We start from the raw sequence: 57,671 nt of genomic DNA, 5'->3' as shown, positions 1-57,671 counted from the left end.
CTGCGCGAATCCGGCAGCGACATCTGGCCCGCCTACTTCGCCGGCCACTCGCTGGGCGAGTACAACGCGCTGAGCTCGTTCGCCGGCATCATTCCGCTGGAGACGGTGCTCGTGCTCGTGTTCCACCGCGGTTCCGCCATGGACAGCCTGGTCGACCGCGATGAGAACGGCCGCACGAACTACCGCATGGGCGCGCTGCGCTCCAACCAGTTCGGCATCGGCGACGACGGCGTGAACGAGTACGTGCAGTCCATCTCCGAGCAGACCGGCGAGTTCCTGCAGATCGTCAACTACAACCTCTCCGGTTCGCAGTACGTGGTCGCCGGCACGGTGGCGGGCCTGAAGGCCCTGGGCGCCGACGCCGCGCGCCGTGCCGCCGAGTACGGCGGACGCAAGCCGTTCATGGTGCTGCCCGGCATCGACGTACCGTTCCATTCGCGCATGCTGCGCAACGGCGTGCCGGACTTCCGCGACAAGCTCGACGCGCTGCTGCCGCAGTACATCGACTACAGCCGCCTAGTCGGCCGCTACATCCCGAACCTGGTGGCCTGCCCGTTCGAGATGACCAAGGAATTCGCCGCCAAGATCCTTGAGGTCGTGCCCTCCGAGCGCATCAAGGCCGCGCTGGACGACCCGGCCGTGTGGGACTCCTACGCCGCCGACGACCAGAAGCTCGGCCGCCTGCTGCTCACCGAACTGCTCTCGTGGCAGTTCGCCTCCCCGGTGCGCTGGATCGAGACGCAGAACCTGATGTTCGGCGCCCGCGGCATCGGCGGCCTGGGCGTGGAGCAGCTCGTGGAGGTCGGCCTCGGCAACTCGCCGACGCTGGCGAACATGGCCGCCAAGACCCTGAAGCTGCCCGAGTTCTCCGGCCGCGACGTGACCGTGTACAACGTGGGCCGCGACGAGGCCCGCGTCACGATGGCCGACTCCGATTCGCTGGTCGTCGAGGAGGAGCCGGAGGAGACCGCGGTCGAGTCCGCTCCGGCCGCCCCCGCGGCCGCGCCGGCGGCCCCGGCAGCCGCGGCCCCGGCCCCGGTCGAGTCCGCTCCTGCGGCCCCCGCCGGCGCGCCGTCCGGTGCCGCCGTGGCGGACATCCCGTTCAAGGCCTCCGACGCAATCGCGACCCTGCTGGCCTACTCGGCCAAGGTCCGCCCCGATCAGATCGGCGACAACGACACCACCGACACGCTGACCAACGGCGTCTCCTCGCGCCGCAACCAGCTGCTCATGGACATCAGCTCCGAGCTGGGTGTCGCGAGCGTGGACGGTGCCGCCGAGGCCTCGATCTCCGCGCTGAGCGCCCTGGTGGACAAGGTGGCCCCGAACTACAAGGCCTTCGGCCCGGTGCTCTCCGACATCGTGCGCGACCGCGTGCGCGGCATGTTCGGCGCGGCCGGCCTGAAGGTGGCCGGCATCGAGAAGCGCGTGACCGACACCTGGCAGCTCGGCGCCGGCTGGGCCTCCAACGTGGTGGCCACGCTGGTGCTGGAGACCCGCGAGGGCGCCTCCGCCCGCGGCGGCGATCTGGCCGGCATCGGCAGCGAGCCCGCGTCCAACGCGTCCGCCGCCAACGCCATGATCGACGCGGCCGTGCAGAAGGTCGCCGCCAACCACGGCGTCTCCGTGGCCATGCCGTCCGCGGGCGGCGCGGCCGGCGGCGGCGTGGTCGACTCGGCCGCGCTGGACGCCTACGCCGCCCAGGTCACCGGTGCCGACGGCGTGCTCGCCTCCACCGCCCGCTTCGTGCTGAACCAGCTGGGCCTGAACGCACCCGCAGCCGTCGACGAATCCGACGACAACGCCGCGGTCGTGGCCGCCGTCGAGGCCGAGCTCGGCTCCGACTGGCCCAAGCAGGTCGAGCCGCGCTTCGACGCGAACAAGGCCATCCTGTTCGACGACCGCTGGGCCTCCGCCCGTGAGGACCTGGCCCGCGCGTTCTACAACGGCGACGACTCCGTGCTCGACTCCAGCTTCAAGGGCCTGGGCAAGACCATCGCCGACGAGGCCGCCTGGTTCGCCGCCAAGGCCAAGGAAGCCGGCAAGGACGCGTCCGCGTACGAGCGGATCGCGCAGGAAGCCATGGAATCCGTGGCCGATGACGCCGCCGCGTCCCGCTTTGCGGGCGATGTGGCCGTGGTGACCGGCGTGGCCCCGAACTCGATCGCCGCGCAGGTGGTCAACGGCCTGCTCGCCGGCGGTGCAACCGTCATCGCCACCTCGCACAGCTTCCGCGCCTCCGTCAAGGCGTGGGCCAAGCAGACCTACCGCGAGCACGCCACGGGCGAGGCCAAGCTGTGGCTCGTGCCCGCCAACCTGTCCAGCTACCGTGATGTGGACGCCCTGGTGGAATGGATCGGCAACGTCCAGAAGAAGACCACCGGCGCCACCACCACCATCCTCAAGCCTGCCTACCAGCCCGACCTGTTCTTCCCGTTCGCGGCCCCGCCGGTCCACGGATCGCTGGCCGATTCGGGCGAACTGTTCGAGTCCCAGGCCCGCCTGATGCTGTGGGGCGTGGAGCGCGCGATCGCCGGCCTGTCCGCCATCGGCGCGGATACCGACGTGGCGCACAAGCTGCACGTCATCCTGCCGGGCTCGCCGAACCGCGGCATCTTCGGCGGCGACGGCGCGTACGGCGAGGTCAAGAGCGCCTTTGACGCCATCGTCAACCGCGCCCGTGCCGAGAAGGTGTGGTCCAGCCATGTGACCTTCGCTCACCCGAAGATCGGCTGGGTGCGCGGCACCGGCCTGATGGGCGGCAACGACCCGCTGGTCGAGGTCGTCGAGCGCCATGGCCTGAAGACCTACTCCACCGCCGAGATCGCGGTCAAGCTGCTTGAGCTGGCCGACAAGTCCGCCCGCGAGCAGGCCGTCCAGGCCCCGCTCGACGTGGACCTGACCGGCGGCCTGGGCTCCGAGCCGATCGACATCAAGGCGCTGCGCGCCGAGGCGATGGCCGACGCCGCAGCCAAGGCCGAGGCCGAGACGCCGGCGGACGAGCCGGCCGAACCGGTCGCCACGATCAAGGCCCTGCCGACGCCGCATGTGCCGCGTCAGGCCGAGGTCGACCTGGACGATTGGCAGGGCGTGACCGCCCGCCCGGAGGACGAGATCGTCATCGTCTCGATCGGCGAGCTGGGCCCGTGGGGCTCCGGCCGCACCCGCTTCGAGGCCGAGCTGGGCATCCATTCGGACGGCACCGTGGACCTGTCCGCCGGCGCCGTGCTCGAGCTGGCCTGGAACATGGGCCTGCTGACCTGGCAGGATTCCCCGAAGCCGGGCTGGTACGACGCGGACGGCAACCTGGTGCCCGAGGAGGACATCGCCGAGCGCTACCACGACGAGGTCGTGGCCCGCTCCGGCATCCGTCCGTTCGACGAGGGCATGGGCAACGACTACAAGGACGGCGCCGACGAGGAGGAGGCCGAGGTGTTCCTCGACCACGACGTCGAGTTCTCGGTGCCGACCCGCGACATCGCCGAGGAGTACGTCAAGCTCGACGAGGCCCACACCTCGGTGCGCGCCGACGAGGAGTCCGGCGAGTGGATCGTGACCCGTCACGCCGGATCGATGATCCGCGTGCCGCGCCGCGCCACGATGACCCGCACCGTCGGCGGCCAGTTCCCGAAGGGCTTCGACCCGCTCAAGTGGGGCATCCCGGCCTCGATGGTCGGCGCGGTCGACCCGATCGCGCAGTGGAACATCGTCACCACCGTGGACGCCTACCTGAACGCCGGCTTCACCCCGGCCGAGATCCTGCAGGCCGTGCACCCCTCCAAGGTGGCGAGCACGCAGGGCACCGGCTTCGGCGGCATGCAGTCGATGCGCAAGCTGTACCTCGACCGGTTCCTCAACCACGAGATCCCGACCGACATCCTGCAGGAGGCGCTGCCGAACGTGGTCGCCGCGCATGTGATGCAGTCCTACATCGGCGGCTACGGCAACATGATCCAGCCGGTCTCCGCCTGCGCCACCGCCGCGGTGTCGCTGGAGGAGGGCTTCGACAAGATCGCCCTGGGCAAGGCCGACTTCGTGGTCACCGGCGCGATCGACGACATCGGCGTGGAATCCGTGATCGGCTTCGGCAACATGAACGCCACCGCGAACTCGCAGGAGATGTACGCCAAGGGCATCGACGCGCGCTTCTTCTCGCGCGCCAACGATCGCCGTCGTGGCGGCTTCCTCGAGTCCCAGGGCGGCGGCACGATCCTGCTGACCCGCGGCGACATCGCCCTGAAGCTCGGTCTGCCGGTCGCCGGCGTGGTGGGCTACATCCACTCCTTCGCCGACGGCGCGCACACCTCCATCCCGGCCCCGGGCCTCGGCGCCCTGGCCGCGGGCCTCGGCGGGCGCGACTCCAAGCTGGCCAAGGACCTGGCCGCGCTCGGCGTGACCGCGGACGACATCGCCGTGGTCTCCAAGCACGACACCTCCACCAACGCGAACGACCCGAACGAGTCCGAGCTGCACAACACGCTGGCCCACGCCATCGGCCGTGCGGACGGCAACCCGCTGTTCGTCATCAGCCAGAAGACCGTGACCGGCCACGCGAAGGGCGGCGCCTGCATCTTCCAGGTCAACGGCCTGACGCAGCTGTTCAAGTCCGGCGTGATCCCGGCGAACGCGGCGCTCGACTGCGTGGACCCGAAGCTGGAACGCGACGACCACATGGTGTGGCTGACCAAGCCGCTGCATGTCGGCAAGGTCAAGGCCGGCCTGGTGACCTCGCTGGGCTTCGGTCACGTCTCCGGCTTCGGCGCGATCGTCAACCCGGGTGCCTTCGAGGCCGCCGTCGCCCATACGGCCGGCATCGAGGCGCTGGAGGAGTGGCGTCGCCGCGCCAACGAGCGTCTGGCCGCCGGCCAGCGCCGCCTCGAGGAGGGCATGATGGGTCATGAGGCGCTCTACGAGCCGATCGACAACCGTCGCTTCCACGAGACCGGCCGCGGCTACGACGCGCACGAGGTCGAGAAGGCCATGCTGCTCGATCCCGACGCCCGACTGGGCGAGTCCGGCTACTACGAGGTCTGACCGGACCGCTGAACGGTCCGTCGGCGCACCCGACCGGACCGTGACCGCATGACGATGTCCCCGCCACCTTCACGATGGCGGGGACATCGTCGTCTTCGGGGAGGCCTGGTGCGGGGCGTAGCGCGGCACTGTGCGTCGAACCGGTTTGATATTGTGATGCCTGGCGATACACCCCGATGGACGAAGGAGTTTCATAATGGTTTCCGCCGCAATCGACAATACGTTCGGCAACCGTCTGGCCCGGCATCATGACGAATTGGACCAGCTGTTCATGAGCCTGTACGACGACCGTGCCGCGCTCGAGGACCTTGAACAGGCCATGGCCGCCGCCTACGAGGCCCGCCCCGACGACCTGAAGAAGCTCGACAAGCAGCGCGAGGCCGACCCCGACTGGTACAAGCGCGGCACGATGTTCGGCATGACCATGTACACCGACCTGTTCGCCGGCAGCCTGCGCAAGCTCGCCAACCGCATCCCCTACCTGGAGGAGCAGCATCTGACCTACCTGCACCTGATGCCGCTGCTCAAGATGCCGCACCCGCAGAACGACGGCGGCTACGCGGTCGAGGACTTCAACACCGTGGACCCGACGCTGGGCACCAACCACGATCTGGCGAACCTGACCAAGAAGCTGCGCGCCGCGGGCATCAGCCTGTGCCTCGACTTCGTGATGAACCACACCGCCTCCACCCACGAGTGGGCCATGAAGGCGAAGGCCGGCGACCCGGAGTACCAGGACTACTACTACTGCTACGACGACCGCACGATCCCCGACCAGTACGACGCGATCGTGCCGCAGGTCTTCCCGAACACCGCGCCCGGCAATTTCACCTGGTGCGAGGAGATGCACAAGTGGGTGCTGACCTCCTTCTACCCGTTCCAGTGGGACCTCAACTACCGCAACCCGAAGGTCCTCGTCGCGATGCTCTCCAGCGCGCTGAACCTGGCGAACCTCGGCGTCGAGGTGCTGCGCATCGACGCCGTGCCGTACATCTGGAAGCAGCTCGGCACCACCAGCCGCAACCTGCCGCAGGTGCACACCATCGTCCGCATGCTGCGCATCGCCCTCGAATGCGTCTGCCCGGCCGTGGTCCTCAAAGGCGAGGTGGTGATGGCCCCCAAGGAGCTCGCCGCCTATTTCGGCACCCCGGAGCAACCCGAATGCCACATGCTGTACAACGTCTCCACGATGGTCAACCTGTGGAGCGCGCTCGCCAACGGCGACACCCGTCTGCTCAAGGCGCAGATCGACGCGCTGGACGCTTTGCCCGAGAACTGCTGGTTCGTCAACTACCTGCGCTGCCACGACGACATCGGCTGGGGCCTGGACGAGCCGCAGGAGTGGAGGCTCGGCATCGACCCGTTCCGCCACAAGGAGTTCCTGTACCACTTCTACGAGGGTTCGGTCCCCGGCAGCTGGTCGATGGGCGAGCTGTACAACTACGACGCGGCCAGCGGCGACGCCCGCAGCTGCGGCACCACCGCCAGCCTGTGCGGCATCGAGAAGGCGCTGTACACGCATGACAAGCCCTCGCTGGAGCGCGGCATCGACCGCGACCTGCTCATGCACAAGGCCATGGCCTTCCTCCGCGGCTTCCCGATGCTCAACTGCGGCGACGAGATCGCCCAGCTCAACGGCTGGGATTACAAGGATGACCCGGACCGCGTGGAGGACAGCCGCAACCTGCACCGCAGCAAGTTCAACTGGCGCGCCGCCGCGAAGCGCAACGAGCCGGGGACGCTGCAGAACCGCCTGTGGGAGGGCATGGCCGAACTGCGCCAGATGCGCGACGACCCGTGCTTCGCGCCGGACGCGTGGGTGACGACCTGGGACACGCACAACCAGTCGGTGCTGGCCATCGTGCGTAAGGCAGGCGACGCGGTGCTGCTGGGCCTGTTCAACTTCTCGCAGGCCGACCAGACCGCCTACCTTGACAGCATCGAGGGCGTGGCCCTGCCCGGCAGCGAAACCCTCAAGCCGTACGAGGCCAGGATCATCCACTGCTGATGCGGCAGATGGACGGCATGCGGTAGCGTGGCGGTATGGATACTGAACGGATCGCCGATGCCTTGCCCTCGCATGCCGCAGTGGCGGGGCTGGGATACGACGTGGTGGACGTGGACGCGTTCGCCGCACAGTTGGCCGAGCCCGGCTCCCGGATGAGACTGTTGTTCTCCGCGCGCGAGCGACGGCAGTGCGCCATGCGTGCGCAGACGAAGAATGACGGCGAGGCCGTGCACTACGCGGCCCGCTGGGCGGGGAAGGAAGCGGTGCTCAAGGCCTGGTGCGATGCGCTGGGTGGTCGTTCGGCGCCGTATACGCTGGACGACTACCCGTGGTCCCGCATCGAGATCCTCAATGATGCGTTGGGCTGCCCGCGCATCGTTCTCGCGCCTGATGTGCATGAACGGCTGGTCGCCTCGTTGGGGGAGCGCGATGTGGCGTGGCACGTCTCCCTGAGCCACGACGGGCCGATCGCCGCAGCCGTCGTCATACTTGCCAAAGACGCATAGTCATGTATAATGGCTCACGTTGTCTCGAAAGAGGCGGCACGCGGACGTAGCTCAATGGTAGAGCCTCAGTCTTCCAAACTGATTACGCGGGTTCGATTCCCGTCGTCCGCTCCACCCGAAAGGCCGCGGATTGCATCCGCGGCCTTTCGCATTGAACCGCCCCGGCTCTGCCGACACGTCGCGGTATGGTGGGACGCAGTGACTGCATACCATCGAACCGGCAAGGGTGGGATATGAGCGAGGATGTCAGCATGCGGGAGAGTTCGGAGCGTGCCGTGGAGGAGCCTGCCCGCGGCGACGTCGGTCAGCCCGTCGACCCGGCGGCCAACGGCGTGTCCAAGCATCCCGTCGCGTCCATCCCCACCACCGACCTGTCCTTCGCGGACATCGAGCGCAGCCGGTCCCATCCGGTGCGTTGGGCGTGCTACATCATTGCCGTGCTGGCCGCCATCATCGCCCCGTACTGGCTGGGGCGCATGATAGCGGTCGAGCATACCGCGTGGCTGGTCAGCCATCTGAGCGCCTTCGAGCCGCGTGGCGTGGCGCTGGTGTCCTGGGCGGTCACGGTGCTGGCGTTGGCCGGATTGGGCATGATCATCGTGGAGTCGCATAACTGGCTCGGGCGGATCATCTTCTTCCTGGGGCTGGTGGCCGAACAGTTCATTGCGGGGTTGTGCCTGTTGCGGTTCGACTTCTGGTATGCCACCTATGTGGTGTATGGCGATGACGCGGCCGTGCCGAACGCCGCGAACCTGGGCATCATTGCGGCCGGCGTGGCGGTGGCCGTGTACGCCGTGCTGTTCGTGGGGCTGCTGGTGATGATTCGCAAGGATTCGCCGTTGAATGTGCTGACGCGCAGCTGGGCTTCGTTCATCCTGTTCTTCGCGATCGAGGCGATCGCGCTGCTGGTGGTGCTGTTCGGCGGTCTGCTGACGGCGGTGTGAGTTGGTCGCGCCCTCCTGTATACTGGTCATTTGGCGTGTTTCGCCCGCGGATTGAGAGCGCCGCGACATCGGGTCGCAGGCACCGCGCAACGGGATATATAAGGAGGATGCCGTGGCACTTACGGCTGAACAGAAGCAGCAGATCATCACCGAGTACGCGACGCACGAGGGTGACACGGGCTCCCCGGAGGTCCAGGTCGCGCTGCTGAGCAAGCGCATCGCCGACCTGACCGAGCACCTGAAGCAGCACAAGCATGATCACCACTCCCGTCGTGGTCTGCTGCTGATGGTCGGCGACCGTCGCCGTCTGCTCGATTACCTGAAGCGTGTGGACATCAACCGTTACCGCTCGCTGATCGAGCGGCTGGGTCTGCGCCGATAATTGAATTCTTCCGCCCGGGCACGTGTGCTCGGGCGTTTTGCATGTCGGCTTTCTGACGAGGGATGAACGGCAACTGAGGCCCGGAACGGGCATGGATGATGAGGAAATCTGACACGAGGAACGCGCGGCCAGGTATGCCGCGCACGGCATGCACATGTGAAGGCAAGAACCAAGAAGCAAGTAGGAATTAGAACACAAAGGAGAAACCCTTGGAGGGTCCCGAAATCAAGGCCGTTGAGGCCGTAATCGACAATGGTTCGTTTGGCAAGCGCACGCTGCGCTTCGAGACCGGCCGCCTCGCCCAGCAGGCCGACGGCGCCGTGGCCGCGTATCTGGATGATGATTCGATGGTGCTGTCCACCACCACCGCCGGTTCCAGCCCGAAGGAGAACTACGACTTCTTCCCGCTGACCGTGGACGTTGAAGAGAAGATGTACGCCGCCGGCAAGATCCCGGGCTCGTTCTTCCGCCGTGAAGGCCGCCCGAGCTCCGAGGCGATCCTGGCCTGCCGTATCATCGACCGCCCGCTGCGCCCGCTGTTCCCGCACACGCTGCGCAACGAGGTGCAGGTTGTGGAGACGATCCTGGCCGTCAACCCGGATGACGCGTACGACGTCATCGCACTGAACGCCGCCTCCGCCTCCACGATGATCTCCGGTCTGCCGTTCGAAGGCCCGGTCTCCGGCGTCCGTCTGGCGCTGATCGATGGCCAGTGGGTTGCGTTCCCGCGTTGGAGCGAGCGTGAGCGCGCCGTGTTCGAGATCGTGGTCGCCGGCCGCGTGGTGGACAATGGCGACGTCGCGATCGCGATGATCGAGGCCGGCGCCGGCAAGAACGCGTGGACCCTGATCTACGACGAGGGCCAGATCAAGCCGGACGAGGAGGTTGTGGCCGGTGGCCTGGAGGCCGCCAAGCCGTTCATCAAGGTCATCTGCGAGGCTCAGGCCGAGCTCAAGCGCATCGCCGCCAAGCAGACCAAGGAGTTCCAGCTCTTCCCGGAGTACACCGACGAGCTGTACGCCCGCATCGACGAGATCGCTCACGCCGATCTGGACGAGGCGCTGTCCATTGCGGAGAAGCTGCCGCGTCAGGACCGCATCGCCGAGATCAAGCAGCACGTCAAGGATGTGCTGGCGAACGAGTTCACCGACATGGACGAGGCCGAGAAGGAGAAGGAGCTCGGCAACGCGTTCAAGGAGCTGCAGCGCCAGATCGTGCGCCGCCGCATCCTGACCCAGGACTACCGCATCGACGGCCGCGGCCTGCGTGACATCCGCACGCTGTCCGCCGAGGTCGACATCGTCCCGCGCGTGCACGGATCCGCCCTGTTCCAGCGCGGTGAGACCCAGATTCTGGGCGTCACCACGCTGAACATGCTCAAGATGGAGCAGCAGCTCGATTCGCTGTCCGGCCCGCAGTCCAAGCGCTACATGCACAACTACGAGATGCCGCCGTACTCCACCGGCGAGACCGGCCGCGTCGGTTCCCCGAAGCGCCGTGAGATCGGCCATGGCGCCCTTGCCGAGAAGGCGATCGTGCCGGTGCTGCCGAGCCGCGAGGAGTTCCCGTACGCCATCCGTCAGGTCTCCGAGGCCATCGGCTCCAACGGTTCGACCTCGATGGGCTCCGTGTGCGCCTCGACCCTGAGCCTGCTCGCCGCCGGTGTGCCGCTGAAGGCCCCGGTCGCCGGCATCGCGATGGGCCTGGTCTCCGGCGACGTGGATGGCCAGCACATCTTCAAGACCCTGACCGACATCCTGGGCGCCGAGGACGCGTTCGGCGACATGGACTTCAAGGTGGCCGGCACCTCCGAGTTCATCACCGCCCTGCAGCTGGACACCAAGCTCGACGGCATCCCCGCCGACATCCTGGCCGCCGCCCTGCAGCAGGCCAAGGAGGCCCGCACCACCATCCTTGAGGTCATCAACGAGTGCATCGACGGCCCGGCCGAGATGAGCCCGTATGCGCCGCGTATCATCACCACCACCGTTCCGGTGGACAAGATCGGCGAGGTCATCGGCCCGAAGGGCAAGATGATCAACCAGATCCAGGAGGACACCGGCGCCGAGATCTCCATCGAGGACGACGGCACCGTCTACATCGCCTCCGAGGGTGGCGAGGCCGCCGAGAAGGCCAAGCAGATCATCGACCAGATCGCCAACCCGCATGTGCCGGAAGCCGGCGAGACCTACAACGGCAAGGTCGTCAAGACCACCAGCTTCGGCGCGTTCGTGAACCTGACGCCGGGCACCGACGGCCTGCTGCACATCTCGCAGATCCGCAACCTGGCCAACGGCGAGCGCATCGACGCCGTCGAGGACGTGCTCAAGGAAGGCGATACCGTTGAGGTGATCGTGCAGGGCGTCGACGACCGCGGCAAGATCAGCCTGGCCATTCCGGGCTTCGAGGATCAGGAGTCCTCGGCTCCGCGCCGTGAGCGTGGCGATCGCGAGGATCGCCGTGGTGGCCGTGGCCGTCGTGACGACCGTCGTTCCGACCGTGACGACCGCGGCTACCGTTCGCGCCATGACTACGACGATGACCGCGATTACGATGATCGTCCGCGTCGCCGCCGCGATCGCGATGACCGCTACGATGACCGCGACTATGACGATCGTCCGCGTCGCCGCCGCGAATCCCGCGATTACGATCGCGACGATCGCCGCGATGACCGTCGTTCCGAGCGTGACGACCGCGGCTACCGTTCCCGCCGTGACGACCGCAACCCGCGGTACGCCGCCGACGAGAACTACGACGAGTACCGTTCCGAGCGCGAGGAGCGTTCCGAGCGTCCGCGTCGTCGCGTCCGCCGCGACTTCGACCTGTTCGAGGACTGATTGGTATGGTCGGTCGGCGAATCGGACCGCTGACCTGACCCTATGACATCGGGAGCCCGCTGACCATGAGTCGGCGGGCTCCTTCGCGTATGCGGGGTGCTCGATGGGAATCGACGCCGCTGGTGTGCGGATTTTGTATGCTCTCGGCGTGTTTTCTGCAGAAAACTGCAGATGAGCTTGACTCATGCCGAATGATTGCCGAATCTATAACAAGCTTGGGTAAGGGAGGGCTTGTTGATTGGACGGTCCGCGAGGGGAGGCGCGGGCCGGCGTCGAGGATTCACCGCTTCAGCGGCCGGACGGCTTGAGCGGTAACGCTTCAGACGGCTATGCCGCAGATGTTATAGGACATGCAGCGCATGGCATTGCGCGATGACCTCATGCCATTCCCTGACACCGAATTTGCGTTTGATGTTGCGTCGATGCGAGAAGACCGTGGCGATGGATATGCCCAGTTCGTCGGCGATCTGCCGCGATGTGCGGTGCCCCATGCTGAGCGTGATGATGCGCTGCTCGGCCGAGGTCAGGTGGATGGCGGCGCTATGGGTGGCTTCCGTGGATTCCGATACGTTTGGGAATGCGCTGTCTTCCGGATAGTGCTTTCCCTCGGCGACTGCGGCGATGGCGTCGATCAGCGTGGAACGGAGCGTACCCTTGTCGAGCAGCGCCTGCGCCCCGGCGTCGGCCAGGACCTGCTCGTAGACCTCCGGTGTGTATGAGGTGATGCCGATGATGCCAGTATCCGGAGAGATCTTGCGGATTTCCGCGGCAACCTGCGCTCCGGTCAGACCGTTGAGCGCCATATCGACGATGAGGATATCGGTGTGCTGCCCGAACCGACATTCCTGCACTGCCTGCGCGGGTTTGGTATAGGCCCAGATATCGGCGATGTTGTTCTCCGATCCCATGGGCTGTTTCAGCATGGCCACGATATATTCCAGCGCGCAGGGATCGTTGTCCAACACGCCGATGCGTAAACGGCGCGTTCTGCCGGTTGTCGATGATTCGCTCATCGTGTTTCCCTTCCGTTGACTCCGATTGTAATGCACACTGAAGGACGGCGTTGCACGAGTTCGGTATCATCTGCAGCTCGAGGGGGCATCCCTACCTGTTGAGAGAATGATGGTATCGGCTCGTCGAAAGGAATGCCATGATCGTCGGTATCGTCATCGCAGTCATCGTCGTCCTGCTTGTCCTGTGGGCGGTGGGCTCCTACAACTCCCTCGTGACGCTGCGCAACCGGGTGGCGAACGGCTGGGCGCAGATCGATGTGCAGCTCAAACAGCGCGCGGATCTGGTCCCGAACCTGGTGGAGACCGTCAAGGGGTACGCGGCGCATGAATCCGAGGTGTTCACGCAGGTCACCGAGGCCCGCGCCGGCGCGGTGGCCGCGGCATCCGACCCCAAGGCCGGCGCGGCCGAACGCGCGACCGCCGAGAACAAGCTCAGCCGTGCCCTGGTGAACCTGCAGGCCACCGCCGAGGCCTACCCGCAGCTGCAGGCGAACCAGAACTTCATGGATCTGCAGAACCAGCTGAGCCAGCTGGAGCAGAAGATCGCCTACGCACGCCAGTTCTACAACGACGTGGTGCTCAAGTTCAACACCGCCATCGAAACGGTGCCGTCCAACATCATCGCAGGACTGTTCCATTTCACCCAGGCCCAGTACTTCGAGGCGGACGAGCAGTCGCGCCAGGTGCCGCAGGTCAGCTTCTCCAAGTGAGTGGCCGGTGCCGGCGGCGTCGCACCGGCTGAAAGGGGATGACAATGTCCGGGAAGCATGCATTCGGTGCCGCCGCGGCCGCGGCGGTGATCACGGCGATTGCGGCCCTGCTCGCCACGTTCATCATCGTGTTCGGCGATGACGATGCCGCCATGAGCTACCGTTCGCTCGATTACGAGGTCACGGTGCAGCCCGACGGCGATCTGGAGATCACCCAGCACGTGGACCTGCGGCTCAACGAGCGTGAGGACGATGACGACAACACGGTGCCGTGGAAGCAGCTGTACCAGCAGTACCGTCTCAACCCCGACAACCTGACCGCCATCACCGGCGTCAGCGTCACCGACGCCTCCACCGGCGAAACCTACGCGCAGACCGACCCGCGCACCCCGTCCGGCATCGGCGACGATGAGTGGAACACGTCGTACGCGCGGCACTGGTACATCGCCGACGTCACCGGCGGCGCGGACGACCCGCAGCCCTATGTGCCGGGCAACGACATCGGCGAACAACGCATGGTGGAGATCGGCTGGAACATCCCCGTCACCGTGGAGTCCGACAGCATGCGTTTCGATATCACGATGACGTTCGAGGGCGTGACGACCGCGTACGACGACGTCGCCACGTTCCAGTGGGAGCCGTTCGGGCCGTCCAACCAGATGCCGATCGGCACCGTGACCGGCACGGTCCGGTTGCCGGACGGCGGCGACGGGAGCCTGACACGCGCCTGGCTGCACTTCTCCGGCACGTCGGAAACCTCGCGCAGCAACAACGTGCTGCAGTTCACCGCATACGACGTGCGCGCCGGCCAGCATCTCGACCTGGTCGCCATGGTCGACGTGAACGCCACCGACGGCGTCGTCCGCACCGCATCGGAGCGGGCCGCGGACCGCATCATCGACGACGAGAGCCGGCAGGAGCGCCAATGGCGCGAATCGCAGCAAGCCGCAGCCATCCGTCGGGTGGTGATTTGGGCGGTGCTGGCCGTGGTCGGCGTCGCGCTGATCATCTGGGGCGTAATCGCCTCGATCCGCAGCAACCGTGAGGCCGACTACCGTGGCGGCATCGAATACTGGCGGGATCCGCCCGAGATCAGCCCCGCTTCGGCGGCGCGGCTGCTGTCGATCGTGCAGCCCGATGCCGCAGGGGATCTGCAGACCCGGCAGATGTCCTCCAGCGTGCTGTCGCTGGCGGACAAACGCGTGATCGGCGTGCGTCCGGGCCCCGCTGACCTGTATGACGGCAGCGCCGCGGGCGACCGGTCGGCCGCGATATCCGCCGCGCAACGGTTCCCCGCGTTCTCGCAGACGGGCGGGAAACTCGACGACACCGCCACCATCACGCTCGATCCGGCGGTCGCATCCGGCGGAGTTCCGGCGGCGGATCTCAGCCAGTCCGAGGAGGCGGCGCTGAGCATGCTGCAGGCCGCGTCCGAACGCTGCGGGTCCGCGACGTTCGACCTGGAACGGATGAACGCGGCGTTCGAGGACGATGAGGACGGCTACGAGCTGCAGGAGGCGTTCGACACGGCCTGCGCCAACGAGTTCGCGCTGCTGGGCGCCACGCGCGCCGTGGGCGGACAGGCGCTGGCGGCAGGCATCCTCGGCGTTGCCGTGGCGTTGGCCACGTTCCTGTTCAGTGGCGCCGAACAGCAATTGGCCGTGGCCCTGGTGCTGGGATGCCCGCTGCTGTTCGGGTCGGCGTTCGTGCTGTGCAGCATGCGCCGCACCGGGCTGACCGAGGAGGGCCGACGGTTGGCCGGACAGGTGGTCGGTCTGAAACGGTATCTGGAGGATTTCAGCGACTTCTCCGACCGCGGTGTGGCCGATCTGACCCTGTGGGACCGTTATCTGGTCTATGCGGCCGCCTTCGGCATCAGCGACACGGTGCTGAAGCAGCTGGCCGAAGCCTATCCGGAACTCTGCGACCCGAGTTGGCTGGACTCGTACGCCACGGGGCATGTGGTGTACTGGGCCTACCGTCCCTACTGGTATGCGCACACATGGAGCGCGGGAGCCGTGGCCCCCTGTGGCCGACATCGCCTCATTCAGCGCCAATGTGGGGAATATCGGCGCCCACCTCGACGCCGGGTTCGCCGACATCGCGAGCACGTTCCAGGCCGCCGCGCCGGGGTCGTCCGGCGTCTCCGGCGGCTCGTTCTCCGGCGGCGGCTTCGGCGGCTCGTCCGGCGGTTCCGGCGGCGGCTCGTTCGGGGGGGCGATAGCCACGGGTTCCACGCCGGCAAGGGTAATCTGGACGAGGACGATCATCTTACGACGAAGGAGCAATCATTATGGTGATGCATCGCAATCTGGGGCCGTTCGACACCACGGCCATCGGTCTGGGCGAGATGCCCCTGACCATCGAGAACAACCTCGGCTGGGCCAAGGGCATCGAAACCATCCACGCCGCGCTGGACGCCGGCTGCCGTCACATCGACACCGCCTGGTCCTACTACTGCTCGGGCGGCGAGGAGCAGACCGGCGAGAAACTGGTGCGCGAGGCGATGGACAGCTGGAAGGGCCCGAAGGACGAGGTGCTGATCGCCACCAAGGTCGGGCATTACCGCAACTTCACCGACGGCGTGCCCACCTGGGGCAAGGACGGCAAGCCCGAACACCTGATCCGCTACGCCAAGCAGTCCGCGCAGACGCTCGGCGTGGACACCATCGACCTGCTGTACTTCCACCGTCCCGACCCCGAAGTGCCGTACAACGAGTCCTGCGAGGCCATCAAGCAGCTGCTTGACGAGGGCGTGGCCCGCTGGGCGGGCATCTCGAACGCGTCGGTCGAGCAGATCGACATCGCCCGCGATGTCCTCGGCGACAGGCTCGTGGCCGTGCAGAACCAGTATTCCCCGATCTACCTGGACACGCAGGACACGCTCGAACACTGCGCGAAGCTCGGCATCGCCTTCGTGTGCTGGAGCCCGCTCGGCGGCTTCCGCAAGCCGAAGGACGAGAGCAAGTTCGACCCGTTCCGCGAGGTGGCCGCCGCCCACGGCGTCAGCTACCAGCAGGTGGTGCTCGCCTGGGAGCTCGCCAAGGGCGATCACATGTTCGTCATCCCCGGCGCGCACCGGCCCGAGACGATCCTCGACAGCCTCAACGCCGGCGACCTCGAACTGACCGACGAGGAGCTCGCCAAGCTCGGCTGACGGCGGGGAGAGCCCAACCCGTGATACGCAACCGCATGGTTTAGGATTGCCTGCGGCATCGCCTACACTGGGATGCGCTATGAACGAAGAACACATGATGCGCACCCGCAACAAGCCTGAAGTGTTGGCCCCCGCAGGCAACCTGCGCGGCCTGAAGACCGCCGTGGACTACGGGGCGGACGCCGTGTACTGCGGCGGCAAGGCGTTCGGCATGCGTTCGGCGCCCAGGAACCTGAGCCTGGAGGACTTCGAGGAGGGCTCCAGGTACGCCCATGAGCGCGGCGCGCGCGTCTATGTGACCTGCAACGTGCTGCCGCGCAACGCCGAGGTCGAGGACCTGAAGGAGTACCTGGGCCAGCTCAAGGACACCGGCGTGGACGCGCTGATCGTCACCGACATCGGCGTGATGATGGCCGCCCGCCGCATCGCCCCGAACCTGGAGATCCATATCTCCACGCAGGCCGGCGTGACCAACTATCTGGCCGCCAACGCCCTGTACGAGCTGGGCGCCAAGCGCGTCGTGCTCGCCCGGGAGATGGACCTGCAGGCCGTGCGAGACATCCGCGCGAACATCCCCGAGGACATGGACATCGAATGCTTCGTGCACGGCGCGATGTGCATGGCGTTCTCCGGACGCTGCCTGTTCTCCAATTACCTGACCGGCCGCGACGGCAACCACGGCGAATGCGCCCAGCCCTGCCGCTGGAAGTACTCGATCGTGGAGGAGAAGCGCCCCGGCCGCTACTTCCCGATCGAACAGACCCAGGACGGCGCCTACCTGTTCAACTCGCAGGACATGAACATGCTGGAGCACCTGGACGACCTGATCGACGCGGGCGCCACCAGCCTGAAGATCGAGGGCCGTTCCAAGAGCGCCTACTACATCGCCGCCATGACGAACGCCTACAAGAGCGCCGTCAACGAATACATGGTCCAGCGCGGCTTCGAGGACGAGGACGGCACGCCCCTCGCCCCGTTCCACGATCGTGTGCACCGCACGGCGCCGGGGGAGAGCCCCCGCGTCGGCGAGGCGGCCATCGAGTCGGCCACTCCGGCCCCCGACCCGGTCGACCTGCCGCAATGGCTGCGCGAGGAACCCTACAAGGTCGCCCATCGCGATTACAGCACCGGCTTCTACTACCCGGAGCATCCGGTCACCCAGAACACCGATCGCAGCCACTACTTCCGCGAATGGCTCGTGGTCGGCGAGACGCTCGGCTGGTCCCCTGAGGAGGGCGGCCGCCTGACCATCATGAGCCGCAACAAGATCGAAGCCGGCCAACTGGTGGAATTCGTACTGCCCGGCCGCGCCCCCTACGCCTACACGGTGCCCGGCGACGGCTTCCGCGACGAGCACGGCATGTGGGTGCGTGAGATCAACAACCCCGCGCACGTGTTCTCGATGCCCTGCCCCGAACCGATCCCCGTGAACGCCGCGATGCGTTCGCGCACCAAACAGGCCACGATGAAGGCCGAGTAGGTTCCCCGGAACAGACCCAAGCAACGTATCAAGGAGCACACCGATGAACACAGCCGACACCACCGACGGCATCCTGGACAGCAACGCCATCAGCCCCACCGACAAGAACGGCCGCCCGATCCCGGTGACCATCCCCGTCATGCTGGCCCCCGGCGTCAGGGTGGTGTACACCACGCGCCTGGGCGGCGTGAGCCAGGGCGACGCGGCCGGGCTCAACCTCGGCGGAAAGAACGGCGACGATCCGAAGCATGTGGCCGCCAACCGCGCCGCGCTCGCCGACGAGATCGACGCCCGGCTGTCCCTGGTCAGCCAGATCCACTCCGGCACCGCCATCGACATGGACGACACGTATGCGCCGAACCACGACTACGGGTTCGACGCCACTGGCGGCGCACTGCCCGACGGCGGCGAGCCGGAGCCGACGGTGATCGAGGCCGACGCCCAGGTCACGACCCGGCGCGGCGTCGCCCTCGGCGTCTTCGCCGCCGACTGCCTGCCGGTGCTGCTGGCCGACGCCGAAGCCGGCGTGATCGGCGTGGCCCATTGCGGTCGCCGCGGCCTGCAGCAGGGCGTGATCGGCGAAACCGTACGGATGATGACTGGCAAGGGCGCCAGCATCGAGCGCATGGTGGCCACGCTCGGACCGTGCATCTGCGGCGACTGCTATGAGGTCGGCGAGTCGATCGCCGCCGAATTCGACGCGCGGTTCCCCGGCACGGCCACCACCACACGTTTCGGCGGCCCCGGCATCGACATCGCCGCCGCCGCGTTGCAGGAGCTCGCCGCCGCCGGTATCACAGACGATCGCATCGTGGAATCCCGCCCGCGCGTGGCCGCCGCCACCCAGTACCTGTCCGAGGACGATGAGCTGGCTGCGCTGTGCCGCACGGACGGCGAGGGCGAACCCGAGCTGGCCGCCCGCATCGACGGCGTGCGCCACAGCCTGTGCACGCTGGAGAACCCGCTGTGGTACTCGCATCGCCGCGCCGCGTTGGCGGACAAGAGCGGCGAGGGCCGTATGCTGGCGCTTATCGTGCGTGAATAGCGCAGGGCGGCCGCAAGCCGGCGCATGATGCGGACGATCGCGCTGTGGCCGGGACACGATCCGCCGTGCAGGCGGGCGCATGGATTTGGTGCAGAAGCTGTCCGGCGATGTGACCGGGCGGCGGACAAGGCCTTACGGTGGTGGATATGAGTCAGAGAGAGCAGAGTGCGGTGCCCGTGGTGGCTGTGGTGCTGGCGGCCGGATTCGGCACGCGGTTCGACCCGAACAACCCCAAGCAGCTGGTGTCGGTCGGCGGCAAGCCGATCGTGTGCTGGAGCATCGAGGCGTTCGAGGCCAACCCGCGGGTCACCGACACCGTGGTGGTGGTCAATCCGCAGGTGCGCCACGCCGTGGAACGGCTGGTGGATCAGGCCGGCTATCCGAAGGTGCGGATGATCCTCAACGGCGGCGCCGAGCGTGTGGACAGCACTGCGGCCGCGCTGGATGCGCTCGCCGCGGCGGGCATCCCCGGCGACGCGAAGATCCTGATCCATGACGCGGTGCGTCCGTTCGTCGCCCAATCCTCGATCGACGGGTGCGTGGATGCGCTCGACCGGTTCACGGCGGCCACCGTGGCGTTCGCCTCCACCGACACGGTGCTGCTCACCCGCGACCTGGGCGACGTCAAGGTCGTCCAGTCGGTGCCGGACCGTCCCCAGACCTTCCGTGCCCAGACCCCGCAGGCCTTCCGGTTCTCCACTATCCGCCGCGCCTACGCACTGGCCGCGCACGATCCCGACTTCCACCCGACCGACGACACCCGCGTCGTCGTCGACTACCTGCCGGACGAGCCGGTCGCCATCGTGGCCGGCAGCGAAACCAACCTGAAGGTCACCACGCTCGCCGACATGCCCACGGCCGAGCGCATCGCCGCCGATATTCTCACCCAACGCCGGTAGACTGGACGCTATGCAGCAGTTCAGCGTGGTGATCTCCGGCTTCGACCGGTACGACGGCATCGATGTCAACCCGTCATTCGAGGTGCCCCGGGCGCTGGCCGAACAGGGGCTCGGGATCTCCACCGACATCGACAACCCGCTGTCCGACGTGTCGGTGACCATCCACACGGTCAGTCTGCCGATCAGCTTCACCGACTCATGGCCGGAGCTCAAACGGATGCTCGACGCGGTCCGGCCGGACATCGTCATCGCCACCGGCCTCAAGCGTTCCGCACGCGGCATCGCGCTGGAACGGTGCGCCACGAACCTCATGGACGCCGCCAACCCCGAGGACGCCGCGCCACGCCGCACGCCGATCGACCCCGAAGGCCCGGCCGCCTACTGGACACGACTGCCGCTGCGCTCGATCCTGCGGGATTTCACCGTCGAGGACATCCCCGCCACACTGAGCTCGGACGCGGGCACCTACGTGTGCAACTCGCTGTTCTACCGGCTGATGCACTGGAACGCCTCGCAGGAGCGCGTGCTCTCCGGATTCGTCAGCTTCCCCAAGGTCGTCGAATCCGCCCACTCGCCGCAGGGTCTGCCGCTGGACCGGCAGATCGCCGCCTGCCGTGCCGTGGTGCGGGAGGCGATCCGGTATCACCTGCGACCGTCGTCCGAAGAGATTCTGCTGGACTGACCGGGGACGCGCCCGAAGGTTTTCTTGAGCGCCCTGTGAGAATGTGGACGATGCCGGGGCGCGCGCCCGCGCCGTCGGCTAGAGTACACAGCGGAACCCGTTCGAAGGGTGGGACGGGATGGTGCCGAAAGGAAACGGTGATGGCGGAACGATTCCCGATCGTGTTACGCGGATATGACAAGGACAGCGTCGACGAGGCAATCCGGTCGACCCAGCAGACCATCGTCCGGCTGCGTCAGCAGGTCGAGGCGAGCGACAAGACGATTCTGCAGTTGCAGGCCAAGTTGCAGGAGGAACGCAGCAAGGCCGCCGGGCAGGGGACGAGCTACGCCTCGCTGGGCGCCAACGCGCAGCAGATGCTCGCTTCGGCGGAACGCACCAGCACCGACCTGCTGGAACGCGCTAAGCGTGAGGCCGCGGCCACCAAGGCCGCTGCGCAGGAGCAGGCGGAGACCCTGGTCAACAACGCCAAGCTCGACGCCAAGCGTGTGCTGGGCGAGGCCAACGCCAAGGCCGACACGCTGCTGACCAACGCGCGGCATGAGGCGGAGAGCCTGACGGCTTCGGCTCAGGAGGACGCCGCCCAGCTGCGCGCCGAAACGGCGAAGGCCGTGGGCGAGCAGCGCCAGGCGATCGACATGGAACTGACGAACTCGCGCGAGGAACATCTGAAGCGCCTGGCTTCGGAACGCGCCACGCAGGAACGCGAGATCGCCGACCTGCGCACCGAGGCCACCCAGCAGATCGCCGACCTGCGCAAGACGGCCAATGAGGAGATCTCGCGGCTGAAGAGCGAGAACAACGACCAGATCGAGGCGGCGCTCGCCGATGCGAACAAGAAACTGGCCGACGTGCGCGAGCAGGTGTCCAAGCTGATCTCGGACGCGCAGCGCCAGGCCGCGGAGATCGTGGACGCGGCCAAGGCCAAGGCGCAGGAGATCAAGGACGAGGCCGAGGTGCACCGCACCCAGACCATGAGCCAGGTCACTGCCGAGGTGGAGCAGATCCGCGCCGACATCGCCAACCAGCAGGAGGAGGCCACCACCAAGGTCAACGAGCTGCTGGCCCATCTTGAGGAGCGTCGTGAGCAGACCAAGCGGGAAACCGATGAGCTGATCGACCAGGCGCGGTCCGTGCGCGAGGAGGCCGATGCGTATGCGGCCTCCCGCCGTGAGGAGGCCGATGGACAGGCCACCGAGATCCTGCGCAAGGCGAACGAGGAGGCCGACGGACAGGTCGAGGAGCGCCGCCGCGCCGCACAGGCCGAACTGGACGGCATGCAGGCGCGCATCGTCGAGATGCAGGCGCAGGAGTCCACCATCGCCCAGCGGGTCAGCGAGCTGCGCGCGCTGTTCTCCAACGCGTTCAGCGGCTTCGACGGCAAGGCCGAAGCGCCGGATGTGCCGGTGGTCAACGCCGTCGCCGACCTTCCCGCACGCGGTGAGACGGCGTCCGACGCCATCGACGAGGGCCCCCACCCCATCGACCAGGACTCCGCCACGTCGGTCCTGGAAGCCGTTGCCGGCGAACCGGACGATACCGTCGCCATCACGTCGGTATCTTCGGTCTCTTCGGACTCCGATGCACCCGAACCGGACGACGGCACCGTGGTGATGCCGGCCGTGCGGAACGAGGAACGCTCCGGGGATGCGGACGAGGACGATATGCCGACCGTGGGCATCCCGGTGGGTGATGGCGGCACGGACTCGGAGGATCAGCCCTCCGGGGAATGACCCCCACCGTTTTCGACCAGTGAGGATAGACTCGTAACGACTGTTGCTTCGCGGCGCCACGCTTCCTGAAAGCGGGTGCCGCGAAATCATGCTCCGGCCGGCCTGCCGCGCACGGAGCCTCGGATTGAAGAAAGGAACGATATGGCTGAACTCACGCCGCTGAGCGCCGAGACCCTCGGCACGCTGTGCGCCGATTTCGAATCCAACGCCGCGAACCGACTGGCGATGAACGCCGTCACCGCCGCGGGCATCGACAAGGTGGCCCGCAACTATGACCGCGCCCGTCTGCTGCAGCGCCGATTCTCCGTGACCGTGGACAACGGCACGGTGACCCATCAGGATCGTTCCGGCCGCTGCTGGCTGTTCAGCTCCCTGAACGTGGCCCGTTTCGTCGCCAAGAAGAACATGGGCCTCAAGGAGTTCGAGTTCTCGCAGAACTACGCGATGTACTTCGACAAGCTCGAGCGCATCAACTACTTCCTCAAGGACATGGCCGCGCTGGTCGAGGCCGGCGAGCCCGCCGACTCCCGTCTGGTGCAGCATCTGCTCGCCGACGTGATGGGCGACGGCGGCCAGTGGACGATGGCTATGAACGTCTACAAGAAGTACGGCGCCGTGCCCAAGGACCTGTTCCCGGAGACCGAGTCCTCCAAGAACACCGGTCCGATGAACACCCAGCTGCGCTCGATGCTGCACACCGAGGTGGCGCGCATGTTCGCCGATCCGTCGAAGATCGACGAGATCGTGGCCGAGGGCGTGGCAGCCGGCCACCGCATCCTGACGATCCACCTGGGCGAGCCGCCGAAGAGCTTCGACTGGGAGTGGACCGACGAGAAGGGTGAGTTCCACCGCGACGGCGAGATCACGCCGGTCGAGTTCTGGAACAAGTACGTGGACGCCGGCCTGGAGGATTACGTGTGCCTGGTCGACGACCCGCGCGCCGAGCACCCCAAGGGCAAGAAGATCGCCATCGAGCACCTGGGCAATGTGGCGGGTGGCGACCCGACCGAGTACCTCAACGTGCCGAACCGGTTCATGAAGGACTGCGTGCGCCGCATCCTGTCCGAACAGGGCATCCCGGTGTGGTTCGGCGCCGACTGCCATCCGATGATGGACCGTGAATCCGGCGCCTGGGCTGCCGACCTGTTCGAGTACGGCCGCGTCTACGGCTTCGACTTCGACCTGGACAAGGAGCAGCGCGTGCGCTTCGGCGATTCCGCGATGAACCACGCGATGGCCTTCGTCGGCGTGGACGTGGACGAGGACGGCACCACCACCCGCCGCTGGCGCGTGGAGAACTCCTGGGGCGACAAGATCGCTGACAAGGGCTACTTCACGATGAGCGACGACTGGTTCACCGAGTTCGTGTACGAGGTGGCCGTGCCCAAGAGCATGCTGCCCGAGGAGTACCGGAAGGCCCTCGAGGAGCCCGCCATCTCCCTGCCCGCCTGGGATCCGATGGGCGCACTCGCATAAGGAAGAGCCCGGTGGGCTCTTCCGCGAGTGCGCCTGAGCCGCGGCAGCGGCGAAGGTCGGATTGAGCCCGGCCGTAGGCCGATCCGTAATTGCAGGGGCCGGAGGCCGCTCGCATAAGGAAGAGCCCGGTGGGCTCTTCCTCGAGCCCGCCCGAGCCGTATCGACCCGCCGGTTGCATCCCACGATGCAGTCGGCGGGTTTTCATATGCCGGTCCTATCTATTATGGTGGGGTGTTCAGTACGACCGTGGGCGGTGCACCGCATCGTCAAGATGAAGAGAGGTGAAGGATGGCGGGTCTGCGTGGTCCGGACAGTTCCGAGGACGAGCATCGTTTGGATGAGCGCGCCGTCTTTCCCGAGACGGTCGATGTCAACATCCGCCAGCTCGATCCGATTCCCGCGCCGCGTGCGTTCCTGCGCGAACTGCCGTTGACCGAGGAGATGAGCGATCTGGTGCTGCGCTCCCGGCAGGAGATCCGCGACGTGCTGCACGGCCGTGACGACCGTCTGCTGGTCATCGTCGGCCCCTGCTCGATCCACGATCCGAAGGCCGCCCGCGAGTATGCCGAGCGTCTCGCCGCCGTGAACCGCGAGCTCAACGACCGTCTGGTCATCGTCATGCGCACGTATTTCGAGAAGCCGCGCACCACCATCGGGTGGAAGGGGCTGATCAACGATCCGGATCTGGACGGTCGGTTCAACATCCGCAAGGGCATGTGGCTGGCGCGCAAGGTGCTCACCGACGTGCTGTCGCTGGGCCTGCCCACCGCCATCGAATGGCTGGATCCGATCACCCCGCAGTATCTGTGCGACCTGATCTGCTGGGGTGCGATCGGCGCGCGGAACACCGAGAGCCAGGTCCACCGTGAACTGGCCAGCGGCCTGTCGATGCCGATCGGCTTCAAGAACTCCACCGACGGCTCCATCAAGGCCGCGGCCGACTCCTGCTACACGTCCGCGTTCGAACACCATTTCCTGTCCATCAATCTGGACGGTCGTGTCATTTCCGCCGAAACCAAGGGCAACCCGGACTGCCATCTGGTGCTGCGCGGCTCCTCCCACGGCCCGAACTATGATCCGGAGTCGGTCGCCGCGGCCCTGGAGGCGCTGAAGGCGTCCAAGGCGTCCGGGCCGAGCGAGCACGGTCTGGTCATCGACGCCGCGCACGGCAACTGCGGCAAGGACGAGAACCGTGAGGCCGAGGTGGTCGAGGAGATCGCCGCACGCATCGCCGGCGGCGAGCAGGGCATCCTCGGCGTCATGATGGAGAGCTTCCTGAAGGGCGGCCACCAGAAGCCGGCGCCGTTGGACCAGCTGGTATACGGCCAGTCGATCACCGACGCCTGCGTGCCGTGGGAGCGCACCGAACAGTTGCTGCACACCCTGGCCGGCGCCGTCGCCACCCGTCGTTCCGCGCGCTGACTGCTATCCTTGTGTGCAGACACAAGGAGGAACGTGGAGTCATGCAGCCGGAACCGCAGCCGTTGAACAGTCCCGAGGATGTTGAGGCGATTCGCAAGGTCATCCGCCAGGGCGGCAACCCGCTGGTCGATACCGACGTGCCCCGCTGGGAGGATCAGGTCGGCGTCAGCCGCATCGTCAACCGCCGTGTGGTGGAGATCGAGCCGCTGCCCACGCCGGCGCAGGTGCTTGCCGACATGCCGCTGTCCGAAACGGCGCAGCGCGTGGTGGTCGAATCGCGTGACGCGATCCGCAACGTGTTGCATGGCCGCGATGACCGTCTGCTGGTGATCGTCGGCCCCTGCTCGGTTCATGACCCGCGGGCCGCGCTCGATTATGCGCGCCGGCTGTCCGCGCTGAACGGCGAACTTAAGGACGAGCTGCTGATCGTCATGCGCGTGTATTTCGAGAAGCCGCGCACCACGGTCGGCTGGAAGGGCCTGATCAACGATCCGGACATCGACGGCAGCCACAACATCCGCAAGGGACTGTTGCTGGCCCGCCGCGTGCTGCTGGGCGTACTGGACGAGGGGGTGCCGGCCGCCACCGAGTTCCTGGAGCCCACGAGCCCGCAGTACATCGCCGATGCCGTCAGCTGGGGCGCGATCGGCGCGCGGAACACCGAAAGCCAGATCCACCGTCAGCTGGCCAGCGGCCTGTCGATGCCGATCGGTTTCAAGAACGCCACCGACGGTTCGGTCAAGGCCGCGATCAACGGCTGCTATGCCGCCGCCCAGCAGCATGGGTTCTTCGGCGTGGACCACCTGGGCCGTGCCTGTGTGGTCGAAACGTTGGGCAACCCCGATTGCCATGTGGTGCTGCGCGGGTCAAGCCACGGCCCGAATTACGACGCCGGTTCGATTGCGGCGGCGATGGCCGAGGCGCGCGCCGAGATGCCGGAGGGCTCGGCCGCCGTCTGCGGATTGGTCGTGGACTGTTCGCATGGCAATTCCGGCAAGGACGAGGTGCGGCAGACCGAGGTCGTGCGTGAGCTGGCCGCCCGCATCGCGGCGGGGGAGCCGGGCATCGCCGGCCTGATGATGGAGAGTTTCATCGAAGGCGGCAACCAGCCGGCCGGCCCGCTGGACACGCTGGTCTACGGCCGGTCGATCACCGACCGCTGCATCTCCTGGCCCGACACCGAAGCCCTGCTGCGTGACCTGGCCCGCGCGGTCGCGGCCCGTCGGTCCTGAGTGGGCCAGACACATCGAGGCCTGCGGGCTGCATCGATGGGAATGACCGTGGCGAGACCGCCGGCCGGTGTAGGCTGAACGCAACGCAACCCTACCGACCGAGAACAGGAGCCAGCATGACCACCATCGCCATCATCGGTGCCATGGACGAGGAGGTGGCGCATATCGCCGCCTCGCTCGACGCCGTGACCCACACCGCCGCAGCCAGCCTGGACGTGGTCCGCGGCACCCTGGCCGCCGCGGACGGCGGAACCATCGAGGTCGCCGCCACCGTCGGCGGCATGGGACTGGTCAACGCGGCCGCCACCACGCAGTACCTCATCGACCTGTGCCATCCCGACGCCGTGATCTTCTCCGGCATCGCAGGCAACCTCAACAAGGCGCTGCACGTCAACGACATCGTCCTCGGCGGCACGCTGCGCTACCTGGACACCGACATGCGGCTCGTCGGCCAGTGGAAACCCGGCACCCCGGATCATCAGGCCACCGAGTTCCACTCCGATCCGCGCCTGCTCGAAGCGGCCGACGCGGCGCTGGACGAGATGGGCATCACCCATATCACCGGCACCATTGCCTCGGGCAACTACTTCGTGGACACCCCGGAGCAGGTCGAAGCCGTCATCGCGGCCACCGGCGCCGACGCGGTGGAGATGGAGGGCACCGCGGTGGCCCATGTGGCGGCCCGCAACAGCGTGCCCGCACTGGTCATCCGCGCGCTGAGCGACAACGCCGACACCGACTACGAGGAGTTCCGCACCTTCGACATCACCGAATACGCGAACACCGCCGCCCGGCTGGCCGTCAACATCGTGCGGCACCTGTAGGCGGATCCCCGCGCGTCATGCGCCGTGACGCGGCTGGGTGAACTTTCGGAGAACCGGCGGTGGACAGTCGGTACGGCGCTCGCGGTCGAACGCATGTGCCGCTACTGTGGTGTCCGGAACTACGTAGTGGACCTCGGAAAGGCGCGTCGACGATGGAGATCTGGCAGGTGGTGGTGCTGGTGGTGGCCGTGGCGGTCGCGGCGGCGATCGGTGCGGCCGTGGCGTATGGCCGGGGCCGCGAGGCGGGCGAGTCCGAGTCCCGGCACCGGTCCGCGGAGGGCGACCACAGCCTGTTCGGCGAGGACCTGCCGGTGCTGCCGACCGAACGTCGGTTCGTGGAGGTGATGCCGTACGCGCTGATCGTGGCCGATTCCGCCGGCGCGGTGGCCTACGCCAGCAAGGGCGCGGACCCGCTGAACCTGGTGCGCAACGGGCGGCTGGTCGCCGAGGACATCGGCGAGGTGCTGGCGCTGGTGGTGGCCGACGGCCAGGTGCGCGAGCGCGAGCTGAAGGTGACGCTGTCCCGGCCCGACCGCAGGCAGGACGGCCGCGGTGTGCGCGCGGGGGAGGCGGTGCCGACCGACATGTTGTATCTGCGGGTGCGCATCGGCGCGATCGCCGATGACCTGTTCGCGATCTTCCTGCACGATATGAGCGAGCAGCGGCGGTTCGAGGCGATGCGTCGCGATTTCATCACGAATGTGTCCCACGAGTTGAAAACCCCGTCCGGCGCGATCTCGCTGCTGGCGGAGACGATTACCGACGCGGCCGACGACCCGGATGCGGTGCGGTATTTCGCGGGCCGCATCACCAAGGAATCGCAGCGGCTGGCCGAGCTGGTGCACAAGCTGATCGAGCTGCAGCGCGCACAGGATGCGCCTGCGATGTCCGATGCCAAGCCGATGTCCGTGGTGGCGATGACGCGCGAGTCCATCGCCGCGAACGAGGTGCAGGCCGACGCCAAGCAGATCGGCATCGTGCTCTCGCTGAACGGCCGCGTGATTCCTGTGGAGGTGCCCGAGGGCGAGCCGGAGACGCTTGACGACGACGTACTGGTGCGGGTCGGTCGCGAACCGTTCACCACCGCCGTCAAGAACCTGGTGGAGAACGCCATCCATTATTCGCCGGCCCACACCACCGTGAGCGTGGGCATCGGCGTGGTCGGCGATCGTGTGCGTATCCGCGTGGTCGATCAGGGCATCGGCATCCCCAAGGAGTCGTTGGGCCGTATCTTCGAACGGTTCTACCGCGTGGATCCGGCGCGCTCCCGTGAAACGGGCGGTTCGGGCCTCGGATTGGCGATCACCAAGCACTGCGTGCAGGAGTGCGGCGGTACGATCTCCGTCTGGTCGCGCGAGGGCGAAGGGTCCACGTTCACCATCGAGCTGCCGGTCGCGTAGCCGTTGCCGAGTGCTACGTAGTTGATCCGTCGGAAGGCAGGAGGGCTGCCGAACCGGTACGATTACAGATAACGCATGTCGAATCCATCCCCGTTGAAAGGCAATCATGACGCGCATTCTTATCGTGGAAGACGAGGAATCCTACCGCGAGCCGCTGGTCTATCAGCTCACGCGTGAAGGATACGACGTCTCGTCCGCGGCCACCGGCGAGGAGGGGCTGGAGCTGTTCACCAAGGGCGGCATCGACCTGGTGCTGCTCGACCTCATGCTGCCCGGCATCGACGGCATCGCATTGTGCCGCCGCATCCGCGAGCAGAGCCGTGTGCCGATCATCATGCTCACCGCCAAGAGCGCGGAGATCGACAAGGTGGTCGGCCTGGAGATCGGCGCCGACGACTATGTGACCAAGCCGTACTCGTTCCGTGAGCTGCTGGCCCGCATTCGGGCCGTGCTGCGCCGCAACCAGCTGTCCGGCGAGGGCTCCGGCGCCGCTGACGACGACGTGCCGCTGGTGTGCGGCGACATCTCGATGCTGGTGGGGCAGCATCAGGTCACCGTGCGCGGCGAGAACGTGTTCTTCCCGCTCAAGGAGTTCGAGCTGCTCGAATACCTGATGCAGAACAAGGGTCGCGTCATGACGCGCCACCAGCTTATCGACCGTATCTGGGGATCGGATTATGTGGGCGATACCAAGACGCTCGATGTGCACGTCAAGCGTGTACGGGCCAAGATCGAGGAGGATCCTGCACACCCCCAGTACCTGACCACCGTGCGCGGTCTGGGATACAAGATCGCCGATCCCGAATAATTCACGGCACCGATCGTGTTCGACGGCCCCCATCGTTGGTGGGGGTCGTCGTGGTATATACGGGGAGGCGTAGCCACGGGTGTGGAAGGCGTGGCGCAGCGGCGTCATTGCAAGCATTCGCGTGTAGCTTTGCTGGACGGCTACGTCGTTATCGAGTCCTGAGTTTGTCTAACTGTTCATCTTCCGTTTACCGATTTCGGTCGTAACCCCTCCCAAACGCTCATAGGCTGGATAGTGCCATGAAGAAATAGCCGCCGCGGCTGCGAGCCGCAGGCAAGATTTGATAAGAGGGAAAACCATCATGCGCAAGAATCTTCTCACCCGTTCCATCGCCGTGCTGTCCGGCGTGGCCATGCTGACCGCGCTCGCCGCCTGCGGTGACAACACCGCTCCGACCGGTGACAACACGAGCAACTCCAACACCTCCTCGGCCGAGGCTATCTCCGGCGAGTTCAAGGGTGCGGGCGCCTCTTCGCAGCAGGCCGCCGTTGAGGCCTGGGTCGCCGGCTTCCAGGGCACCAATCCGGATGCCAAGATCGGCTATAATCCGTCCGGCTCCGGCGCGGGCGTGAGCACCTTCCTGACCGGTGCCACCGCGTGGGCCGGTTCCGACGCCTCGCTGAGCGCCGACCAGATCGAACAGTCCAAGAGCGTGTGCGCCAGTGGTACCGCGTTCGACATCCCGGTCTACATCTCCCCGATCGCCGTGGTGTTCAACCTGAAGGGCGTTTCGGATGAGGGCAAGCATGTGAACATGGACGGCGAGACGATCGCCAAGATCTTCGACGGCAAGATCACCACCTGGAACGATCCGGCCATCCAGGACCAGAACCCGGATCTCGAACTGCCGGCCACTCCGATCACCGTGGTGCACCGCTCCGACAAGTCCGGCACCACCCAGAACTTCGTCAGCTACTTCATCGACACCGTGCCGGACGCTTGGCCGTATGAGCTGAGCGAGAACTGGCCGAACGAGGTCGGCCAGGGTGCCAAGGGCACCTCGGGCGTGATCTCCACCGTGCAGCAGGCCGACGGCACCATCGGCTACGCCGATTTCTCCCAGGTCGGCGATCTGGGCACCGTGGCCGTCAAGGTCGGCGAGGAATACGTGGAGATCTCCGCCGAGGCTGGTTCCAAGGTCATCGACGACTCCGAGCTCGATTCCTCCGCCGAGGGCGAGAATCGCGTTGTGGTCAAGCTGAACCACAACACCTCCGCCGAAGGCGCCTACCCGATCGTGCTGGTCTCCTATGACATCGCCTGCCCGGCCTACAAGGATGCCGACACCGCCAAGTTCGTGAAGTCCTGGCTGACCTATGTGGTCAGCGAGGAAGGCCAGCAGACCGCCTCTCAGAACGCCGGCTCCGCGCCGCTGCCGGACTCGCTGCGCGAGACCGTGATGCAGTCCATCGACGCGATCGAAACCGAGTGACATAAGAATGGTTGCCGCTATGGTTAAGACTAGGTGACAACCGTTCGTTTCAGCCCAAGAGCCGCAGTCGCTATCGGCGGCTGCGGCTCGAAGCGAGTCAAACCACCATGCGGATCCGGGCCGCCGACACGGTCGGCGTCCGCCGCAGATTGAAGGAGAACCTGTGAGTTCACAAGTCAAATCGGCCGAACCGGTCGGAGGCAAGACCGCAGATAAGGTGTTCAAAGGCGTCGCCTACGCCTGCGGCATCCTGATACTCGTGGTGCTCGCCGCCGTCGCCGTGTTCCTGCTGTTCCGCGCCTGGCCTCTGATCGGTGGTGACCAGCAGGCCAATAGCGAAACTATTTCCAACTTCACCGGCGGCAAGGCCAGCAACTTCTGGACCTATGTGGGTCCGCTGCTGTTCGGTACCGTGCTCGTCTCCGCGCTGTCGCTCGTCATCGCGTTCTTCATCTCGATCGGCATCGCGCTGTTCATTTCGCATTACGCCCCCAAGAACCTGGCCACCGTGCTGAGCTATGTGGTCGACCTGCTCGCCGCCATCCCTTCCGTCATCTACGGTCTGTGGGGTGGTCTGGTGCTGGTCCCCGCCATCTTCCCGTTCTGGAACTGGGTGGCCACCTATCTGGGGTGGATCCCGCTGTTCGCAGGTCCCGCCGCGAACCCGTCACGAACCGTGGCTACCGTATCGGTGGTGCTCGCCGTTATGATCCTGCCGATCATCACCTCCCTGTCGCGTGACATCTTCCTGCAGACCCCGCGTCTTCAGGAAGAGGCCGCCCTGGCCCTTGGCGCCACCCGTTGGGAGATGATCAAGCTCGCCGTCCTGCCGTTCGGTGCCTCCGGCATCGTCTCCGCCTCCATGCTCGGCTTGGGCCGCGCCCTCGGTGAGACCATGGCCGTGCTGATGATCCTGTCGCCGGGCCTGAACTATTCGTTCAAGATCCTGCAGGCTTCGCAGAACCAGACGATCGCCGCCAACATCGCGGCCCAGTACCCCGAGGCCAACGACCTGGGCGTGTCCGTGCTGATCGGCACCGGTCTGGTGCTGTTCGTGATCACCTTCGTGGTCAACTACGTGGGTCGTAAGATCACCGAGAAAGCGAGTGCATGATGACCGCAGCACAGAACACCCCCATGGATAAGGCCCCCGTCATCGACTTCGACAAGTTCAAGCCGACGCGTTCGTTCATTGCCGCGCGCAAGCGCAAGGATATGGCGATGCGCGTGCTCATCGTGCTGGCCTTCGTCATTGCGCTGATCCCGCTGATCTCGGTGCTGTGGACCACGATCGCCAACGGCATCAAGCGGTTCAACCTCGACTTCCTGACCCACAACATGACCGGTGTGGTCGGCGGCAACCCGACCCCGTCCGGTGGCTATGGCGGCGTGCTCCACGCCATCATCGGCACGCTGGAGATCACGCTGGGCGCCATGGTCATCTCGATCCCCATCGGCCTGATGTGCGCCGTGTATCTGGTCGAGTACTCCAACCGCGGCAAGCTCGCCAAGTCCATCTCCCTGCTCGTCGACGTCATGAGCGGCATCCCGTCCATCGTGGCCGGTCTGTTCGCGTTCTCGATGTTCACCATCCTCGTCGGCCCCGGCTCCACCAGCGGCTTCCAGGGCTCCGTGGCTCTCTCGCTGCTGATGCTGCCGACCGTGGTCAAGTCGTGCGAGGAGATGCTCAAGATCGTCCCCGGCGATCTGCGCGAGGCCTCCTACGCGCTGGGCGTCACCAAGCAGCGCACGATCACCAAGATCGTGCTGCGCACCGCCCTGCCGGGCATCGTCTCCGGCGCCATCCTGGCCATCGCCCGCGTGGTCGGCGAGACCGCCCCGCTGCTGATGACCGCCGGCTACATCGTGAACACGAACTTCAACCTGTTCGGCGGGCAGATGACTACGCTGCCGGTGTACGTCTACCAGGAGTACAGCAAGCTCAACGCCAACTGCCCGGCCGGCGCCGACGCCAGCTGCGTGACCACCATCCCGATGGAACGCTCCTGGGCCGCCGCCCTGGCCCTGATCCTCATCGTCCTGATCCTGAACCTGATCGGACGCATCGTGGCGAAGGTCTTCGCCGTCAAGACGGAACGGTAAGCCGTAACAAGCTGCCCTAGGAAATAAGGAAAAACAATGGGACAACGCATTGATGTCAACCATCTGAACATCTATTACGGCGACTTCCTGGCCGTCGAGGATGTCAACCTGAACATCGAGCCGAACAAGGTCACCGCCTTCATCGGCCCGTCCGGCTGCGGCAAGTCGACCGTGCTGCGCACGCTCGACCGCATGCACGAGATCATCCCCGGCGCCCACGTCAAGGGCGAGGTGCTGCTCGAAGGCCGCAACCTGTACGCCAAGGACGTCGACCCGGTCGAGGTCCGCCGCGACGTCGGCATGGTCTTCCAGCGCCCGAATCCGTTCCCGACGATGTCCATCCGTGAGAACGTGCTCGCCGGCGTGCGCCTGAACAACCGCAAGATCTCCAAGTCCGACGCCGACGATCTGGTCGAGTGGGCCCTGCGCGGCGCCAACCTGTGGAACGAGGTCAAGGATCGTCTCGACAACCCGGGCATCGGCCTGTCCGGCGGTCAGCAGCAGCGTCTGTGCATCGCCCGCGCCGTGGCCGTGCACCCGCAGGTCCTGCTGATGGACGAGCCCTGCTCCGCCCTGGACCCGATCTCCACGCTGGCCGTGGAGGACCTGATCAACGAGCTGAAGAACGAGTACACGATCGTCATCGTGACCCACAACATGCAGCAGGCCGCCCGCATCGCCGACTACACCGGCTTCTTCAACCTGAAGGCCGTCGGTCAGCCGGGCCACCTGGAGTACTTCACCGACACCTCCACGATGTTCAACAACCCGCAGAACGAAGAGGCCGAGCGCTACGTCTCCGGCCGTTTCGGCTGATCGGCAGATCAAAACTCTCCCAACCGCCCTGTTCCCCGCAGGGCGGTTTTCTGTGTTGCACGGCTGACTTAGGCCGGTGCTATGGTGAACCTCGTCCGGGATGCATCGTTGTTCCGGATGAGTCGCAGTAACCTCAATGCGGGTTGACCGCCCGCTCAAATCCAAGAAAACAAGAAGAAGAGAGCATAATGGAGAAGTTCTTCCATTTGAAGGAGAACGGCACGACGGTCTCGACCGAGATCCTGGCCGGCCTGACCACGTTCTTCGCGATGGCGTACATCATCGTCGTCAACCCCCAGATCCTGAGCCAGACCGGCATGCCGTGGGGCGGCGTGTTCCTCGCCACCATCATCGCGGCCATCGCGGGCACCCTGGTCATGGGCCTGTTCGCCAATGTGCCGTATGCGCAGGCCGCCGGCATGGGTCTGAACGCGTTCTTCACCTACACCGTGTGCTTCGGCCTCGGGTTCACCTGGCAGCAGACGCTGTGCATGGTGTTCCTGTGCGGCATCATCAACATCATCATCACGGTCACCAAGATCCGCAAGATGATCATCAAGTCCATCCCGCCGATGCTGCAGCACGCCATCGGCGGTGGCATCGGCCTGTTCGTGGCCTACGTCGGCATGCTCAACGTCGACCTGATCACCTTCACCCCGGACGCCGAGACCACCGCCGCGGTCGGCGCGACCCCGGGCCTGGCCACGTTCGACAAGCCGGTGCTGTGGGTGTTCCTCATCGGCCTGGTGCTGGCCATCGCCTTCACCGTGCTCAAGGTCAAGGGCGGCCTGCTGCTGGCCATCGCCATCACCACCGTGGTCGGCATCCCGTTCGGCGTGACCACCATGGCCGACTCCGTGTCCATCTCCGAGACCTTCTCCCAGCTGCCGCAGACCTTCGGCGCCATCTTCTCCGCCGAGGGCTTCCCGGCCCTGTTCTCCGATCCGGCCAAGCTGCCGCTGGTCATCGTGACGATCTTCGCGTTCTCGATGTCCGACACCTTCGACACCATCGGCACCTTCATCGGCACCGGACGCCGCACCGGCATCTTCTCCGAGGATGACGAGAAGTCCCTGGAATCCGGCCACGGCTTCAGCTCCAAGATGGACAAGGCCCTGTTCGCCGACTCCATCGCCACCTCCATCGGCGCGATCTGCGGCACCTCGAACACCACCACCTACGTCGAGTCCGCGGCCGGCATCGGCGCGGGCGGCCGCACCGGTCTGACCTCCGTGGTCGTGGCGGCCTGCTTCGCGGTCTCCGCGTTCCTGTCCCCGATCATCTCCGCCGTGCCGTCCGCCGCCACCGCCGGTGTGCTGGTCATCGTCGGCTGCATGATGGCCTCCAGCCTCAAGGAGATCGACTGGTCGGAGATCTCCGAGGCGATCCCGGCGTTCTTCGCCGCCGTGTTCATGGCCTTCTCCTACTCGATCAGCTACGGCATCGCCGGCGGCTTCATCACCTACTGCATCGTGATGAGCTGCAAGGGCAAGGCCAAGGACGTGCACCCGGTGATCTGGACGGTCGCCGCGCTGTTCATCCTGGACTTCATCCTGCAGGCCGTGCTCGTCTGAGCCTGGCCTGCGACACGCCCGGGTTGCGTGTTGTCTCGCAACCCGGGTACATTATCGATTCTGTAAACCACAGACCGTTGGTTGGAATACGCGCAAGCGGATTCCCGAAGTTTGGTTCGCCAAGCCAGCGCAGGTTGAGAGATATCGGCCCGCAAGGGTCACGCAAGTGAGCTTGCGGATGGTTGTTGCTCTGCCTGTGCGCAGGGCTTTTTTATTGCCTGAACGGCACAAGCCCCGGCAGCGCGTTCCGAACCGGACAAGTCAACGGCCGACTTAGGAAGGAACGCCATGAAGAGGCCCGAAAAGGAAGCGGTGGTCGCGCAGCTTACGGAACAGTTCCGTAACGCTGACGCCGTCTACCTGACCGAGTACCGCGGGCTTACCGTTCCGCAGATCTCCGATCTGCGTGAAAAGCTAGGCCGCGATACTTCCTACACCGTGGCTAAGAACACGCTGGCTCGCATCGCCGCCAAGGAAGCAGGCATCGAGGGCCTCGACGAGATTCTCGCCGGCCCGACCGCCATCACCTTCGTGAAGGGTGACTTCATTGAGGCTGCGAAGATCATCCGTGACTTCGCCAAGGATAACAAGGCCCTGGTTATCAAGGGTGCCGCCGCTGACGGCACTGTGTACGATGCCGAGGGTGCCGTGAAGCTGGCGGATCTCAAGTCCCGCCCGCAGCTGCTCGCCGAGTTCGCCGGCGACGTCAAGGCTACGATGGCCAAGGCCGCGTACCTGTTCAACGCTCTGCCGACCAAGGCCGTGCGTACGATCGACGCGCTTCGCGAGAAGCAGGAGAAAGCTGCCTGATTCACTTGCGGCTCGCCGCATGAATCACCACGCTTCAATAACTGAAAACAACCAAGGTTTATTCGGTGGCGGGTTCCACTTCACCGCCGCCAAGTATTGAAAGGAAGCCATTATGGCTAAGTACACCAATGAAGAGCTGCTCGAGGCTTTCGGTGAGATGACCCTGGTCGAGCTCTCCGAGTTCGTCAAGGCCTTCGAGGAGAAGTTCGACGTCGAGGCCGCCGCTCCGGCCGCCGTCGCCGTTGCCGCCGCTCCGGGCGCTGCTGCTCCGGCCGAGGAGGAGAAGGATGAGTTCGACGTCATCCTGTCCGCCGTCGGCGACAAGAAGATCCAGGTCATCAAGGCCGTGCGCGCCATCACCTCCCTGGGTCTGGCCGAGGCCAAGGCCCTCGTGGACGGCGCTCCGAAGCCGGTTCTGGAGAAGGCCAAGAAGGAAGACGCCGAGAAGGCCAAGGCTCAGCTGGAAGAGGCTGGCGCCACCGTCGAGCTCAAGTGATCTGTGCGGTCTTGGACCGCGTGATGCTTGCTGTGACCCCGTCCGCATGGTTTATGCGGGCGGGGTCCGCTCATATGCGGCGCAAGGAGGCGTGTTCGGGGGTATAGTGCCGTTGTACCCCCTAGGGGTGGAGCGCGATGACGCGGACTATCCACTTTGGGCACCTACAATGGTCGGAAATTGTTGATTTCCGGCATGATAATCCGCCGCGTTGCGGGGAAGCATGACACAATGGCAGGTAGTGTGACTACCTGTGGCAGGGTGTGAAAGGAAGGCGATCCGGTGAACGAGGAAACGACGCTGCAATGGGTCATCAGGGCGAACGGCTCTGAGGTGGGGCGGGTCAGCCCGTCCCACAGCGTGGAGATCGGCCGTAAGCCGTTGCGCCCGCTGGCGGATGACGGCATGTCGCGGATCGATGTGCCGGATGAGACCCGTTCGATGTCCAAGCGTCACGCCGTGTTCAGCGTGAGCGAGAACGGCGCGGCCAATGTGCGTGACATGGCGTCCACCAACGGCACGTACGTGGTGCGTGACGATGGCGGTCTGATGCGCCTGCCGCAGAGCGTGGATTTCCTGCTGCCCACGTCGCCGGTGCGCATGCAGTTCGGCGATGTGCCGGTGGATTTCACCCGGGTGGAGCAGGAGGCACCGGAGGAGCCGCAGCCCGCCGTGCCCGATCTGTTCGACTACGCCGTGGGGGAGGGCCGGCAGGAACCCGATGCCGCCGATATGTCAGTGGACGACATCCTGGATCTGCGCGCCGGGGAGCCGACCAGCATGTTCCAGGCCGATAGCGTGAAGCATCGCGCCCAGGAACTGGATGCCGCGCAGCATCAGACATTCGAGCCGTTCCCGTTCGAGCAGGCTGCGGTGCCGCTGACGATCATGCCGGAGACCGAACAGGAGGGGGCCCCGCGCGATCTGTTCGAGGACGCGCAGTCCGCGGGGGTCGACGCCGAGAACCTGCATCTGGACGAGGAGCCCGTTGACGACAATCCGACCGCGCCCCAGAGGGTGGATTCGGTGTGGACGCTGGTTGCCGAACAGCAGGATGGTCAGGCGGAATCCGAGCCGGCTTCCGAACCGCAGTCCGCATCCGAGGAACAAGCCGTGCCGGATACGCAGCCGGCCGTCGAGGAGGCCCGGCCGTCCGAGGAACCTGCGGACGATCCGGCCGCAGGCGTCCCGCTGGTGTTCACGGCGATGACGGCCGACCAGCCCTCGTCCATGCCGGACCTGGACCGCGAACCGGCCGCGCGCGAGGAACCCGCGCCCACGGAGTCCGTGCCCGAGGAATCGGAGCCCGCGGGAATCGCGGAATCGTTCACGCCGGCGTTCGAACCGGGTTCGGTGTTCGAACGGGTGTCCCAGGGGGGATTCGCCCCGCCCGAACCCGCCGTGCAGATCGACGGCATGACCTCCGACGACGCCAAGCGCACCACCGATTTCACCATGCAGTTCGAGATGGCGCGGCATCCGCAGCTGTTACCGTTCCTGGCCATGAATCCCTCGCTGTATGACGATCTGTACGCGTGGCTGGCGGCGCAGGGCAACCAGGACATCGACGAGGCGTTGAGCCGTAACGAGGGCTACCAGGAGTACCGCCGAGCGGTAGGGAAGTGAGTGAAGCGATGAGTGAGAATATGCCGCAGACCGGTACCGGTGTGGAGCGGTTGCGTCTCTGGCGCGAACGCTTCCGCGAAACGCTGGCGCCGTCGCCGCTGGAGGATGCCGAACAGCTTGCCGCCCGTCTCGACCTGACCCACGCGCATCCGTCCGGCATCGCCAAACTGTTCGCCAGCGGCCAGGTTTCGCTGGATTCGTTGTTCCGGGATAACGGGATGTTGCGTGCCGCGGGCCGCCGCATCGAACGGGTGCTGGACGACCGTGCGGCGAAGAGCCGCGTCAGCGGCATGGCGGAACTGTCGCTGGTGGTGGGCATCGCCACGTGGTCGGGCCGGCAGATGCCGGTGCTGCTGTACCCGGTGGACGTCGAACGCCGTGGCGATTCGGTGACCACGGGGACGACCATCCGTTTCACCGGCAGGGTGCATCTGAATTCGGCGTTCGTCAATGAGATGCGCAACGGCGGCGTCGAGCTGGACGAACGCGACCTGTTCGACGGCTCCCACTACGCCACGGGTTCCCCGGAGACGTCGACCGTATTCTCCGCCATCACGAATCTGGCGACGCAGGTGTTCGGTGATTTCGCGATCGAACGGCATATCGTGATCGGCTGCTTCTTCGACCCGTCCACGCAGATGCTGCTGGAGAGCCAGCGCATCATCGACGCACTGGCCCAGGGCCCGACGGGCAACACACTGCTGGATGCGCTGGCCGGGTACGGGAGCGCCGCGGATGCGCTACGCAATGATGCGATCGCCGAGTTCAGCCCGTTCGATGGCGACCCGCACTCGGAATTCGAGGCCGGGGATGTGGATAATGCGACGCGCTACGCGGCCTCGGTGGCCGCGGGCGGGCATTCGGTGGTGCTGGATTGCGCGGCCGGTGTGAACACCGCGGAACAGGCGGTGGCGTTGGCCTCGCGGTGTGTGATGAGCGGCCGCTCGGTGCTGTATGTGCCGTGCGTGTCCGATCAGAAGCGCCGGTTCATGCAGGCGATGCGCGCCAACGAACTGGGCGGCCTGGTGCTGGACTTGGCCGATCCGGATACCAACGGCGCCATCGACAAGCAGCTGATCACGGCGGTCGGCTTCCAGTCCGGGGTGGCGACCTCCCGTTTCGACCAGCTGTCGGATGAACTGGTCGGCGTGCGTTCGCGCCTGACCCGGTACCTGGGCGATCTGCATGGGGTGAACCAGGATTGGGACGTCTCCGCGTATCAGACGATCCAGCATCTGGCGAATATCGCGGAACTGCCGACCCATCCGGCCACCCGGGTGCGGCTGTCGAAGGAGTCTGCGCGTGCGTTGAAGGGGCGTCTGGACGAGTGGTCCGACCGGTTGCGCCGTGCCGGAGAACTGGGCGAGTTCGTGATCGGCCCCGCCGATACCGCCTGGTACAAGGCCTCGCTGTTCACCGAGGAGGAGGCCGTCGCCGCGTACCAGCGGGTCAGTGACGTGCTGCTGAAGATGCTGCCCGCCACCCGCGAGCAGGTGACGAGCGTGGTGCAGACCTGCGGGTTCCCCGTGCCGAACACCGCCAACGATTGGGCGCGTCAGGTGACGGTGCTCAAGAACCTGCGTCGTGTGCTGGATGTGTTCCAGCCGGAGATCTTCGAACGCGACATCAACGCCATGATCGAGGCGAGCAAGTCCAAGGCCGCCCGTAAGGCCGAGGGCACCACGTTGGGCTTCTGGGAGCGGCACCGCCTGCTCAAGGAGGCCAAGAGCCTGCTGCGCGTGGGCGCGCAGGTGGAGAATCTGCACGATGCCCTGCAGGTGGTGGCCCGTCAGGCCGAGCAGTGGCGCGTGTTCGTGCCTCACGGCGGCTGGCCGGTGTTGCCACCGCATCTGGACGACATCATCGACACCCAGGAGCAGCTGGCGGCCGATCTGACGGCGCTGGACACGGTCCTGGCCACCACGCCGTCCGGCGGCGATTTGCAGTCGTTGGATCTCAACCAGGTCGAGACCCGTCTCAAGGCGTTGTATGACGACCGTCTGGCGTTGGACACGCTGCCGGAACGCTGCCGCTTGGAACGCGATTTCCAGACGGTCGGACTCGGCGAGCTCGTCGGCGATCTGAACGCCCGCCGGGTGGATGTGGACGCCGTGGACGGCGAACTGCAGCTGGCCTGGTGGACCACGGTGTTCGAGGACATCGTCCGCTCGTCGGCGATCATCTCGAATCAGGACGGTCTGGCGATGCAGGCCGCCGCGGACCGGTTCGTGCAGGTCGATATCGAGCATGTGCGCTCCGTGGGGCCCATGGTGGCGCAGGAGACGACCCGTCGGCTGTGCGATATGCTGTTCGCCCGCACCCAGGAGGCGAATCTGCTGCACACCACGTTGGCGGGCAGCCACAAGGTGCCGTTGAGTCGCATCCGCCGCGACCATGCGGAGATCTTCGCGGCCGCCAAGCCGGTGCTGGTGGCCACGCCGGCTGCGTTGTCCGCCACCACGGATCCCGAACCGGTGGCCGATGTGGCGGTGATCGATGCGGGGGCCCATATGCAGCCTCTGGAACTGCTGACGATCGCGAGCCGTGTCCGGCAGGTCGTGGTGCTGGCCCACTGCGATACGACGAGCTGCGAGGGGCTGAAGATGTTGACGGATATGCTGCCCCGCATCACGATGAAGCCGTCGTCCTCGCGCCGGTCGCCGCGGCTGACGGCGTTCCTGGAAGCCGAAGGGTACGGCGCGCTGTCCTATGATGTGGCCAAGGCCGGTGGCCAGGGGCATGTGCTGTTCCACCGCATCGAGGCCAACGGCGTGCCGGTGATGACGAGCGGACTGGTGGAGAGCAGCCAGCAGGAGATCGACGAGGTCGTCAGGCTGATCACCGAACGCGCCGCCGAATTCACCATCGTTCCGGCCGGTTATACGCTGACGGTGGTGGTGCTGACCGGCGTCTTCCGGTTGAGGCTGGGCGCCGAGCTCAAGTCGTTGGCGGCCAGGAACAAGTCCATGGACCGGTTCCTGCGCCATGTGCGGCTGGTCGACATCGACGAGGTCACCGGCGCGTACGCCACGGATGTCATCCTGTCGCTGAGCTACGCCAAGACGGCGCACGGCAGGCTGCTGCAGCAGTTCGGCGACGCCGGTTCCGCCGGCGGACGCGGCATGCTGCTGGATGCGCTGGCCCTGACCAGCCGCCATCTGGACATCGTCGCCGCCTTCGGTTCCGAGGACATGGAGGATGAGCGTCTGCACCAGCCCGGCGCCAAACTGCTCAAGTCCATACTCCAGTGGGCCGAGCAGCTGGACGATCAGCCCGTGCTCCCGCAGTCGCTGGACGCCGGCTCCAACGTGCTGTTCAACGACCTGGCCGAGCGCATCCGCAAGCGCGGGCTGGAAGTGGCCGTGGACTACGGGTTCGAGAAGGGTCTGCGCATCCCGATGGTGGTGGGTTTGAAGAACCGTCCGTTCGCGTTGGCGGTGATGACCGACGACACCGGGTTCATGGGCATCCAATCCACGCGCGAACGTCACCGTGTGCTGATGCAGCGGATGCAGACATTGGGCTGGTCGGTGATGACGGTATGGAGCGTGGGCGCGTTCGTCAACCCGGAGAAGGAAGTCGACCGTATCATCGCCCGGCTGGGCGAGCTGTACCGGGACGTGCAATGAGCGGGGAGTATTCGGCAACGCGCCGTACGCCGCGGCGCCATAAGCGCGTGGTACGCCAGGGCAACGAGCTGTTCGACGCCGACGGCGTGAAGCTGGAACCGGGCGATATGCGCACCGAACAGCAGCGCCAGGCCGATGACGACCGTCGGATCCTCGGCGAACTGCCGCCCCATTGGGCGGTGTTCGAGTCTCGTCAGTAGCGCTCCTCGGTGGCCACGGCCACGATCATCCCCTGATCCTGCAACGTCAGGATGCGCAGCGCCTCGTCGGAAGGCAGCGCGAACGGCACCAACGCGGTGCCGCTGCCCGCCTCCGGTTCGGCCGGCATCCCCATCGTCACCGCGCGGGCGGCGATGGCGCACGTCTCCCCGGTATTCGGGGCGTCCGACGGATACGCGGAGCAGATTCCCGAGGCGGTCAGCCCCACGGCATCGCCCGGCAGCAGCCCCTCCCATCCTCCGGACAGCCGCACGTCGATGACCGTGTGCCCCGGCGGCGTCGCCGGACGTTCGCCGGCCAGCGTACCGAGTATCGGCATCCCCTCGGCGATGTCGACCCGCGCGATGAGTCCTTCGGCGTCGGCCACATGCCGCAGCGCGCCGGCGAAGGCATCGGAGGCGGGAACGCTGACCGCCTCCACGTCACCGGCGTGGATGGTCTGCCCGCGGTCGATGTCCGCCGCAGCCAGCAATACGGTCTGGGTCGCCACGGTGGATTCAAGGCATTGCAGGATGGCCAGCACCGCCAGCCCGGCCAGCACGGACGCCAACAGCCGCCGCCCCCGGTCGATGAGTCGCCGCCGCTCCAGACTGGTGCCGGTCCTCGGCGGGCGCATATGAAAACAGTCCATCATGCAAGCATGATGGACTGGCAGGCCGGTTGGGCGCAAGCCTTCGGCGGCAATGTGGTCGAACGGTTCCGGGTTATCCACACCGCCCGTGTCGTTCGGTCACTTGCCCGACGACTTGGATGCGCCGTCGGTGCGGTAGAAGCCGCTGCCCTTGAACTCGATGGGCACGGCCGAATAGATCTTGCGCACCTGCTCCTGTCCGCATTCGGGGCAGACCGTGATCGGGTCGTCCTCGAACGACTGGTGCGCGGTGAAATCGTACGAGCAGTTCTTGCAACGGTAATGATAGGTAGGCAACGCTTATCCTCCACAGGTCATCCACGGGCGCGGCATACGGCCGACCCGTACATATCCTAGTCGTCGCCCTGACAGCGGTGCGCGTATGGCAGAATGGAGCCGTGTCCGTATTCCAACTCTTCCGTGGTGGCCTCTGGTCGTCCTCGAACGCCATCCGTATGCCCCATGAACTGAACGCGCCGGAGGGTTGCCCGCCCATTCGGCTGCGTCCGCTGACGGTGGAGGACTCCTCTGAGTGGAACGAGGTCCGGTGGCGCAACGACGACTGGCTCTCCCCATGGGAATCGGGCGATCCGATGCACGGCCCGGGCATGAGCTACAACGCGTGGATCGCCTGGCAGCGCCGCAGCGAGCAGGCGGGCACCGGTGCCATCTTCGCGATCGAATACCAGTGGCGGATCGTCGGGCAGATCTCGATCGGGGCGATCTGCTACGGGGCGATGCGCAGCGGTGTCATCGGCTACTGGGTGGACGAATCGTATATCGGCAGGGGATTCGCCCCGACGGCGGTGGCGGTGCTCGCCGACTGGGCACTGACCGATGCCGCCGGCCCGCGGTTGCACCGCCTGGAGATCGCGGTCCTGCCGGAGAACGAGCGCTCGCTGGCCGTGGCGCGGAAGGTCGGGGCCCGGCACGAGGGTATACGATCGCGCTATATGTATGTGCGGGGGCAATGGCGGGACCATGAGACCTTCGCGCTGCTGGCGGAGGACGCGGGGGAGGGGTTCGCGAGGCGGCTTTCGTCCCGACACGCCCGGAGCGAATAGCGCGAGATTTGCCAAAGTCTCCTATTCTTGAGGGATATGGGTTACGAATCGCTGAGCACCGTCATCGTGCTGGTGATCGTCGTACTCATGTTGGCCGTATGGCTGCCCAGAAGGACGGTCAACGGTATGAAACATGTGATGGAGCATCGCGAGGACCGGTATTCCTCGTCGCTGCATCTGGTGGACGCAGACAGCGGGACCAAGTTCTCGGACGTGCGCACGCCGCAGGCGAAAGGGGCAATCATGCAGCCAAGCCAGCCGCACAAGGCCATGTCGGCGGCGGAGCATATCGCACAGGTACGGCGTATGCGCCGCGAGGCCGCGCGTCGCCGCGCCGTCATCGCGGGCGTGCTGGCGGCGGCCACGGTCGTCGTCATCGTCCTGGCGGTTGTCCTGCGTTTCAGCCCGCTGTTCGCGCTGATTCCCGGCGGACTGCTGCTGGCGGTGCTGGGACTGGGTGTCAACGCCGCCCGCCACGCGCGCGCGTGGGAGCGCAAGGTGGCGGAACGCCGTGCCAGGAGATCGCAGGCCAAGCCCGTCCAGCCGGTTGTTCAGGCCCGTGAGCGGGATGCGTCCGCGGCTCCGACCGAGGCGATGGAGCAGCGGGAGATCCGCAGGGCGCTGCGGGAGTCGGAGGAGGAGAAGGCCCGCGTCCAGGCGCGCCGTGAGGCCCGTCGTGCCGATGTCGTGGATGTCGACTCGGTGGTGGTCGAGGAGCGCACCGATGACGACCGCATCGTCATGCAGCGTGACGATGCCCGGAACGACGACGTCCCGCATGCCGAGGCGCCCCACGCCGAGAACGAGCAGGCGGTGCCGGCCGACGCCACCACCGAACTCGATGAGGTCCGCCCCGCGCGGGCGTTGGACGCGTTCGAGGTCGCGGCGTCTCAGGACCTGATCTCCTTCACGCTGGGGGAGCCGAGGAACGGGTTCGATGTGCGCCCCGAGGCACCCGAAAGCCTGGAGATCCGTTCGACCCGTCAGGTGGCCAAGGCGGTACCGGTGGAGGAGGAGCCCGCCGATGCCCAGCCTCAGCCTGCCGCGCAGGACGAGCCGGTTGTGCAGGGTGCGCAGGACGACGCGGCTGAATCCGAGGGCGTGTCCTTCCATGATGCCGAGGTCGCGGCGCAGGTCGAGGCCCCGGTGGCGACCAGCGAGTCGCTCGGCACGGGCCTGGAGACCATCCTGGCGCGCCGTGGGGCTTGATTTTCCAAGCTGTTCACTCTCAGCGTTAGCACTCGAGTTGGCAGAGTGCTAAAAATCGCGCTACGATAAATCCTAGCGCGAAGGAACGGCAGCGCGGGTGTTCGTCAGCCTCCCGTCCTGCAGGGCCGTCGCGGAAGACCATATCGTTACTCTTACTAGAAAGAGGAGGTCCACAGTGTCGATCTCACTCACACCGTTGGAAGACAAGATCATCGTCAAGCAGGCCGAGGCCGAGACCCAGACCGCGTCGGGTCTGTACATCCCGGACAACGCCAAGGAGAAGCCGCAGCAGGGTGAAGTCCTGGCCGTCGGTCCGGGCCGCCGCGACGACAAGGGCGAGCGCATCCCGATGGACGTCAAGGTCGGCGACAAGGTGCTGTACTCCAAGTACGGCGGCACCGAGGTGCACTATGAGGGCGAGGACTACCTGATCGTCTCCTCGCGTGACCTGCTCGCCATCATCGGCTGAGTCGATCCGAACAACCGTTGCAGTGGGCGCTCCGGAGGAATCCGGGGCGCCCACTGCCATATGCGCGGCGTGCATCCGTCCATGCTCGTTCGGCATTGCCCTGAATCAAGCGTCATGCGGTACAGTGGATGGCAACGGGACTGTTGAGGGGGTGGCCATGGAACATTCCGAACCCGTGCCGACGGAGGAATCCACGACTCTGGCGAACGCGCTCGTCGATGCGCTGGACGCGGTGCTGTCCTGCTCGCGCAGTGTGGTGGAGCTGGCCGTCGCCACCTTCATCGCCGGAGGGCACCTGCTGCTGGAGGACGTGCCCGGCGTCGGCAAGACCACGCTGGCCCGTGCGCTCGGCACCGCCATCGGCGGCGACACCCGTCGCATCCAATTCACGCCGGACATGCTGCCCGGCGATCTGACCGGCGTCAGCGTCTACAACCAACGCACCGGCAGCTTCGACTTCCATCCGGGGCCGCTGTTCGCCAACATCGTCATCGCCGACGAGGTCAACCGTGCGAACCCCAAGGCCCAATCGGCCATGCTGGAGGCCATGGGCGAAGGCCAGGTCAGTGCCGACGGCCGCACCTGGCCGCTGCCCGATCCCTTCTTCGTGGTGGCCACGCAGAACCCCATCGAGCTGGAAGGCACCTATCCGCTGCCCGAGGCGCAGCTCGACCGGTTCATGGCCTGCACGGGCTTCGGATACCCCACGGCGGAGGCGGAATGCGCGATGCTGACCTCGCCGGACAGCGCGCAACCGCTGCGTTCGCTGCATGAGATCTGCACCGTCGAACAGGCCCAGGCCATGCGCGCGGCCGTGGCGCAGATCATGCTCTCGACCCCGGTGGCGCGGTACATCGTGGACATCGTATCCGCCACACGCGCGCATACCGGCATCCGGTACGGCGCTTCGCCCCGCGCCGGACTGCATCTGGCCGCCATGGCCCGGGCGAAGGCGCTGATGGCGGGCCGTGGCTTCGTCATCCCCGACGACGTGCGCGCCGTGGCCGTGCCGGTGCTCGGACACCGCCTGGTGCTGCAGGACGGCGGCTATGGTGTGGCCGTCATGAAACATGCCAAGCGTCTGGTGACGGAGATCCTCGACCAGGTGGCGGTGCCGCGTGCCGAACGACGGACGGCCGTCGGCGGTTTCATGCGCCACGAGAGGTGACATGATGGGCATCCGGCGCGGCAAGGCAGGCAGGATAAGGCCCCGCCGTGCCCACTGGTGCCGATTCGCGCTGATACGCCCGAGCGTCGGCGGCTGGGCGATGATCCCGGTCGCCGTGGCGGTCTGGTATATGGCGCTGCTGCTGGACGAGCGCACGTTGGTGGCCGCTGCACTCACGCTCACCGCCGCATGGGGCTTGGACCTGGTGATGACGGTGGTGCAGGGCGTGCTGATCGCCACATCGTCTCTCCCGCCGACGCATCCAACAACAACCGTGCAGATCGAACGGTTGAACGCGGACGGGCACCGGCTCGAACGGTATGTGGGCTTGCCGCAGGATACGCGCGGCTGGTACCGGCGCGTGGCACGGGTCGTCCGATGGCGCTCGCCGATGCGACTGTTCGCCGGGCGTGTGCCGGTCCGCGACGGCGGCGAGTTCGTCATCCTGCCCGACGCCGCGGCCTCGTCCGGGAGCCAACATGCCACCGACGCCCGCCTGCAGGGGCAGGACCGCACCGAATCCACGGGCACGGTCCGCGCCTATACGCCCGGCGACTCGCCGAATCTCATCGCCTGGCGTCACAGCGCGCACCGCGGCACGCTGATGACCCGCGAAAGCGGACGTGACACACGCGCCACGCTGATCATCGTCCTCGATACAACCGTGGACCGGGCCGCCGGTGACCGGGGATTCGATGGGCACGTCATCCGCGCGCAACAGCTGCTGCCGTCCATGCCGTCCACGAACCGCCTCGTCGTGACCGACGGCATCCATATGGCGAACGACTACACCTCCGCCTTGCGATTGCTGGCCGCCGTCACGCCCGCCGCGCAGCCCCGCCTTCAACCGGACGCCGATCGGACTCCATCCGCCGTCAATCGGACGCCATCCGACCCCGCTGACGCCGCCGACGCCGCCGATTCGGCCGCCCCGCAGCGTGCGGCCGCGACCATTGCCGCAGCGGCAGCCGCGCCGGGGCACGGGCCGGTCACCATCGCCGTTATCACCAGCCAGCCGCAAGGACCGCTGGTACAGGCCATCCGCACCGCGATTGCGGGAGCGCGGACCCTACCTGTGCAACCCTGGCATGAGGCGGCGGAGCGCATGATCGCCACGTCGCTGCCGGAACGCCGCAGCGGTGCGCCAACCGGCCGCCGCCGTGACCGCAGCCCGGTCATCGACGCGCGCGATCGATCCCGCGGAATCCATGCCCAGGACAACCCGCCGTCGCCGACCGTCGCCCTGCGCCTGGTCCGTATCGGCGTCCTGGCCGCGTACGTCGCGCTGACCATCATGGGAGCTGCCGGACTGGCCGATGCGAACGGCTGGTGGCCTTGGGCGGCCGGGCTGATGCTGGCGGCCGTCATCGCGGAATCCTCGATCCCCAGCCGCACGCCTCTGCGCGGCGCATTGCGCGTGGTCGGCATGGCCGTGCTGCTGGCCGTGGCCGGACTGACGGCGGCGGGCATACGCATCGACGCCGGTTCCGTGCTGGATGCGGCGGGAACCGTACCAGGACCCTCGGCGGGCGGCGGGACGCCGGGCGTGTGGGACGTCATCCGGTTGCTGCCGGATATGGCTGCGGCCACCGTGCAGGGCGCGGCCACCGTGGGATTCGAGAGCCTGCGCAGGCAGCTGCCGCCGTTGACGGTCAATCCGGCCGGCGACGCGTTCCTGATCATCGTCTGCGCGCTGGCCGCCATCGCGATCCGCTGCCTGCTGTACTGGCGCGTCGGCGTGCCGCTGCTGGCGTTGCTGCCGCTGACCGCGCTCGCCGCCGACTACAGTCTGGTCGGGCACGCGGCGGCCTGGTGGCAGGTGCTGCTGCTGGTTGTGGCGTTCGTACTCTCGCTGCTGACGGCACGCGGTACCATCGGCGTGCCGCCGGCCGTGTGCGCGGCGGTGGTGGCGGCGGTGACCACGCTGGCGACGGCGTTGACGCCGGCCACGCTGTCGCTGGCCTATAACGTGCCGCTGTCCATCGGGGAATCGACCGGTCTGTTCACCTCGAACACCGTCAACCCAATGGTCGATCTGCGTCGGACCCTGCAATCGCGGTCGCGGGCCGTGGTGCTCACCTATGAGTCGGGCACGCCGCTGACGCTGCGCATGGCCACGTTGGGCGATTTCGACGGCGACACCTGGAGCTATGAGGAGCAGTTCGCCAAGGACGGCAGCCTCTACGGCTCGGGCATCCAGCTCGGCCGTGACAGCAGCAACACACTGAGCGACGAGGAACGTACGGCAGGCATGATGACGCCGTTGCCGCTGTATCTGATCGTCTCATACCTGACAAGGGGCGGCGAGACGCATGGCCTGCTCGGAGACGGCACCCCCTACTCCGAATTCGCGTTTTCCCCGCAGCACTTCGTCAACTATGCCACCATCACCATCGACCGGCTCAACTCCCGTTTCCTGCCCATGCCGGGCATCATCAACCCGAATTCATTGCAGTTCGGGTCGTCGACCCATACCGGATGGCTGTGCTACTCGGACGGCACGGTGTACAACCGCACAACGGTCGCCGCACAGGGTACGCGATATTACGCGGAGGGCCTGTATCCCGACCCCATCGGTGCCGACGACGGGTTCGCGCAGATCGACAGCCTCGATGATTGGCGCGAGCAGCTCCTGGACATGGAGCAGTCCCCGGACTGGCCGACCCGCACGGCGGCGCGACTGCGGTACATCGCGGCGGGCAACGCCCGTCAGGTCAACGGCTGGATGCTGATCCCCCTGACCGGGGACTTCGACAACCCGCAGTCGGCGTTAATCTGGCGTGACGCGGCGGGCAATGAGGTGAGCCGAGACAACGAGGAGTTCACCGACGCCGTCCAATTGAGCGGCGACGAATCGCTCATCGTGTTCCAAGGCAGCGGCAACACGGCCACCGCCGCGCTGCCTTTGTACGATCCGTCCGAATACTACGGAGACGGTGCCGCTTCCGAGGATGGTGCCGTTGACGAGGACGGTGCCGTTGACGAGGACGGTACCGTGTCCGGGGACGGCGTCGTGTCCAGTGATCCCGTACTGGATGAACTCCTCGGCATGACCGGGCGTTTCAACGCCGAAGGCGGTGAACGGCAGCGTGCCGAGGAAGAGGCTCTAGCCGACCTGCAGGACATCAGTCAGAGGGAGGGACTGGATGCCAGCGGGGTGATGATTTATGACGGGCTTTCTCTGGTCGTCTCCCCGGCCGACTCACCGTGGCTGCGCCAGGCGCTCGCCGAGGTGGAGCGCAATCAGGAGCGCGTACACGACCAGTACACGGCGTTGCCCGACGGCCTGCCGCAATCCGTCCACGCCGTGGTGACTCAGGCGCAATCCGATGGCGTGACGGTTCCGGCGGCCGACCATGACGAGCAGATCGCCGCCATGCGTTGGCTGGTCGACTACTTCACCGATCCGGACAACGGCTTCGTCTACACGCTGGACGCCCCCGACGGCGACGGCCGCAACAACCTGGAGGTCGTCGGCGACTTCCTGGAACGACGGTCCGGCTACTGTACGCACTACGCCTCCGCCCTGGCCGTGCTCGGCCGCGCGCTGGGTGTGCCGACGCGTATGGTGCTCGGCTACACCGCCAGTGGCGTTCAGGCCGAGGCCGATTTTACCTACGAGGTGAGCGCCGACCAGCTGCACGCCTGGGTGGAGGCCTACATCGACGACGTCGGCTGGGTGCCGTTCGACGTCACACCCGCTTCCGCGGATGACGCCGAGGCCGACGATACGGATACCCCGGCGGCCCAGGCCGGGGACGACGCCGACGCCCTGCTGTCGGAGGGTGACGCCGATACCGCTGATGGGGACGACACTACCAAGGACGGCGACACGCCGGATACCGACGGGAACGCGGGCGACGACGGCGGGGCAACCTCCGCGCAGCAGACCGCGGATGCTGACGGCTCGCCGTCACCTGCGACCTCTCTGGCATGGGCGGCCGGCGGCATCGGCGTGGTGCTGGCGGTCACGGCGCTGTGCTGCCTGCCGATGCTGGTGCGACGGCGACGTCGGAGACGACGGCTGCGCATCGCATCCGGAACCGGCGCCGACGGGGAACGGTGGATCGCCGCATGGCAGGAGATCGTGGACAGTGCGTGGGACAACGGCGTGCGCTGGGGTAAGGCCGAAACCGATCGCGATATCGTGCGGCGCATCACCGACCGGCTGGAATCCGGCTCGTCGGTGGGAACGGAAACCATCGAACAGGTCGGCCGTATCGCCGTCCAGGCAACAGCGGCGGCCTTCGGCGGCACGTCCGAACACGCCGGGGACCTCGCGCCCATCGTCGAGTCCGCAGTGGAGGCGATGCGGGCGACCAACGCCGCGCCGCGGTATCGCCGCATCCTCGGCGTCCTGTGCCCCGCATCCCTGTTCCGCGCACGCAGGTAGCCCCGCTCTCATGCCGAGAACGCGGCGCTTCCGCGGCCGGAGGCGGGACTAGGATGGGGTTATGAGTTTCAAACATCGCAGCATTCTTGACACCATCCCCGGATACAAGCAGGGCAAGCCGGCGCCGGCCAAGCCCGGCCAGCGCACGTTCAAGCTGTCCAGCAACGAGAACGCCTTCGAGCCGCTGCCCAGCGTGGCCGAGGCCATTACCAGCCAGGCCACCGGCCGCATGAACCGCTACCCGGACATGCGCGGCTGGGCCGTGGTCGAACGGCTGGCCGAGCGCTACGGCGTGGAGGCGGAGAACGTCATGCTCGGCTGCGGATCCACCGAGGTCATCACCATGCTGGTGAACCTGGTGGCCGGTCCGGGCGACGAGATCGTCTACCCGTGGCGCAGCTTCGAGGCGTACCCGCTGATCGTGGCCGGCGCCGGCGCCACCAGCGTGCAGGTGCCGAACCTGCCGGACGGCTCGCATGACGTGGACGGGCTGATTGCCGCGGTCAACGACCGCACGCGCCTGGTCATCGTCAACAATCCGAACAACCCCACCTCCACGTCGATCTCGGACGCCGATGCGCGCCGCATCATGCAGGCCGTGCCTTCCGACGTGCTCGTGCTGTTCGACGAGGCCTACATCCAGTTCAACACCGCCGCCGACACGAGCGTGGCGATGGACCTGTTCCGCGAGTATCCGAATGTGGTGGTGGCCCACACGTTCTCCAAGGCCTACGGCCTGGCCGGCCTGCGAATCGGCTACGCGATCGCGCCCGCCGACGTGGTGGAGGGCATGAGCAAGGTGGCGCTGCCGTTCGGCGTGACCGAAACCGCGCAGGTGGCGGCCGTCGCCTCGCTGGACGCGCAGGAGGAGCTGGACGAGCGCGTGCGGGCGATCATCGCCGAACGCGACCGTGTGGTGACGGCGCTGCGCGAGCAGGGGTGGGAGTTCCCGACCCCGTACGCGAACTACTTCTGGCTGCCGCTGGGCGAGCGGACCGGGCAGGCCGCGGCCGCGTTCACGGAGCAGGGCCTGTCGACCCGCGTGTTCCCCGGCGAGGGCGTCCGCATCTCCGTCGGCGAGCCCGAGGCCAACGATCTGGTCATCAAGGTCTGCGCGGAGCTCAAGGCTCAAGGACTGTAATCCGACACGCCGAGGACGCCGTTCCGCATGCGCCGGTGGATGATCCGGGCCCTGGAATCCACCGGCGCGACACGCTGAATATGCAGGGTGCGACACGCTGAAACCAATGTTCCGAAAAGGGCATTATTCCAAGGGTTTCGTGTGGTGTGACCCGATGGCTGGCGCGCGGGTGACTTGCGGATTTCCTCAGGCTGTGCCATGATAGCCAAGTTGCCGGTTGAGGCCACGGTCGCTTGCGGTAACACGGCGGATTTCCCAAGCGGTCAAAGGGACCTGACTGTAAATCAGGCGCTTCGTGCTTCAGTGGTTCGAATCCACTATCCGCCACGCCTCGGTAGCTCAGTGGTAGAGCACTTCCTTGGTAAGGAAGAGGTCGTGAGTCCGATTCTCACCCGAGGCTCTCTGGCGGGGTAGCTCAGCTGGTTAGAGCGTACGACTCATAATCGTAAGGTCAAGAGTTCGAGTCTCTTCCTCGCTACAAGAGCCGGCGACCGTCGGCGGACAACGAACACAGAGGTGAATGACAATGGCAAGCAAGAGCGCCGACATCCGTCCGGGCATCACGCTGGCATGCACTGAGTGCAAGGAACGTAACTACATCACGACCAAGAACCGTCGTAACACGCCGGATCGCCTGGAGCTGAAGAAGTTCTGCTCCCGCTGCGGCAAGCAGACCGTGCATCGCGAGACCCGCTGAGCACATACAGGCTTTCAAACCCGACCCAACCGGTCGGGTTTTTTCGTATAGGATGACAGGCATGACGACTTTTGCGGAACTCACCACCATCGGCGTGGGCGGCCCCATCGCCCGTTTCATCAAACCCACCACGCGCGTCGGCGTCATCGAGGCCGTCGAGGAGGCCGACGCCAAGGGCCTGCCCCTGTGCGTGATCGGCGGCGGCTCCAACATGCTGGTGTCCGACACGCCGTTCCCCGGCGTCGTGGTGCGTGACGCCCGCCGCGCCATCACCGTGCCGGACGAGGTCGCCCCCGTGGAAGGCGGCGACCGCACCGTGCACGTCAACGCCGAGGCCGGCTGCAACTGGGACGACTTCGTGGCGTTCACGGTCGAGCTGGGTCTGGAGGGTGTCGAGGGGCTCTCCGGCATCCCCGGCACCGTCGGCGCGTCCGTGGTGCAGAACATCGGCGCCTACGGCCAGGAAGTCGGCGCGTCCGTGGAATCGGTGGAGGTCTGGGACCGTCGGGACAAGCGCACCACCGATCTGACCGCCCAGGACCTGAAGTTCGGATACCGTTCGTCGGCGCTCAAATCCAGCATGTATGCGGCGCCGGCCACCCCGGCCGGCGAGTTCTTCCCGACGCCGCGCTACGTGGTCCTCTCCGTCACGTTCGCCCTGCGGCACAGCGCCACCGGCACCGTCGGCTACGGCCAGCTCGCCAAGGCGCTCGGTGTTGAGGTCGGCGACCGCATGGAGACCCGCGCCATCCGCAATGCGGTGCTCAAGGTGCGTGCCTCCAAGGGCATGCTGGAGGACGCGGCCCGCTACCTGAACCCGGCCATGGAAGGCACCAAGCGCGCCGATCAGGTGCGGATCGCACTGCGGGCCCAGTATGGCGACGTCGCTGATTCCCTCGCCGTGCCGGAAACCCCCGGATCGGACTCTGACACATCTGTCGCGGCGGAACGGCTTGTTTCCAACACCGCGGATACCGAACTTGTGTCACAGTCCACGGCGGCGTCTGCCGTGACCGTCGACTCGGGTATCGCGCCGGATTATGACCGTCACAGCTGCGGCAGCTTCTTCATGAACCCGATCCTGACCGCGGAACAGGCCGCCCGTCTGCCTGAGGACGCGCCGCGCTTCGATGCCGCGCTGCCCGACGGTACGCCCGGAGTCAAGACCTCCGCCGCCTGGCTGATCGACCACGCGGGCTTCCACAAGGGGTTCAAGACCGCCGAGGACGCCAAGGCGGGCCTGTCCACCATGCATACGCTCGCCCTGACCAATCGCGGCGGGGCGTCGGCAGCCGACGTGGCCGAACTCGCCCGCGCGGTGCAGGACGGTGTGGAGGCCGCCTACGGCGTGCGGCTGGTCCCCGAACCGGTGATCGTCGGCATGGACCTGCGGTAGTCGGGCGTTGGGGCACCACGGGTCTATACTGTCTCCCAGCGAGAAGAAGGACGATCAAAGGGGTGTCCCTGATGCTGCATCTATTCCGTACCAAATCCGTCGAGCAGACCATCGCCGAAACCGGCGAGGAAGGCCACGAGCTCAAACGCAATCTGAAATGGTGGGACCTGGCCATCATGGGTGTGGCCGTGGCGGTCGGCGCGGGCATCTTCTCCGTCGGCGCGCAGGCCGCGGCATTCCACGCCGGTCCGGCCGTCATCATCAGCTTCATCATCGCCGGGGTGGTCTGCGGCGCCGCCGTCATGTGCTACGCCGAGTTCGCCTCGATGATTCCGGTCGCCGGGTCCGCCTACACGTTCACCTACACCACCGTGGGCGAGATCGTGGCCTGGATCATCGGATGGGACCTGATCCTGGAGATGCTCATGGCCGGATCGGTGATTTCGAAATACTGGGGCGTGTACCTCAACGTTTTTTTCGACCTGATGGGCTGGGATTTCGACACGCATCTGGCGATCGGACCGTTCACCATCGACGTGGCGCCGGCGGTCATCGTCGCGTTCTTCACCACGCTGCTGGTGTTCGGCACCAAGCTGGGCGCGCGTGTCGACGGGGCGATGACCGTGCTCAAGATCGCCATCGTGCTGTTCGTGGTCATCGTCGGTTTCTTCTACGTCAAGGCCGAGAACTTCACGCCATTCATCCCGCCGAGCGAACCGTCCACCTCATCCGAGGCCGTGATGAACCAACCCCTGTGGCAGTGGGTCACCGGCATGACCCCGTCGATCTACGGTGTGCCCGGCATCCTGTCCGGCGCGGCGCTCGTGTTCTTCGCGTTCCTGGGCTTCGACGTGGTCGCCACCGCATCCGAGGAGGCTGAGAACCCGAAGCGCAACGTGCCGCTTGGCATCGGCGTGGGACTCGTGCTCGTGGTCGTGCTGTACATGCTCGTGGCCATCGTGACCACCGGCATGGTCTCCTACAAGGATCTGGCCGCGCAGCCGGACCCGTCGCTGGCCACCGCGTTCGAACTGGTCGGTGCCACCTGGGCGGCCAAGGTCATCAGCTTCGGCATCGTGCTGGGATTGGCCACCGTGATCATGGTGCTGCTGTTGGGTGTGACCCGCGTGGTGTTCGCCATGAGCCGCGACGGCCTGCTGCCGCGCGGCCTGAGCAACACCGGCAGGCACGGCACGCCGGTGGCCCTGCAGATCATCATGGGCGTGTTCATGGCCACCGTGGCCGCCTGCTTCGACATCTCGATGCTGTCCGACATGGTCAACATCGGCACGCTCTCCGCGTTCACGCTGGTGGCGATCTCCATCCCGATCATGCGCCGCCGCCGTCCGGACCTGCCGCGCGTGTTCCGCGTGCCGGGCAACCCGTGGGTGCCGATCCTCATCGCGCTCGCCAACCTGTGGCTGATGGTCAACCTGTCCGTGGTCACCTGGCTGCGCTTCGTGGTCTGGCTGGTGATCGGCTTCGCCATCTACTTCGGCTACGGCTACCGGCATGCGCTGCTCGGCACCGGCGAGCTGGCGGATGCCGACGCGCGCTGAGTCCCGCGTGGCCGCCGGCACGCCCCATCTTCCGGTGTCCGGCGTAAGCTGGTGGCAATGACCACTACCGGACTGTGACACATCGTGACGCTGGTGCAATCACCATGATGGCGGTTTTCCAAGGTTGTTCCGCACAGTGTCAGGGTCGCGAAACGCCACAGTCACATATCAGCTGGAGGTAAGCCATGCCGTACGTGATCGCGCAGCCCTGCGTGGATGTCAAGGACAAGGCCTGCGTGGATGAGTGCCCGGTCGACTGCATCTACGAGGGCGCCCGTTCCCTGTACATCAACCCGAACGAGTGCGTCGACTGCGGCGCCTGCGAGCCGGTGTGCCCCACCGAGGCGATCTTCTACGAGGACGATCTGCCGGAGGAATGGGCCTGGTACAAGGACGCCGCGGTGAGCTTCTTCGCCGAAGTGGGCGATTTGGGCGGTGCCAGCGCCGCCGGTCCGCTGGGCAAGGATCCTGAGCAGGTGGCCGCGCTGCCGCCGCAGAACGCCTGACGCTCGTTCGCTGTTGCTCACTGTTGTATCGGGGCCGTCGCGATATGCGGCGGCCTTCGTCGTATGCTGGGTACAGTGATATCGGCGTCCGCCGGCATCGTCGCCATTCAACGAAGGAGCGTTATGGGGTTCTACGAGTTTTCGTCGCCATACGATTGGTCCCGCATCGCCGAGTACAAGCGTACCGCGGCGTCCGTTCCGGGCGGCATGATCGATCTGTCGGTCGGCTCACCGGTCGACTCGGTGCCGCTGGCGGTGCGCGGCGCGCTGACCGCCGCCTCGGACGATCCGAACGCGTACGGGTATCCCGCAACGGCCGGCACGGCGGATCTGCGCGAGGCGATCTCCGACTGGTTCCGTGACCGGCGCGGCGTCGACCTTGGTGCGATCAACGCGGGCATCGTGCCGACGGTCGGCTCCAAGGAGGCGGTGGCGCTGATGGCGTCGCTACTGCGGCTGGGGCCGGGCGACGTGGTGGTGCAGCCGCGCGTCTCCTACCCGACGTATGAGATCGGCACGCAGCTGGCCGGTGCCACGGTGCTGAAGGTCGATGACGTCTCCGATGTGGAGTCGTGGCGTTTCGTGCCGAACGTGAAGGCCGTGTGGGTCAATTCGCCGTGCAACCCCACGGGGGAGACGCTGTCGCGCGAATGGTTGTATGAGATCGTGGCGGCCGCGCGCCAGATTGGCGCGGTGGTGCTGTCCGACGAATGCTATGCGATGCTGGACTGGCGCACCGGCCAAGGCGGGGTGGCGCCATGCGCGCTGGACCCGCAGGTGTGCGAGGGGAGCGCGGACGGCGTGCTGGTGCTGTATTCGCTGAGCAAGCAGTCGAATATGGCCGGGTATCGGACCGCGTTCATCGCCGGCGACTATGCGCTGGTCGCCCGGATGACGGCCTACCGCAAACAGATCGGGCAGATCATTCCCGGCCCCGTGCAAGCCGCGATGGCGGAGGGGCTGCGCGACAGGGACGCCGTGCGTGAGCAGAAGGCGCGGTATGAGCGGCGTCTGTCCGCTTTGGTCGGGGCCTTGCGCGCGTATGGGTATGACGCCGCGATGCCGCAGGGGGCGCTGTACGTGTGGGTGAAGGCCCGTTCCGGCGACTGCTGGCAGGACATGGCCGATCTGGCGCGGCTGG

Annotated in this window: 44 protein-coding genes, 4 tRNA genes and 1 pseudogene (2 of these 49 running past the window's edge); 46 read left to right on the top strand and 3 right to left on the bottom strand. The window is 66.4% G+C overall.

What is annotated here, in order from left to right; all coding sequences use genetic code 11:
• The 8 genes and pseudogenes from BIGA_RS10155 to BIGA_RS06450 all read left to right on the top strand — a co-directional run.
• Positions 1–1,027, top strand: a pseudogene (locus BIGA_RS10155) (fatty acid synthase subunit beta domain-containing protein); its annotated part reaches 4,347 nt to the left of the window's first position; the annotation flags it as partial.
• 203 nt (positions 1,028–1,230) lie between these two features.
• Positions 1,231–5,034 carry a beta-ketoacyl synthase N-terminal-like domain-containing protein gene (locus BIGA_RS10150; RefSeq protein ID WP_394295746.1) on the top strand — a complete coding sequence of 1,268 codons (3,804 nt, stop codon included), beginning with the start codon at positions 1,231–1,233 and terminating at the stop codon, positions 5,032–5,034.
• Between the two features lie 196 nt (positions 5,035–5,230).
• Positions 5,231–7,042, top strand: a complete 1,812-nt coding sequence (locus BIGA_RS06475) for an alpha-amylase family protein (RefSeq protein ID WP_033505338.1) — start codon at positions 5,231–5,233, stop codon at positions 7,040–7,042.
• A gap of 35 nt (positions 7,043–7,077) precedes the next feature.
• The gene (locus BIGA_RS06470; RefSeq protein WP_081883215.1) at positions 7,078–7,548 is read left to right on the top strand and encodes a holo-ACP synthase; all 471 of its coding nucleotides are present in this window, start codon (positions 7,078–7,080) and stop codon (positions 7,546–7,548) included.
• A gap of 40 nt (positions 7,549–7,588) precedes the next feature.
• Positions 7,589–7,662, top strand: a tRNA-Gly gene (locus tag BIGA_RS06465).
• A gap of 119 nt (positions 7,663–7,781) precedes the next feature.
• Positions 7,782–8,492, top strand: coding sequence for a hypothetical protein (locus tag BIGA_RS06460; protein WP_033505337.1), 711 nt, complete (start codon positions 7,782–7,784; stop codon positions 8,490–8,492).
• Between the two features lie 112 nt (positions 8,493–8,604).
• Positions 8,605–8,874: a 30S ribosomal protein S15 gene (gene rpsO / locus BIGA_RS06455; RefSeq protein WP_033505335.1), complete on the top strand. Its 270-nt coding sequence runs from the start codon at positions 8,605–8,607 to the stop codon at positions 8,872–8,874.
• A gap of 209 nt (positions 8,875–9,083) precedes the next feature.
• Entirely contained in the window at positions 9,084–11,711 is a 2,628-nt protein-coding gene (locus BIGA_RS06450; protein ID WP_033505334.1) for a polyribonucleotide nucleotidyltransferase, read from the top strand.
• A gap of 341 nt (positions 11,712–12,052) precedes the next feature.
• On the opposite strand, the gene BIGA_RS06445 is transcribed toward BIGA_RS06450, so the two are convergent.
• Positions 12,053–12,676 carry a response regulator transcription factor gene (locus BIGA_RS06445; RefSeq protein WP_237744084.1) on the bottom strand — a complete coding sequence of 208 codons (624 nt, stop codon included), beginning with the start codon at positions 12,674–12,676 and terminating at the stop codon, positions 12,053–12,055.
• 185 nt (positions 12,677–12,861) lie between these two features.
• Here BIGA_RS06445 and BIGA_RS06440 point away from each other — a divergent pair, with 185 nt between their 5' ends.
• The 24 genes from BIGA_RS06440 (at position 12,862) to BIGA_RS06325 (ending at position 42,278) form a co-directional block, all read left to right on the top strand.
• Positions 12,862–13,434, top strand: a complete 573-nt coding sequence (locus tag BIGA_RS06440; protein WP_033505331.1) for a LemA family protein — start codon at positions 12,862–12,864, stop codon at positions 13,432–13,434.
• A gap of 44 nt (positions 13,435–13,478) precedes the next feature.
• On the top strand, positions 13,479–15,734 hold the full coding sequence (locus tag BIGA_RS06435; RefSeq protein WP_051917143.1) for a DUF2207 domain-containing protein: 2,256 nt from the start codon (positions 13,479–13,481) through the stop codon (positions 15,732–15,734).
• On the top strand, positions 15,728–16,591 hold the full coding sequence (locus BIGA_RS06430; protein WP_033505328.1) for an aldo/keto reductase: 864 nt from the start codon (positions 15,728–15,730) through the stop codon (positions 16,589–16,591). The genes BIGA_RS06435 and BIGA_RS06430 overlap by 7 nt, the downstream gene beginning before the upstream one ends.
• A 97-nt stretch (positions 16,592–16,688) precedes the next feature.
• Entirely contained in the window at positions 16,689–18,071 is a 1,383-nt protein-coding gene (locus tag BIGA_RS06425; protein ID WP_033505502.1) for a peptidase U32 family protein, read from the top strand.
• Positions 18,072–18,114: 43 nt separating this feature from the next.
• The gene (locus tag BIGA_RS06420) at positions 18,115–19,116 is read left to right on the top strand and encodes a polyphenol oxidase family protein (RefSeq protein ID WP_033505326.1); all 1,002 of its coding nucleotides are present in this window, start codon (positions 18,115–18,117) and stop codon (positions 19,114–19,116) included.
• 146 nt (positions 19,117–19,262) lie between these two features.
• The gene (locus BIGA_RS06415; protein ID WP_033505324.1) at positions 19,263–20,015 is read left to right on the top strand and encodes an IspD/TarI family cytidylyltransferase; all 753 of its coding nucleotides are present in this window, start codon (positions 19,263–19,265) and stop codon (positions 20,013–20,015) included.
• Positions 20,016–20,025: 10 nt separating this feature from the next.
• Positions 20,026–20,697 carry a pyroglutamyl-peptidase I gene (locus BIGA_RS06410; protein WP_033505323.1) on the top strand — a complete coding sequence of 224 codons (672 nt, stop codon included), beginning with the start codon at positions 20,026–20,028 and terminating at the stop codon, positions 20,695–20,697.
• A 140-nt stretch (positions 20,698–20,837) separates the two neighbouring features.
• Positions 20,838–22,430: a DivIVA domain-containing protein gene (locus BIGA_RS06405; RefSeq protein WP_152595941.1), complete on the top strand. Its 1,593-nt coding sequence runs from the start codon at positions 20,838–20,840 to the stop codon at positions 22,428–22,430.
• 141 nt (positions 22,431–22,571) lie between these two features.
• Positions 22,572–23,906, top strand: a complete 1,335-nt coding sequence (locus BIGA_RS06400; RefSeq protein ID WP_033505321.1) for a C1 family peptidase — start codon at positions 22,572–22,574, stop codon at positions 23,904–23,906.
• Positions 23,907–24,194: 288 nt separating this feature from the next.
• Positions 24,195–25,328, top strand: coding sequence for a 3-deoxy-7-phosphoheptulonate synthase (locus BIGA_RS06395; RefSeq protein ID WP_033505319.1), 1,134 nt, complete (start codon positions 24,195–24,197; stop codon positions 25,326–25,328).
• Between the two features lie 41 nt (positions 25,329–25,369).
• The gene (locus tag BIGA_RS06390; RefSeq protein ID WP_051917142.1) at positions 25,370–26,560 is read left to right on the top strand and encodes a 3-deoxy-7-phosphoheptulonate synthase; all 1,191 of its coding nucleotides are present in this window, start codon (positions 25,370–25,372) and stop codon (positions 26,558–26,560) included.
• A gap of 116 nt (positions 26,561–26,676) precedes the next feature.
• Positions 26,677–27,384, top strand: coding sequence for a 5'-methylthioadenosine/S-adenosylhomocysteine nucleosidase (mtnN, locus tag BIGA_RS06385; RefSeq protein WP_033505316.1), 708 nt, complete (start codon positions 26,677–26,679; stop codon positions 27,382–27,384).
• Between the two features lie 152 nt (positions 27,385–27,536).
• The gene (locus BIGA_RS06380) at positions 27,537–28,784 is read left to right on the top strand and encodes a sensor histidine kinase (RefSeq protein ID WP_033505499.1); all 1,248 of its coding nucleotides are present in this window, start codon (positions 27,537–27,539) and stop codon (positions 28,782–28,784) included.
• Positions 28,785–28,890: 106 nt separating this feature from the next.
• Entirely contained in the window at positions 28,891–29,592 is a 702-nt protein-coding gene (locus tag BIGA_RS06375) for a response regulator transcription factor (RefSeq protein WP_033505315.1), read from the top strand.
• 301 nt (positions 29,593–29,893) lie between these two features.
• Positions 29,894–31,024 (top strand): phosphate ABC transporter substrate-binding protein PstS, encoded by a 1,131-nt coding sequence (gene pstS / locus BIGA_RS06370; RefSeq protein WP_033505313.1) that lies wholly within the window; start codon positions 29,894–29,896, stop codon positions 31,022–31,024.
• 163 nt (positions 31,025–31,187) lie between these two features.
• On the top strand, positions 31,188–32,138 hold the full coding sequence (gene pstC, locus BIGA_RS06365) for a phosphate ABC transporter permease subunit PstC (RefSeq protein WP_033505311.1): 951 nt from the start codon (positions 31,188–31,190) through the stop codon (positions 32,136–32,138).
• Positions 32,135–33,127 carry a phosphate ABC transporter permease PstA gene (gene pstA, locus BIGA_RS06360; protein ID WP_033505310.1) on the top strand — a complete coding sequence of 331 codons (993 nt, stop codon included), beginning with the start codon at positions 32,135–32,137 and terminating at the stop codon, positions 33,125–33,127. Before pstC ends, pstA begins: the two co-directional genes overlap by 4 nt.
• Before the next feature lie 36 nt (positions 33,128–33,163).
• Positions 33,164–33,943 carry a phosphate ABC transporter ATP-binding protein PstB gene (gene pstB / locus BIGA_RS06355; RefSeq protein WP_033505308.1) on the top strand — a complete coding sequence of 260 codons (780 nt, stop codon included), beginning with the start codon at positions 33,164–33,166 and terminating at the stop codon, positions 33,941–33,943.
• A gap of 188 nt (positions 33,944–34,131) precedes the next feature.
• Positions 34,132–35,517, top strand: coding sequence for an NCS2 family permease (locus BIGA_RS06350; RefSeq protein WP_033505306.1), 1,386 nt, complete (start codon positions 34,132–34,134; stop codon positions 35,515–35,517).
• Between the two features lie 288 nt (positions 35,518–35,805).
• The gene (rplJ, locus tag BIGA_RS06345) at positions 35,806–36,327 is read left to right on the top strand and encodes a 50S ribosomal protein L10 (protein ID WP_033505304.1); all 522 of its coding nucleotides are present in this window, start codon (positions 35,806–35,808) and stop codon (positions 36,325–36,327) included.
• A 112-nt stretch (positions 36,328–36,439) separates the two neighbouring features.
• Positions 36,440–36,823, top strand: a complete 384-nt coding sequence (rplL, locus tag BIGA_RS06340; RefSeq protein ID WP_033505302.1) for a 50S ribosomal protein L7/L12 — start codon at positions 36,440–36,442, stop codon at positions 36,821–36,823.
• A gap of 282 nt (positions 36,824–37,105) precedes the next feature.
• Complete coding sequence (locus BIGA_RS06335) at positions 37,106–38,449, top strand: variant leucine-rich repeat-containing protein (RefSeq protein ID WP_033505300.1); 1,344 nt, start codon at positions 37,106–37,108, stop codon at positions 38,447–38,449.
• Between the two features lie 8 nt (positions 38,450–38,457).
• Positions 38,458–42,078: a helicase gene (locus BIGA_RS06330; RefSeq protein ID WP_033505299.1), complete on the top strand. Its 3,621-nt coding sequence runs from the start codon at positions 38,458–38,460 to the stop codon at positions 42,076–42,078.
• Positions 42,075–42,278 (top strand): hypothetical protein, encoded by a 204-nt coding sequence (locus tag BIGA_RS06325; protein ID WP_033505297.1) that lies wholly within the window; start codon positions 42,075–42,077, stop codon positions 42,276–42,278. The genes BIGA_RS06330 and BIGA_RS06325 overlap by 4 nt, the downstream gene beginning before the upstream one ends.
• Here the strand turns inward: BIGA_RS06325 and BIGA_RS06320 are convergent.
• Both BIGA_RS06320 and BIGA_RS06315 read right to left on the bottom strand, forming a co-directional pair.
• The gene (locus BIGA_RS06320) at positions 42,272–42,931 is read right to left on the bottom strand and encodes an SAF domain-containing protein (RefSeq protein ID WP_152595009.1); all 660 of its coding nucleotides are present in this window, start codon (positions 42,929–42,931) and stop codon (positions 42,272–42,274) included. The two genes, BIGA_RS06325 and BIGA_RS06320, sit on opposite strands and share 7 nt — an antisense overlap.
• A gap of 96 nt (positions 42,932–43,027) precedes the next feature.
• Positions 43,028–43,225, bottom strand: a complete 198-nt coding sequence (locus BIGA_RS06315) for an FmdB family zinc ribbon protein (protein ID WP_033505294.1) — start codon at positions 43,223–43,225, stop codon at positions 43,028–43,030.
• A gap of 158 nt (positions 43,226–43,383) precedes the next feature.
• Here BIGA_RS06315 and BIGA_RS06310 point away from each other — a divergent pair, with 158 nt between their 5' ends.
• From BIGA_RS06310 to dapC, 14 genes are all read left to right on the top strand, one after another.
• Positions 43,384–43,992 carry a GNAT family N-acetyltransferase gene (locus BIGA_RS06310; RefSeq protein ID WP_081929570.1) on the top strand — a complete coding sequence of 203 codons (609 nt, stop codon included), beginning with the start codon at positions 43,384–43,386 and terminating at the stop codon, positions 43,990–43,992.
• 36 nt (positions 43,993–44,028) lie between these two features.
• The gene (locus BIGA_RS06305) at positions 44,029–45,201 is read left to right on the top strand and encodes a hypothetical protein (protein ID WP_033505290.1); all 1,173 of its coding nucleotides are present in this window, start codon (positions 44,029–44,031) and stop codon (positions 45,199–45,201) included.
• 175 nt (positions 45,202–45,376) lie between these two features.
• Positions 45,377–45,670, top strand: coding sequence for a co-chaperone GroES (groES, locus tag BIGA_RS06300; protein ID WP_033505288.1), 294 nt, complete (start codon positions 45,377–45,379; stop codon positions 45,668–45,670).
• A 157-nt stretch (positions 45,671–45,827) separates the two neighbouring features.
• Entirely contained in the window at positions 45,828–46,838 is a 1,011-nt protein-coding gene (locus BIGA_RS06295; RefSeq protein WP_051917140.1) for an AAA family ATPase, read from the top strand.
• 1 nt (position 46,839) lies between these two features.
• Positions 46,840–51,231 carry a transglutaminaseTgpA domain-containing protein gene (locus BIGA_RS06290; protein ID WP_033505287.1) on the top strand — a complete coding sequence of 1,464 codons (4,392 nt, stop codon included), beginning with the start codon at positions 46,840–46,842 and terminating at the stop codon, positions 51,229–51,231.
• A 61-nt stretch (positions 51,232–51,292) separates the two neighbouring features.
• Entirely contained in the window at positions 51,293–52,372 is a 1,080-nt protein-coding gene (locus tag BIGA_RS06285) for a histidinol-phosphate transaminase (protein WP_033505285.1), read from the top strand.
• A 245-nt stretch (positions 52,373–52,617) separates the two neighbouring features.
• Positions 52,618–52,699, top strand: a tRNA-Tyr gene (locus BIGA_RS06280).
• A 1-nt stretch (position 52,700) separates the two neighbouring features.
• Positions 52,701–52,772: transfer RNA gene (locus BIGA_RS06275), tRNA-Thr, on the top strand.
• A gap of 4 nt (positions 52,773–52,776) precedes the next feature.
• Positions 52,777–52,850 (top strand) — tRNA-Met (locus tag BIGA_RS06270).
• 48 nt (positions 52,851–52,898) lie between these two features.
• Positions 52,899–53,069, top strand: a complete 171-nt coding sequence (rpmG, locus tag BIGA_RS06265; protein WP_003807891.1) for a 50S ribosomal protein L33 — start codon at positions 52,899–52,901, stop codon at positions 53,067–53,069.
• Positions 53,070–53,130: 61 nt separating this feature from the next.
• A complete protein-coding gene (locus BIGA_RS06260; RefSeq protein ID WP_033505284.1) occupies positions 53,131–54,465 on the top strand; it encodes a UDP-N-acetylmuramate dehydrogenase in 1,335 nt (444 codons plus the stop codon).
• A 74-nt stretch (positions 54,466–54,539) separates the two neighbouring features.
• Positions 54,540–56,024, top strand: coding sequence for an amino acid permease (locus BIGA_RS06255; protein WP_033505496.1), 1,485 nt, complete (start codon positions 54,540–54,542; stop codon positions 56,022–56,024).
• Positions 56,025–56,209: 185 nt separating this feature from the next.
• Positions 56,210–56,530: a ferredoxin gene (gene fdxA, locus BIGA_RS06250; protein WP_033505282.1), complete on the top strand. Its 321-nt coding sequence runs from the start codon at positions 56,210–56,212 to the stop codon at positions 56,528–56,530.
• A gap of 123 nt (positions 56,531–56,653) precedes the next feature.
• Positions 56,654–57,671, top strand: the 5' portion of a protein-coding gene (dapC, locus tag BIGA_RS06245; protein WP_033505280.1) for a succinyldiaminopimelate transaminase. Its footprint extends 110 nt past the window's final position; the window shows 1,018 of its 1,128 coding nt (coding positions 1–1,018); its start codon is at positions 56,654–56,656; the stop codon falls past the right edge of the window.

Source organism: Bifidobacterium pullorum subsp. gallinarum (assembly GCF_000741215.1).
Taxonomy (GTDB): domain Bacteria; phylum Actinomycetota; class Actinomycetes; order Actinomycetales; family Bifidobacteriaceae; genus Bifidobacterium; species Bifidobacterium pullorum_B.
Note: the sequence above shows the minus strand (reverse complement) of the source record. Positions and strands in the feature narration are given on the sequence as shown.

Coding starts and splice junctions, on each gene's coding strand:
- rplJ (WP_033505304.1), top strand. CDS start 35,806: ATGAAGAGGCCCGAAAAGGAAGCGGTGGTCGCGCAGCTTACGGAACAG.
- BIGA_RS06420 (WP_033505326.1), top strand. CDS start 18,115: ATGAACACAGCCGACACCACCGACGGCATCCTGGACAGCAACGCCATC.
- fdxA (WP_033505282.1), top strand. CDS start 56,210: ATGCCGTACGTGATCGCGCAGCCCTGCGTGGATGTCAAGGACAAGGCC.
- BIGA_RS06440 (WP_033505331.1), top strand. CDS start 12,862: ATGATCGTCGGTATCGTCATCGCAGTCATCGTCGTCCTGCTTGTCCTG.
- BIGA_RS06290 (WP_033505287.1), top strand. CDS start 46,840: ATGATGGGCATCCGGCGCGGCAAGGCAGGCAGGATAAGGCCCCGCCGT.
- mtnN (WP_033505316.1), top strand. CDS start 26,677: ATGACCACCATCGCCATCATCGGTGCCATGGACGAGGAGGTGGCGCAT.
- BIGA_RS10150 (WP_394295746.1), top strand. CDS start 1,231: ATGGACATCAGCTCCGAGCTGGGTGTCGCGAGCGTGGACGGTGCCGCC.
- BIGA_RS06380 (WP_033505499.1), top strand. CDS start 27,537: ATGGAGATCTGGCAGGTGGTGGTGCTGGTGGTGGCCGTGGCGGTCGCG.
- BIGA_RS06425 (WP_033505502.1), top strand. CDS start 16,689: ATGCGCACCCGCAACAAGCCTGAAGTGTTGGCCCCCGCAGGCAACCTG.
- BIGA_RS06475 (WP_033505338.1), top strand. CDS start 5,231: ATGGTTTCCGCCGCAATCGACAATACGTTCGGCAACCGTCTGGCCCGG.
- BIGA_RS06375 (WP_033505315.1), top strand. CDS start 28,891: ATGACGCGCATTCTTATCGTGGAAGACGAGGAATCCTACCGCGAGCCG.
- BIGA_RS06285 (WP_033505285.1), top strand. CDS start 51,293: ATGAGTTTCAAACATCGCAGCATTCTTGACACCATCCCCGGATACAAG.
- BIGA_RS06350 (WP_033505306.1), top strand. CDS start 34,132: ATGGAGAAGTTCTTCCATTTGAAGGAGAACGGCACGACGGTCTCGACC.
- BIGA_RS06435 (WP_051917143.1), top strand. CDS start 13,479: ATGTCCGGGAAGCATGCATTCGGTGCCGCCGCGGCCGCGGCGGTGATC.
- BIGA_RS06325 (WP_033505297.1), top strand. CDS start 42,075: ATGAGCGGGGAGTATTCGGCAACGCGCCGTACGCCGCGGCGCCATAAG.
- rpmG (WP_003807891.1), top strand. CDS start 52,899: ATGGCAAGCAAGAGCGCCGACATCCGTCCGGGCATCACGCTGGCATGC.
- pstA (WP_033505310.1), top strand. CDS start 32,135: ATGATGACCGCAGCACAGAACACCCCCATGGATAAGGCCCCCGTCATC.
- BIGA_RS06405 (WP_152595941.1), top strand. CDS start 20,838: ATGGCGGAACGATTCCCGATCGTGTTACGCGGATATGACAAGGACAGC.
- BIGA_RS06470 (WP_081883215.1), top strand. CDS start 7,078: ATGGATACTGAACGGATCGCCGATGCCTTGCCCTCGCATGCCGCAGTG.
- pstB (WP_033505308.1), top strand. CDS start 33,164: ATGGGACAACGCATTGATGTCAACCATCTGAACATCTATTACGGCGAC.
- rplL (WP_033505302.1), top strand. CDS start 36,440: ATGGCTAAGTACACCAATGAAGAGCTGCTCGAGGCTTTCGGTGAGATG.
- pstS (WP_033505313.1), top strand. CDS start 29,894: ATGCGCAAGAATCTTCTCACCCGTTCCATCGCCGTGCTGTCCGGCGTG.
- BIGA_RS06395 (WP_033505319.1), top strand. CDS start 24,195: ATGGCGGGTCTGCGTGGTCCGGACAGTTCCGAGGACGAGCATCGTTTG.
- BIGA_RS06295 (WP_051917140.1), top strand. CDS start 45,828: ATGGAACATTCCGAACCCGTGCCGACGGAGGAATCCACGACTCTGGCG.
- BIGA_RS06390 (WP_051917142.1), top strand. CDS start 25,370: ATGCAGCCGGAACCGCAGCCGTTGAACAGTCCCGAGGATGTTGAGGCG.
- BIGA_RS06400 (WP_033505321.1), top strand. CDS start 22,572: ATGGCTGAACTCACGCCGCTGAGCGCCGAGACCCTCGGCACGCTGTGC.
- BIGA_RS06415 (WP_033505324.1), top strand. CDS start 19,263: ATGAGTCAGAGAGAGCAGAGTGCGGTGCCCGTGGTGGCTGTGGTGCTG.
- BIGA_RS06410 (WP_033505323.1), top strand. CDS start 20,026: ATGCAGCAGTTCAGCGTGGTGATCTCCGGCTTCGACCGGTACGACGGC.
- BIGA_RS06260 (WP_033505284.1), top strand. CDS start 53,131: ATGACGACTTTTGCGGAACTCACCACCATCGGCGTGGGCGGCCCCATC.
- BIGA_RS06320 (WP_152595009.1), bottom strand. CDS start 42,931: ATGATGGACTGTTTTCATATGCGCCCGCCGAGGACCGGCACCAGTCTG.
- BIGA_RS06460 (WP_033505337.1), top strand. CDS start 7,782: ATGAGCGAGGATGTCAGCATGCGGGAGAGTTCGGAGCGTGCCGTGGAG.
- BIGA_RS06330 (WP_033505299.1), top strand. CDS start 38,458: ATGAGTGAGAATATGCCGCAGACCGGTACCGGTGTGGAGCGGTTGCGT.
- BIGA_RS06305 (WP_033505290.1), top strand. CDS start 44,029: ATGGGTTACGAATCGCTGAGCACCGTCATCGTGCTGGTGATCGTCGTA.
- BIGA_RS06430 (WP_033505328.1), top strand. CDS start 15,728: ATGGTGATGCATCGCAATCTGGGGCCGTTCGACACCACGGCCATCGGT.
- BIGA_RS06310 (WP_081929570.1), top strand. CDS start 43,384: ATGCCCCATGAACTGAACGCGCCGGAGGGTTGCCCGCCCATTCGGCTG.